50 protein-coding genes and 3 tRNA genes (1 of these 53 running past the window's edge) are annotated in these 57,671 nt (G+C 68.9%); 28 read left to right on the forward strand and 25 right to left on the reverse strand.

Translation table 11 applies throughout. From position 1 onward, the window contains the following. Positions 1-211 precede the first annotated feature (211 nt). The 8 genes from ACFVVM_RS21370 (at position 212) to ACFVVM_RS21405 (ending at position 13,213) form a co-directional block, all read left to right on the forward strand. On the forward strand, positions 212-667 hold the full coding sequence (locus ACFVVM_RS21370; protein ID WP_387620936.1) for an NUDIX hydrolase: 456 nt from the start codon (positions 212-214) through the stop codon (positions 665-667). Then, on the forward strand, positions 664-3,135 hold the full coding sequence (locus tag ACFVVM_RS21375) for a DUF6049 family protein (RefSeq protein WP_387620939.1): 2,472 nt from the start codon (positions 664-666) through the stop codon (positions 3,133-3,135). The genes ACFVVM_RS21370 and ACFVVM_RS21375 overlap by 4 nt, the downstream gene beginning before the upstream one ends. Positions 3,136-4,877: 1,742 nt before the next feature. Further along, complete coding sequence (locus ACFVVM_RS21380; RefSeq protein WP_387622295.1) at positions 4,878-8,669, forward strand: lipid II flippase MurJ; 3,792 nt, start codon at positions 4,878-4,880, stop codon at positions 8,667-8,669. Between the two features lie 334 nt (positions 8,670-9,003). Further along, entirely contained in the window at positions 9,004-9,561 is a 558-nt protein-coding gene (gene sigM / locus ACFVVM_RS21385) for an RNA polymerase sigma factor SigM (protein ID WP_387622298.1), read from the forward strand. A 96-nt stretch (positions 9,562-9,657) separates the two neighbouring features. Further along, positions 9,658-10,401: a hypothetical protein gene (locus ACFVVM_RS21390; protein WP_387620941.1), complete on the forward strand. Its 744-nt coding sequence runs from the start codon at positions 9,658-9,660 to the stop codon at positions 10,399-10,401. Between the two features lie 97 nt (positions 10,402-10,498). Further along, entirely contained in the window at positions 10,499-11,485 is a 987-nt protein-coding gene (gene trxB / locus ACFVVM_RS21395; protein ID WP_387620944.1) for a thioredoxin-disulfide reductase, read from the forward strand. Between the two features lie 41 nt (positions 11,486-11,526). After that, positions 11,527-11,859: a thioredoxin gene (gene trxA, locus ACFVVM_RS21400; RefSeq protein WP_387620946.1), complete on the forward strand. Its 333-nt coding sequence runs from the start codon at positions 11,527-11,529 to the stop codon at positions 11,857-11,859. Positions 11,860-11,992: 133 nt separating this feature from the next. Continuing rightward, positions 11,993-13,213: an N-acetylmuramoyl-L-alanine amidase gene (locus ACFVVM_RS21405; RefSeq protein WP_387620949.1), complete on the forward strand. Its 1,221-nt coding sequence runs from the start codon at positions 11,993-11,995 to the stop codon at positions 13,211-13,213. Positions 13,214-13,274: 61 nt separating this feature from the next. Here the strand turns inward: ACFVVM_RS21405 and ACFVVM_RS21410 are convergent, their stop codons facing one another. From ACFVVM_RS21410 to rpmH, 9 genes are all read right to left on the reverse strand, one after another. Then, a complete protein-coding gene (locus tag ACFVVM_RS21410) occupies positions 13,275-14,000 on the reverse strand; it encodes a GNAT family N-acetyltransferase (RefSeq protein WP_387620952.1) in 726 nt (241 codons plus the stop codon). A gap of 106 nt (positions 14,001-14,106) precedes the next feature. Then, positions 14,107-15,141, reverse strand: coding sequence for a ParB/RepB/Spo0J family partition protein (locus tag ACFVVM_RS21415; protein WP_387620954.1), 1,035 nt, complete (start codon positions 15,139-15,141; stop codon positions 14,107-14,109). Between the two features lie 53 nt (positions 15,142-15,194). After that, positions 15,195-16,190, reverse strand: a complete 996-nt coding sequence (locus ACFVVM_RS21420; RefSeq protein ID WP_387620957.1) for a ParA family protein — start codon at positions 16,188-16,190, stop codon at positions 15,195-15,197. 445 nt (positions 16,191-16,635) lie between these two features. Further along, entirely contained in the window at positions 16,636-17,391 is a 756-nt protein-coding gene (gene rsmG, locus ACFVVM_RS21425; RefSeq protein ID WP_387620960.1) for a 16S rRNA (guanine(527)-N(7))-methyltransferase RsmG, read from the reverse strand. Between the two features lie 109 nt (positions 17,392-17,500). After that, a complete protein-coding gene (locus ACFVVM_RS21430) occupies positions 17,501-18,034 on the reverse strand; it encodes a protein jag (RefSeq protein ID WP_387620962.1) in 534 nt (177 codons plus the stop codon). 25 nt (positions 18,035-18,059) lie between these two features. Then, positions 18,060-19,136: a membrane protein insertase YidC gene (yidC, locus tag ACFVVM_RS21435; protein ID WP_387620964.1), complete on the reverse strand. Its 1,077-nt coding sequence runs from the start codon at positions 19,134-19,136 to the stop codon at positions 18,060-18,062. A gap of 4 nt (positions 19,137-19,140) precedes the next feature. Beyond that, positions 19,141-19,440, reverse strand: coding sequence for a membrane protein insertion efficiency factor YidD (gene yidD / locus ACFVVM_RS21440; protein ID WP_387620967.1), 300 nt, complete (start codon positions 19,438-19,440; stop codon positions 19,141-19,143). Continuing rightward, positions 19,437-19,856 (reverse strand): ribonuclease P protein component, encoded by a 420-nt coding sequence (rnpA, locus tag ACFVVM_RS21445; RefSeq protein ID WP_387620970.1) that lies wholly within the window; start codon positions 19,854-19,856, stop codon positions 19,437-19,439. Before rnpA ends, yidD begins: the two co-directional genes overlap by 4 nt. A 22-nt stretch (positions 19,857-19,878) precedes the next feature. Then, positions 19,879-20,022: a 50S ribosomal protein L34 gene (rpmH, locus tag ACFVVM_RS21450; protein WP_071932098.1), complete on the reverse strand. Its 144-nt coding sequence runs from the start codon at positions 20,020-20,022 to the stop codon at positions 19,879-19,881. A gap of 656 nt (positions 20,023-20,678) precedes the next feature. On the opposite strand from rpmH, the gene dnaA reads away from it, so the two are divergent. The 3 genes from dnaA (at position 20,679) to recF (ending at position 26,109) form a co-directional block, all read left to right on the forward strand. Further along, positions 20,679-22,895 carry a chromosomal replication initiator protein DnaA gene (dnaA, locus tag ACFVVM_RS21455; RefSeq protein ID WP_387620973.1) on the forward strand — a complete coding sequence of 739 codons (2,217 nt, stop codon included), beginning with the start codon at positions 20,679-20,681 and terminating at the stop codon, positions 22,893-22,895. A gap of 785 nt (positions 22,896-23,680) precedes the next feature. Then, the gene (dnaN, locus tag ACFVVM_RS21460) at positions 23,681-24,856 is read left to right on the forward strand and encodes a DNA polymerase III subunit beta (RefSeq protein ID WP_387620975.1); all 1,176 of its coding nucleotides are present in this window, start codon (positions 23,681-23,683) and stop codon (positions 24,854-24,856) included. Positions 24,857-24,879: 23 nt separating this feature from the next. Beyond that, positions 24,880-26,109 (forward strand): DNA replication/repair protein RecF, encoded by a 1,230-nt coding sequence (gene recF, locus ACFVVM_RS21465; RefSeq protein ID WP_387620977.1) that lies wholly within the window; start codon positions 24,880-24,882, stop codon positions 26,107-26,109. Positions 26,110-26,139: 30 nt separating this feature from the next. Here recF and ACFVVM_RS21470 read toward each other — a convergent pair whose 3' ends face one another. Further along, positions 26,140-27,117 (reverse strand): hypothetical protein, encoded by a 978-nt coding sequence (locus ACFVVM_RS21470; protein WP_387620979.1) that lies wholly within the window; start codon positions 27,115-27,117, stop codon positions 26,140-26,142. Positions 27,118-27,314: 197 nt separating this feature from the next. Here ACFVVM_RS21470 and ACFVVM_RS21475 point away from each other — a divergent pair, with 197 nt between their 5' ends. The 9 genes from ACFVVM_RS21475 to ACFVVM_RS21515 all read left to right on the forward strand — a co-directional run bounded on the left by ACFVVM_RS21475 (position 27,315) and on the right by ACFVVM_RS21515 (position 35,942). Beyond that, a complete protein-coding gene (locus ACFVVM_RS21475; RefSeq protein ID WP_387620981.1) occupies positions 27,315-27,851 on the forward strand; it encodes a DUF721 family protein in 537 nt (178 codons plus the stop codon). Between the two features lie 378 nt (positions 27,852-28,229). Then, the gene (gyrB, locus tag ACFVVM_RS21480; RefSeq protein WP_387620984.1) at positions 28,230-30,263 is read left to right on the forward strand and encodes a DNA topoisomerase (ATP-hydrolyzing) subunit B; all 2,034 of its coding nucleotides are present in this window, start codon (positions 28,230-28,232) and stop codon (positions 30,261-30,263) included. A 57-nt stretch (positions 30,264-30,320) separates the two neighbouring features. After that, positions 30,321-32,831 carry a DNA gyrase subunit A gene (gene gyrA, locus ACFVVM_RS21485; RefSeq protein ID WP_387620986.1) on the forward strand — a complete coding sequence of 837 codons (2,511 nt, stop codon included), beginning with the start codon at positions 30,321-30,323 and terminating at the stop codon, positions 32,829-32,831. Between the two features lie 39 nt (positions 32,832-32,870). Beyond that, the gene (locus ACFVVM_RS21490) at positions 32,871-33,929 is read left to right on the forward strand and encodes a DUF3566 domain-containing protein (RefSeq protein WP_387620989.1); all 1,059 of its coding nucleotides are present in this window, start codon (positions 32,871-32,873) and stop codon (positions 33,927-33,929) included. A gap of 137 nt (positions 33,930-34,066) precedes the next feature. After that, positions 34,067-34,140, forward strand: a tRNA-Ile gene (locus ACFVVM_RS21495). A 30-nt stretch (positions 34,141-34,170) separates the two neighbouring features. Further along, positions 34,171-34,278: a DLW-39 family protein gene (locus ACFVVM_RS21500; RefSeq protein WP_240505149.1), complete on the forward strand. Its 108-nt coding sequence runs from the start codon at positions 34,171-34,173 to the stop codon at positions 34,276-34,278. A gap of 23 nt (positions 34,279-34,301) precedes the next feature. Next, positions 34,302-34,374: transfer RNA gene (locus tag ACFVVM_RS21505), tRNA-Ala, on the forward strand. Between the two features lie 178 nt (positions 34,375-34,552). Beyond that, positions 34,553-34,999, forward strand: coding sequence for a nitroreductase family deazaflavin-dependent oxidoreductase (locus ACFVVM_RS21510; RefSeq protein ID WP_387620992.1), 447 nt, complete (start codon positions 34,553-34,555; stop codon positions 34,997-34,999). 31 nt (positions 35,000-35,030) lie between these two features. Beyond that, positions 35,031-35,942 (forward strand): acyl-CoA dehydrogenase family protein, encoded by a 912-nt coding sequence (locus ACFVVM_RS21515; protein ID WP_387620995.1) that lies wholly within the window; start codon positions 35,031-35,033, stop codon positions 35,940-35,942. Here ACFVVM_RS21515 and ACFVVM_RS21520 read toward each other — a convergent pair whose 3' ends face one another. Beyond that, positions 35,943-37,523 carry a serine hydrolase gene (locus ACFVVM_RS21520; protein WP_387620998.1) on the reverse strand — a complete coding sequence of 527 codons (1,581 nt, stop codon included), beginning with the start codon at positions 37,521-37,523 and terminating at the stop codon, positions 35,943-35,945. A gap of 613 nt (positions 37,524-38,136) precedes the next feature. Here ACFVVM_RS21520 and ACFVVM_RS21525 point away from each other — a divergent pair. Both ACFVVM_RS21525 and ACFVVM_RS21530 read left to right on the forward strand, forming a co-directional pair. Then, entirely contained in the window at positions 38,137-39,126 is a 990-nt protein-coding gene (locus tag ACFVVM_RS21525) for an ATP-binding cassette domain-containing protein (protein WP_387621001.1), read from the forward strand. Positions 39,127-39,182: 56 nt separating this feature from the next. Beyond that, positions 39,183-39,977: an ABC transporter permease gene (locus ACFVVM_RS21530; protein WP_387622301.1), complete on the forward strand. Its 795-nt coding sequence runs from the start codon at positions 39,183-39,185 to the stop codon at positions 39,975-39,977. Positions 39,978-39,984: 7 nt separating this feature from the next. Here ACFVVM_RS21530 and ACFVVM_RS21535 read toward each other — a convergent pair whose 3' ends face one another. Then, a complete protein-coding gene (locus ACFVVM_RS21535) occupies positions 39,985-40,161 on the reverse strand; it encodes a hypothetical protein (protein ID WP_387621003.1) in 177 nt (58 codons plus the stop codon). Positions 40,162-40,214: 53 nt separating this feature from the next. Between ACFVVM_RS21535 and ACFVVM_RS21540 the strand changes: the two genes are divergently transcribed. Then, positions 40,215-40,742 (forward strand): peptidylprolyl isomerase, encoded by a 528-nt coding sequence (locus ACFVVM_RS21540; RefSeq protein WP_387621005.1) that lies wholly within the window; start codon positions 40,215-40,217, stop codon positions 40,740-40,742. A gap of 78 nt (positions 40,743-40,820) precedes the next feature. Here the strand turns inward: ACFVVM_RS21540 and ACFVVM_RS21545 are convergent, their stop codons facing one another. Together ACFVVM_RS21545 and crgA are read right to left on the reverse strand one after the other, a co-directional pair. Continuing rightward, positions 40,821-41,270, reverse strand: a complete 450-nt coding sequence (locus tag ACFVVM_RS21545; RefSeq protein WP_387622304.1) for a PH domain-containing protein — start codon at positions 41,268-41,270, stop codon at positions 40,821-40,823. A gap of 103 nt (positions 41,271-41,373) precedes the next feature. Beyond that, positions 41,374-41,637, reverse strand: coding sequence for a cell division protein CrgA (gene crgA / locus ACFVVM_RS21550; RefSeq protein ID WP_387621008.1), 264 nt, complete (start codon positions 41,635-41,637; stop codon positions 41,374-41,376). 92 nt (positions 41,638-41,729) lie between these two features. Here crgA and ACFVVM_RS21555 point away from each other — a divergent pair, with 92 nt between their 5' ends. From ACFVVM_RS21555 to ACFVVM_RS21565, 3 genes are all read left to right on the forward strand, one after another. Beyond that, entirely contained in the window at positions 41,730-42,392 is a 663-nt protein-coding gene (locus ACFVVM_RS21555; protein WP_387621010.1) for an aminodeoxychorismate/anthranilate synthase component II, read from the forward strand. Further along, complete coding sequence (locus tag ACFVVM_RS21560; protein WP_387621012.1) at positions 42,389-43,087, forward strand: RibD family protein; 699 nt, start codon at positions 42,389-42,391, stop codon at positions 43,085-43,087. The genes ACFVVM_RS21555 and ACFVVM_RS21560 overlap by 4 nt, the downstream gene beginning before the upstream one ends. 138 nt (positions 43,088-43,225) lie before the next feature. Further along, positions 43,226-43,693 (forward strand): deaminase, encoded by a 468-nt coding sequence (locus ACFVVM_RS21565; protein WP_387621015.1) that lies wholly within the window; start codon positions 43,226-43,228, stop codon positions 43,691-43,693. A gap of 6 nt (positions 43,694-43,699) precedes the next feature. Here ACFVVM_RS21565 and ACFVVM_RS21570 read toward each other — a convergent pair whose 3' ends face one another. From ACFVVM_RS21570 to ACFVVM_RS21605, 8 genes are all read right to left on the reverse strand, one after another. Next, positions 43,700-44,119 carry a CBS domain-containing protein gene (locus ACFVVM_RS21570; RefSeq protein ID WP_387621017.1) on the reverse strand — a complete coding sequence of 140 codons (420 nt, stop codon included), beginning with the start codon at positions 44,117-44,119 and terminating at the stop codon, positions 43,700-43,702. A gap of 106 nt (positions 44,120-44,225) precedes the next feature. Next, positions 44,226-46,130 (reverse strand): Stk1 family PASTA domain-containing Ser/Thr kinase, encoded by a 1,905-nt coding sequence (pknB, locus tag ACFVVM_RS21575; protein ID WP_387621019.1) that lies wholly within the window; start codon positions 46,128-46,130, stop codon positions 44,226-44,228. Then, positions 46,127-47,677 carry a protein kinase gene (locus ACFVVM_RS21580; protein ID WP_387621021.1) on the reverse strand — a complete coding sequence of 517 codons (1,551 nt, stop codon included), beginning with the start codon at positions 47,675-47,677 and terminating at the stop codon, positions 46,127-46,129. The genes pknB and ACFVVM_RS21580 overlap by 4 nt, the downstream gene beginning before the upstream one ends. 37 nt (positions 47,678-47,714) lie before the next feature. Further along, positions 47,715-49,181, reverse strand: coding sequence for a peptidoglycan D,D-transpeptidase FtsI family protein (locus tag ACFVVM_RS21585; protein ID WP_387621024.1), 1,467 nt, complete (start codon positions 49,179-49,181; stop codon positions 47,715-47,717). Further along, a complete protein-coding gene (locus tag ACFVVM_RS21590) occupies positions 49,178-50,650 on the reverse strand; it encodes an FtsW/RodA/SpoVE family cell cycle protein (RefSeq protein WP_387621027.1) in 1,473 nt (490 codons plus the stop codon). The genes ACFVVM_RS21585 and ACFVVM_RS21590 overlap by 4 nt, the downstream gene beginning before the upstream one ends. Continuing rightward, positions 50,650-52,101 carry a PP2C family protein-serine/threonine phosphatase gene (locus tag ACFVVM_RS21595; protein ID WP_387621030.1) on the reverse strand — a complete coding sequence of 484 codons (1,452 nt, stop codon included), beginning with the start codon at positions 52,099-52,101 and terminating at the stop codon, positions 50,650-50,652. Before ACFVVM_RS21595 ends, ACFVVM_RS21590 begins: the two co-directional genes overlap by 1 nt. Further along, entirely contained in the window at positions 52,098-52,574 is a 477-nt protein-coding gene (locus tag ACFVVM_RS21600; RefSeq protein ID WP_387621032.1) for an FHA domain-containing protein, read from the reverse strand. Before ACFVVM_RS21600 ends, ACFVVM_RS21595 begins: the two co-directional genes overlap by 4 nt. A 168-nt stretch (positions 52,575-52,742) precedes the next feature. Beyond that, positions 52,743-54,188: an FhaA domain-containing protein gene (locus tag ACFVVM_RS21605; protein WP_387621034.1), complete on the reverse strand. Its 1,446-nt coding sequence runs from the start codon at positions 54,186-54,188 to the stop codon at positions 52,743-52,745. 217 nt (positions 54,189-54,405) lie between these two features. Between ACFVVM_RS21605 and ACFVVM_RS21610 the strand changes: the two genes are divergently transcribed. Next, a tRNA-Leu gene (locus ACFVVM_RS21610) sits at positions 54,406-54,488 on the forward strand. Between the two features lie 52 nt (positions 54,489-54,540). Here the strand turns inward: ACFVVM_RS21610 and ACFVVM_RS21615 are convergent. From ACFVVM_RS21615 to ACFVVM_RS21625, 3 genes are all read right to left on the reverse strand, one after another. Continuing rightward, positions 54,541-55,077 carry a TetR/AcrR family transcriptional regulator gene (locus ACFVVM_RS21615; RefSeq protein WP_387621037.1) on the reverse strand — a complete coding sequence of 179 codons (537 nt, stop codon included), beginning with the start codon at positions 55,075-55,077 and terminating at the stop codon, positions 54,541-54,543. Beyond that, a complete protein-coding gene (locus tag ACFVVM_RS21620) occupies positions 55,074-56,015 on the reverse strand; it encodes an alpha/beta fold hydrolase (protein ID WP_387621040.1) in 942 nt (313 codons plus the stop codon). The genes ACFVVM_RS21615 and ACFVVM_RS21620 overlap by 4 nt, the downstream gene beginning before the upstream one ends. A 136-nt stretch (positions 56,016-56,151) precedes the next feature. After that, complete coding sequence (locus ACFVVM_RS21625; RefSeq protein WP_387621042.1) at positions 56,152-56,790, reverse strand: class I SAM-dependent methyltransferase; 639 nt, start codon at positions 56,788-56,790, stop codon at positions 56,152-56,154. A gap of 77 nt (positions 56,791-56,867) precedes the next feature. Between ACFVVM_RS21625 and ACFVVM_RS21630 the strand changes: the two genes are divergently transcribed. Then, a protein-coding gene (locus ACFVVM_RS21630; protein ID WP_387621045.1) for a hypothetical protein crosses the window boundary here: on the forward strand, positions 56,868-57,671 show its 5' portion. The gene runs 645 nt beyond the window's last position; 804 of the gene's 1,449 nt are visible here — the first part of the coding sequence; its start codon is at positions 56,868-56,870; its stop codon lies off the right edge, out of view.

Genomic DNA, 57,671 nt, shown 5'->3' on the forward strand with positions numbered 1-57,671 from the left:
GGCCGCCCGGTGTCAGGCGCCGCGGCGTACGCGACGAAGGAGCAAGCCGCGGCGCCTGACCGGCGGCCCCTCCGGGGCCGCGACCTCGAGCGCGCCAGCGCTCCAACAACACAGCTAAGCTGGCCAGGTGTCTCCTCCGGCCGATCGCGCGAACAGTCGACGCCGCCAGCCGCGGCGGCGCGGTTCGGCGAACAATGCCGGTAAACCGCGGATGCGGACCGTGCGGGAGACCTCGGCGGGTGGTTTGGTCGTCGACGGGCTCGACGGGCCGCGTGAGCTGCGCTGCGCCGCGCTGATCGGGCGGACCGATCGCCGGGGGCGGTTGCTGTGGTCGTTGCCCAAGGGGCACATCGAGGCGGGTGAGACCTCCGAGCAGACCGCGATCCGCGAGGTCGCCGAGGAGACCGGGATCAACGGCGAGGTGGTCGCCGAACTGGGCGACATCGACTACTGGTTCGTGACCGAGGGCAGGCGGGTACACAAGACGGTGCACCACTTCCTGCTGCGCTCACTGGGCGGTGAACTGTCCGACGCCGACGTGGAGGTCACCCAGGTTGCGTGGGTTCCGTTGAGCGAGTTGGATTCCCGATTGGCCTACGCCGACGAACGGCGGCTGGCCGAAGTGGCGAATCGATTGATCGACCGGATGGAGACCGGCAAGCGATGACGGGTGGACTGTTCCGGCTGATCACGGCGGTCCTGACCATCTTGGGTTCGGTGTCGCTCCTGCCCGCGGTCGCGCACGCGCAACCGAACGGGTCGGGCATCACGACACCGAAGTTCCTCAAGCTGACCATGGACGCGGTGGCGCCCGGCACTGTCACCACCGGCAGCGATCCGACGCTGACGGTCTCGGGCACGGTCACCAACATCGGTGATCGCGTCGTCGACGATGTGAGCGTGCGGATCCAGCGCGCCGCCGCGGTGACCTCACCGAGCGGTCTGCGCAGTTCGTTGCGGCTCGATCAGGTGAACTACGAGGTCACCGGGCCGTTCCAGGATGTCGCGGAGCGGTTGAGTCCCGGTCAGCGCAAACAGTTCTCGGTGAGCATCGCGCTGCGCGACGGCACCGGTGCCGCCTCGCTCGGGCTGACCGATCCCGGGGTGTATCCGCTGCTGCTCAACGTCAACGGCGAACCCGCCTACGGCACCCAGGCCAGGCTCGACGACGCCCGCTTCCTGCTGCCGGTGCTCGGCCTGCCGCCTGCCTCCGGCGACGCGTCCTCGCTGCCGGTCGCCGCACCGCCGGAGGCCGCGCCGGTGGCGACGACGCTGGTCTGGCCGCTGGCCGATCGGCCGCGGATGGTCGCGGGCAAGCCGGGGTCGGTGAACGGGCAGCCGGAGCTGCTCGACGACGAGCTCGCCGTCTCGCTCGGCAAGGGCGGGCGGCTCGAACAGCTGGTGGCCGCGCTGGAGTCGGTGGTGCCCGCGCCGGGCCGGGAGCGGGGCGTGGCGGGGTCGGTGTGTATCGCCGTCGATCCGGACCTGGTGTCGACCGTGCAGACCATGACCCGCGGGTACCGGGTGCTGGCCAGCCCGTCGGATCCGAGCGGGGCCACCCGCGAGGGGACGGGTGCGGCGAACGCGCAGGCGTGGCTGGACCGGTTGCGCGCGCTGGCGTCGTCGATGTGCACGGTGGCGTTGCCGTTCGCGCAGGTCGACCTGTCGGCGCTGGCCGCGGTCAACGATCCCGGCCTGTCCGCGCGGGCGCTGCTCGCGCCCGCCGACGTGGTGGACGCGATCCTGGGCACCCAGTCGCTGCGCGGGGTGAGCCTGCCCGATTCCGGCAGCATCGACGAACCCGCGGGCCATCTGCTGCGTCAGCACGGGTACGAGACGGCCGTGCTGGCCGGTTCGGCGGTCTCCGCCGACGGCGCGCCCGCCGATCTCGACACCGCGCTGACCTCGGCGCCCGCCATGCTCGAGCCCGGTGTCGTGGTGGGCGGCGAACAGGCCGCGCCCGATGTCGTGCGGGTGCCCGCGGTGAGCGTGGAGTCGCCGTCCTCGACCCCACCGGTCGATCCGGCCCTGCATGTGACCACGTTCGACATCTGGTCGGCGACCGCGCTGGCCGCGGTCGGGTCGAATCCGCCGACGCCGTCGTTCACGCCGTCGAAGGTGCGATTCGACGTCACCAACGACTCGCGACCCGCCCGGCTGCAGGACGCGCTCGGCGCGATGGCCTGGACCGCGCTCAACCCGGCGCCGGACCGGCCGCGCTCGCAGCTGCTGATGCCGCCGCAGCAGTGGGGTGCCAACCGGGAAGAGGGCATCGCGCTGCTCAAGCAGATCGAGCTGCTGACCCGCAACAATCTCGCCGCGCCGCGCGCCTTCGCCGATCTGGTCGCCCAGGCGCCAGATCCGCGGCCGTACACGCTCGAATACCTGCCGCGCGCCGCCCAGGACGCGGCGCCGGAGCAGTACGTGGCACCGATCCAGGCCCAGGGCGCGCGCGTGAGCGAGCTGCTGCGCGCGCTGGTGGAAGTGCCGGAGTCCGAGCTCACGCCGCTGGCGTTCCTCACTCCGGCTCGCGAGGACCTGTTGCGGGCGCTGAGCCTGTCCGATCGCCGCGCCGACGACAACACCCTCGCCGATCTGCACGCCCAGCGCCGCATCGATCAGGCGACCCGCGAGCTCGACACGATGTTCGCCTCGGTGTCGGTGCTGCCGCCCGGCGGGGTGTATACGCTGGCCTCCGAACAGAGCCCGTTGCTGCTGGTGGCCCGCAATGAACTGCCGGTCGCGATCCGGGTGATGTTCCGGATCGAGGCGCCCGCCGAGACGAAGATCACCGATATCGGCGAACAGCTGCTTCCGCCGTCGGGGACCAGGTCGTTCCAGATCCCGACCGAGGTGAGTGACAGCCGTACGCTGGTGATTCCGATCGCTCTTACCACTCCGGAGGGCATAGCGCTAGGGGAGGCGACCTCGGTATCGGTGCGGTCGAATGCCTACGGTCAGGCCCTGGCCATAATTACCGCATGTGCCGCGATACTGCTGTTGCTGTTGGCCGGGCGCCGGCTGTGGCGGCGCTTCCGCGGTCAGCCCGATCCCGCCGACGAAGGGTTCGACCCGGAAACACAACGGCGGGCGAGTCGATTGCGGCGCGCCCGTCAGCGACTGCAGCGGCAGTGAACGCCCACGCCTGACCGGCGAGCGAGGCACCATGGCAGACAGGGACGAGAGAGTGGCACGGGTGGGCGAAACGCTCATCGGACCGGCGGGATTCGCGGGTTGCGCCGGGTACAGGAGGCATGATGGGCGACGATGATTCCGCTCATCGGCGAGACCACGACGATCGTCGCGACGGACCGGACCAGCGCCGGGCCCCCGCCGCGCCGTGGGAACGTGGGATGAGCGCCGGGCGCGGTGGCGACAACGACGAGGCCTCGGGCGCACTGCCGCGAGTCGACCGTCCGCTGTCGCCTCGAACCGGGCTGCCGCCTCAGGTAACCCCTGGTCAGCCACCCGTCGACCCCGAGCAGACCATCGCCTCCTATCGGCCGCTGCCGAGCGATCCCGCCCCCCGCACACCTCGGCACCCCGCCGACCGGGTGCCCCCACCGGAGCGTCGTCCGGGAGACTCCTTCGACCAGGGCGTGCCGCGGCACCCCGACGATCGTCCCCTCGAACCCGGCGCCTACCCGTCCGGTGGGCCCGCCGACCAGGGCGCGTCGAGGTACCCCGACAACGAGCCGACCCTGCGTGCCCGCCCCGGTGACCCGGGCGCACCCCGCTACCCGGACGACCGGCTCCGCCCGCCCGCAGGCCCGCGGTATCCCGACGACCAACCTGTCCGCCCCGACGATCCCACGGTCGACCGATACGGCATTCCGCTGCGTTCCGAGGACCGCTCGGTACCGCCCGGCGCCGCGCCGAGGCCCGCCGACCCCAGCGACCGGCCGGGCGCCCCACGGCATCCCGGCGACCGGCGCGTGCCACCGGGCCCACCGCCCCGTCAGCCCGGTCCGCACCCCGACGGCGCGCCGCGCGGTTACCCGGGCCAGCCGCCGGGCGGCCCCGGTCAGGTCCCGAATCCACGTCAGCCCGGTCCGGCAGGCCGATCCGGCGAGATCCCGCGCGTCCAGCGACCGGGTACCGCCCCTCGATCCGGCGAGTTCCCGCAGCAGCGGCCAGGGCCGGACGGCCGGGCGGGTGAACCACCGCAGCAGCAGCGTCACCCGAACCAGGGGCCCGCGGGTCGACCTGGCGCACACCAACAACGGCCCGGCCCGAACCCGGTCGGCCGCCCCGCCGAGCCGCCCCTGAGCGAAGGCCCCGCCGGACGAGTTGGTGAGCCACCGCGACAACGCGGTTCGGCGGGCGGACCCGCACCGCAGCAACGCCCTGGCCCGAACCCGGACGGGCGCCCTGGCGACCCGCAACGTCGTGGACCGGCCGACAGCGAGCCCGCACAGCGCTCTCGATCCGGCGAGTTCCCCGTGCAGCAGCGTCCTGGGCGACCCGAGGAATCTCCGCAGCTGCGGCGCGGGCCTGCGCCCGATCCGCGATCGGGGGAGTTCCCCCGCCAGCGGCCAGGACCGGCCGGGCGCTCGGGTGAGTTTCCGGTGCAGCAGCGGCCGGGTGCGCAGTCGGGGGCCATTCCCCGGCAGGCGCGACCCGAGGCCGATGACGAGCGGACGCAACGGTTCGGCGATCAGCCCGGGCAGCGGCCACCCGGCGGAGGCGAGCGGCGGCCTGGTGGCGAAGCGCCCGGTTCGCGCCGTGCTGTGCCACCTGAGCAGGGAAGACGTGGCGCGCCGCCGCAGACCGGCTACCCGGGGATGCCGGGGACACCGGTCGGGAAGCCGGCGGATTCCGCGCGGCCCGGCGAGCGGGCGGCCTTCGCCGATCCCGGTCGCGGGTCCGGTCAGCCGATTCCCGGGTCCTCGGAGCGAACCCAGGTCATCGCGCGCCCGAAGCCGGTAAAGGTCGAGAAGGCCGAAAAGGCCGAGACCCCGCAGAGCGCCAACGCGAAACTGCTCAAGGATTCCGGGTCGATCGCGTTCGCGACGCTGATCAGCCGGATCACCGGGTTCGCCAAGCAGCTGTTGCTGCTGACGGTGCTCGGTCCGGCGATCGCCAGTGCGTTCATCTCGGCGAACCTGATTCCCAACATGATCGCCGAGCTGGTGCTCGGCGCCGTGCTCACCGCCATCGTGGTGCCGACGCTGATCCGCGCCGAGCAGGAGGACGCCGACGGCGGCGCCGCGTTCATCCGCAGATTGGTGACCGCGGCCTTCGCGGTCCTGTTCGCCGCGACGGTGCTCACCGCGGCGGCGACCCCGATCCTGGCCACCCAGGTGTTCGTCGCCTCCGACGGCAAGGTGAACACCCAGCTCACGATGGCGCTGACGTTTCTGCTGGTGCCCGCGATCTTCTTCTACGGCGCCTCGGCGCTGTTCACCGCCATCCTGAACACCAGGCAGGCGTTCAAGCCCGGCGCGTGGGCGCCGGTGCTGAACAACGTGGTCATGCTGGTGGTGCTGGCCGTCTACGCGGTCACCCCGGGCGAGATCAGCCTCGATCCGGTGAAGATGGGCGATACGAAACTGCTGGTCCTCGGCATCGGCGTCACCGCCGGTGTCGCCGCGCAGGCGCTGTGCCTGCTGCCCGCGATCCGCCGCCACGGCATCAATCTGCGCCCGCTGTGGGGCATCGACGCCCGGCTCAGGCAGTTCGGCAAGATGGCCGCGGCGATCATCCTCTACGTGCTGATCAGCCAGATCGGCATGACCGTCGCCAACCACATCGCCTCCGCCGCCGACGAGGCCGGACCGGCGATCTACACCAACGCGTGGCTGCTGCTGCAGCTGCCCTACGGCGTCCTCGGCGTCACCCTGCTGACCGCGATCATGCCGCGCCTGAGCCGCAACGCCGCCAACGACGACACGCCCGCGGTGGTCGACGACCTGTCCGTGGCCACCCGTCTGACCATGATCGCGCTGATCCCGGTGGTCACCTTCCTGACCGTCGCGGGCCCGTCGATCGGCGAGGCGCTCTACGGCTACGCCCGCTTCTCCGGCGATGCCGAACGCCTCGGCAGCGCGGTGAGCTGGTCGGCGTTCACGCTGATCCCGTACTCGCTGGTGCTGATCCATCTGCGCGTGTTCTACGCCAGGGAACAGGCCTGGACGCCCACCTGGATCATCATGGGCATCACCGCGGTGAAGGTGGCGTTCTCGGCGCTCGCGCCGGTGCTCGCCCGCGACAGCAGCGATGTGGTCATCATCCTCGGTGTCGCCACCGGTCTCGGTTTCACCGCGGGCGCGGTGGTCGGCGGCATCCTGCTGCACCGCAGCCTCGGCGATCTGCGCATGGCCAATGTCGGGCGCACGGTGACCAGGGTGCTGCTGGCCTCGGTGGCCGGTGGCGCGGTGATGCTCATCGTCGACACCGTCACCGGGCTCGACCGGATTTCCGGGGGCGCCGGTTCACTGCTGCGCGTCGCCATCGGCGCGGTGGTGCTGTTCTCGGTGGCGTTCGGCCTGATGCGGCTGGCCGGGGTTCCCGAGGTCGTGGCGATCACCGTCGCGATCTCGCGCAAGCTGGGTATCACCCCGCCCGCGCCGGACCTCGGACTCGACGACACACCGGCCGAGGGCGACGACATCTACGCGACCACGGTCCTGCGCAGGCCCGACACCTACGGCTATCCGGCCTACGGGCAGTCGTTGGACACCCAGACCATGGTGTTGCCCGTGATCCGCCCAGGCGCTGTTGACATCACCGGCCAAGCACAGTTCCCGTACGCTGTTCGGCAGACCGACACGGGTGGCGATTTCGTCAACACGCGGAAGTATCCGCACGGTCCGCACGATCAGCGAGACCAGTCCGAAGGAGGACCGAGGGTGAGCGATGACGCGGTGGGCGGCGTCCCGGCCGCTGATTCTGCGGCGCGCGCAGCAGGAGGGATGTCCACCGATGTCGAGCCCACTGTGGCAGGCACGGCGGCATCCGGGCACGCCGACGCGCCCGACGATAGCGACACTCCGCAGGGCAACGGCCCGACGGACCACGACAACCAGCCGGCCGACGAGCAGCACCACGTCGAGCCGCCCCAGGACCACGCGCACGACACCGGCATGCTGCCGATCCCGCCGCTGCCACCGGCCGATCCGCGCCGTGCCCAGCGCGGCCCCAAGCTGATCCCCGGCGCGTCGGTGGCGGGTGGGCGATACCGCCTGCTCGCCGGTCACGGCGGCGCGCGCGGGCTGAAGTTCTGGCAGGCCCTCGACATCAAACTCGACCGTGAGGTCGCGCTGACCTTCGTCGACGCGGACCAGAAGTCCGGCGAGAACGCCGGTCACGACGGCCCGCAGGCCATCCTGTCGCGCACGCTGCGCCTCGGCCGGATCAACTCGCCCGGCCTGGCCAGGGTCCTGGACGTGGTCCGCGGCAGCTCGGGCGGCATCGTCGTCGCCGAGTGGACGCCGGGCCGGTCGCTGCGCGAGATGGCCGAGACGGTCCCCTCGCCGATCGGCGCGGCCAGGGCCATCAGGGCACTCGCCTCGGCGGCCGAACTGGCCCATCGCGGCGGCGGCTCGCTCTCGATCGACCATCCCGACCGCATCCGGATCAGCGCCTCCGGTGACGCGGTGCTCGCCTTCCCCGGCACGCTCGGCGACGCCGACGCCCAGTCCGACGTGCGCGGCCTCGGCGCCATGCTCTACGCCCTGATCACCGCGCGCTGGCCGATCCGCGTCGGCGGCGTCACCGGGACCGCGGCCACCATCGGCGGGCTCCGGCTCGCCGATTTCGGGCCCGACGGCACGCCGGTCGAACCGCGCCAGATCCGGCCGGAGGTGCCGTTCGAGATCTCGGCCGTCGCGGTCCGTTCGCTGGAATCGAACAAGGGTGTGCGTACCGCGGCCACCGTGCAGCATGTGCTCGAGCAGGCTTCGGTCGTCGACCAGAAGACCGATTTCATCCCGGTGCTGCGGCTCGGTCAGCGGGCGGTCGCCAGCGGTCCCGATTCGCTCGCCGATCCGGAACTGCTCGCGGCCGAGCGGGAACGCTCGCAGCGGATGATGTGGATCATGGTCGGCCTCGGCGTGCTGGCGGCGCTGGTCGTCGGCGTGCTGATCTGGTGGATGGTCAGCATCTTCGCGCCGGGCGCCTCGGACAAGCCGCTGGACCAGCAGATCAACATCGGTCTCACCTCCAGCGTCGCGCCGCCGGCCGCGGCGGGCGCCCCGGAACCGTCGGGGGAGCCCGAACCGCCGACGAGCGTGCCGGTGCCCGTCACCGGTGCCGCGGTGTTCTCCCCGGAGGGCACCCCGGACGGTGCGGCCGCCGCGGGGGCGGTGCTCGACCAGAACCCGACCACGCTGTGGCGCACCGATCAGTACTTCCAGCAGTTCCCCGCCCTCAAGAAGGGCGTGGGCCTGCTGGCCACGCTGCCGACCCCGGCCAAGCTGACCAATGTGTCGATCACCTCGCCCAGCCCGGGCAGCACCGTCGAGATCCGCACCTCGCCCAGCGAGACGCCGACGCTCGACCAGACCCAGCTGATCGGCACCGCCACGCTCGGTGACGGCGTCACCGACATCGCCGTGCAGACCGATCAGGCCGTTCGTTTCGTGCTCGTATGGATCACCGGACTGGCGAATTCGGGTGGTCAGTTCCAGACCGCGATCGCCGACGTCCGCTTCGACGCGGCGCCGTAAAAACTCGCCCGCGTCCCCTTCCCACCGCCATCAGCGCAGGTGGTCGACTATTTCCGCATCGAACACCCCCGTTCATCGAACTGCGGTCCGGTTGGTGCGCGATTGTTATCAACGTTATGATCACTCCCGCGCTCTCGGCTGGGAGCTACCCAGGATCTGTCGACGTCGATCCTGGACGCCGCGTTGTAGTCAGGTGATGGTTCGGCCTCGTTCGCCGACGTGAAGTCGCCGTAATGAGCGCTGTCCTAGGGGTCGAGTGTTGTCGCCGGAAGTCAACGAGCAAATCCGCGGGGGGAGAACGCGGCAGGTCGCGTCCCGTGACCGCTCGTTCGTTCTGGAGAACGGCAGTGACAAGCAACTGCTGGCCGCCCACGTGCGCGGGGAGCCGCACGCCTTCGCCGAGCTGCTGCGCAGGCACAAGGACCATCTGTGGCAGACCGCGCTGCGCACCTCCTACAGCCGCGAGGACGCCGCGGACTCGCTGCAGGACGCGCTGCTGTCGGCCCACCGCACGGCCGGCTCGTTCCGGGCCGAGGCCGAGGTGCGGTCCTGGCTGCACGCGATCGTCGTCAACGCCTGCCTGGACCGGATCCGCCGCAACAAGACCCGCCGCGCCATCTCGGTGACCCCCGACACCATGCCGGAGGCCGTGGAGCCGCGCGACGAGTTCGCCGAGTACGAACTGTCGACAGTGGTGGGCGAGGCGCTGTTCACGCTGCCGGAGGACCAGCGGCTGGCCCTGGTGATGGTCGAGATGGAGGGCCGCAGCGTGGCCGAGGCGGCGGCGGCGCTCGGCGTGGCGGAGGGCACGATCAAGAGCAGATGCTCCCGAGCGCGCGTACGTTTGCAAGAACGTTTGGAATTTTTCCGGGATCCAGGGAACCGGATCTAGCCCGGATGCGTCATTAACAGTGACGAGTAAGTCAGCGATGTAAATCCTGCGATCCGATATCGACAGAACAGGGGAGGTGCGAGGGTGGCTCGATCCGTGCCGCAGCCTCCGTTCCCGTCGGAACTGCTGGCCGATCTGCATGCCGACAATCTCGCGCCCGAACTGCGCGAGCAACTGTGGCCCCTGGTCCGCACCGACCCCGACGCGCTGCGCTACCTGAACCAGCTCGACGAGGTGGACGCCCACCTCCACACACTGAGCACCGAGGACCGGGTCATGCACCGCATGCCCGACGATGTCGCCGACCGCATGTTCCGCTTCGTCGCCGACCTCGACGCGGGCGAGGGCCCCACCGAACGCCTGAGCCCACCGGCCGAACCACCACCGGAACAGCCGAGCGCCCCGGTGGTCCCGTTGGACCGGTACCGATCCCGGCGCAGACTCGGCCTGCTGGCCGCGGCGGCGGCCACGGTTGCCGTGCTCGCGGGCGCCGGTGCCGTCGTCACCACGCTCGACACCACCGACGGCACCCCCACCGCGGCCCCGTACACCGAACCGGCCGACCCCGGTGACGAACTCACCACCGCGGCCGCGCTCAGCGCTCTCGGCAAGCGCACGGTCAGCGGTCCGCTGGGCGACGAGGCGGCGCTCACCCGCTGTGTGCGAGCCAACGGGATCGATCGCGCCGTGCTCGGTGCGTCGAGCATCACCTTCCGTGGCGCCGACGCGGTGCTCGTGCTGGTCGCCGGACCCGAGCGCCCGACCATCACCGCGCTGGTCGTCGGTACCGGCTGCACCACCGGCGCGCCGGAACAGCTGGCTCTGCGCGACATCGGCTGATCCGGCCGGTTCCGGGACAGTGCCGCCACGCCGGGAACAACACCGTTTACCCTGTTGTTGACCGACACATCCCCAGCTTGTCTTTCGGAAGGGCCCCATGAGCACGCCAGTTCGCGACCTGATCATCGTCGGCTCGGGCCCCGCCGGGTACACCGCGGCCGTCTACGCCGCCCGCGCGGAGCTCGCCCCCCTCGTCTTCGAGGGCACCCAGTTCGGCGGTGCGCTGATGACGACCACCGACGTGGAGAACTTCCCCGGCTTCCGCGAGGGCATCATGGGCCCCGACCTGATGGAGCAGATGCGCGAGCAGGCCAAGCGTTTCGGCGCCGACCTGCGCACCGAGGACGTCGACGCGATCGACCTGTCCGGCACCATCAAGAAGGTCACCGTCGGTGACGAGACCTTCGAGGCCTACGCGGTCATCCTCGCCATGGGCTCGGCGGCCCGCTACCTCAACGTCCCCGGCGAGCAGCAGTTGCTCGGCCGCGGCGTGAGCGCCTGCGCCACCTGCGACGGCTTCTTCTTCAAGGGCCAGGACATCGTGGTGGTCGGCGGCGGCGACTCGGCCATGGAGGAAGCGACCTTCCTCACCAAGTTCGCGTCCAAGGTCACCATCGTGCACCGCCGCGAGGAGTTCCGCGCCTCGCGGATCATGCTCGAGCGCGCCAAGGCCAACCCCAAGATCGAGTTCGTGCTCAACGCCGAAGTGGCGAAGGTCAACGGCGAGACCAGCGTCACCAGCCTGACCCTGCGCGACACCCGCACCGGCGAGGAGTCCGAGCTCGCCGCGACCGGCCTGTTCGTCGCGGTCGGCCACGACCCGCGCAGCGAACTGGTCAAGGGCCAGGTCGCCCTCGACGGCGAAGGCTATGTGCAGGTGCGTGATCCGGGCACCGCCACCGACGTGGCGGGCGTGTTCGCCGCGGGCGACCTCGTCGACCACACCTACCGCCAGGCGATCACCGCCGCGGGCACCGGCTGCCGCGCGGCGATCGACGCCGAGCGCTGGCTCGCCGAGCAGGGCGACATCACCGCCAATACGCTCGACCATGCCGACGGCCCGGCCGCGGTGCGCGCCAACTGATTTCGAGCACGACGAGTTCCACCCCCCTCCAAGGAGACACCATGGCCGAGAGCGCCAACACCATCACCGTCACCGACCAGTCCTTCGCCGACGACGTCCTGCTCAGCGAGAAGCCGGTGCTGGTCGATTTCTGGGCCGACTGGTGCGGTCCGTGCAAGATGGTCGCTCCGGTCCTGGAGGAGATCGCCGGCTCGCACGCCGACAAGCTGACCATCGCCAAGCTCGACACCGAGGCGAACCCGGGCACGGCGCGCGATTACCAGATCCTGTCGCTGCCCACCATGATCCTGTTCCAGGGCGGCAAGCCGGTGAAGCAGATCGTCGGTGCCAAGGGCAAGGCGGCGCTGCTGCGCGAACTCGACGGCCTCATCTGAGGTATCGCATCCCACAAAAGCGCCTCCTACCGGCCGACGCGCCGTAGGATGCCTGGACCCGGGATTCCCGTAATACGCCCCGGGTCTGAGACAATCGAGGCGACGCTCCGGCCGAAGGAAAGGGCTCTCACGCATGCACCGACTTCGTCACGGCGATTCAGGACCAGCCGTCGCAGAGGTTCGGAGCACCCTCGCAAGCCTCGGTTTCCTGCATCCCCAGCACGGCCAGTCCCTCGACGGCGCCGACGCGCGGGAGTACTGGAAGGAAACCGACGCGGTGTTCGACCGTCCGCTCGACTCGGCGGTCCGCGCGTTCCAGCAGCAGCGCGGCCTCCTGGTCGACGGCGTGGTCGGTCCGGCGACCTACCGCGCCTTGAAGGAAGCCTCCTACCGGCTGGGTGCCCGCACACTGATCTATCAGCTCTCGGCGCCCCTCTACGGCGACGACGTGGCCACCCTGCAGCGCAGGCTGCAGGACCTCGGCTTCTACGTGTACCGGGTGGACGGCTATTTCGGGCCGCACACCCACGAGGGGCTCAGCGCCTTCCAGCGCGAGATCGGCCTGTCCGCCGACGGCATCTGCGGGCCCGACACCCTGCGCTCGCTGGAACTGCTCGGCGCGCGCGTCACCGGTGGCAACCCGCACCGCATCGCCGAGGAAGAGGTGGTGCACCGGGCCGGACCGCAGCTCACCGGCAAGCGCATCGTGATCGATCCCGGATTCGGCGGTGCCGACAAGGGTTTCGCGGTGCCCACCGAGTTCGGTGACGTCTACGAGTCGGAAATCCTGTGGGATCTGGCCTCGCGGCTGGAAGGCCGGATGGCGGCCACCGGCATGGAGACGTTCCTGTCCCGGCCGTGGGGCGCCAACCCCACCGACTCCGAACGCGCCGAGACCTCCAACGCCTTCGACGCCGATCTGATGATCTCGCTGCGCTGCGCCACCAGCGACAACCCGTCGGCCAAGGGGGTGGCCGGGTTCTACTTCGGCAACTCGCACGGCTCGGTGTCGATGATCGGCCAGGTGCTGGCCGGGTTCATCCAGCGCGAGGTGGTGGCCCGCACCTCGGTGCAGGACTGCCGGACCCATCAGCGCACCTGGGATCTGCTGCGGCTCACCAAGATGCCGACCGTCCAGGTGGACATCGGCTACCTCACCAACGACTACGACGCCTCGGTGCTCACCAACCCGCGCATGCGCGACGTGATCGCCGAAGCCATCCTCATCTCCGTGAAGCGGCTCTACCTGCTCGGCCAGGACGACCAGCCCACCGGCACCTACACCTTCGCCGAACTCCTGGCCGAAGAACTGGCCGCCGCCGACGCGGGCAACGTGCCCGCACCGCGCGTCTAGGCTCCGAAGACCGAACGGCCCCCGTGGTTTCCCACGGGGGCCGTTGTCGTTGTCCGGTGAATCAGTGCACGCCGACGCGCGTCGGGGGAGCCATCTCCGCGGCGGCGAGCAGTTGGTCGAGAGCGCGCTCGACGTCTTCCTTCCAGCCGTGATCGGAGTCGAGCTCCAGGCGCAGGCGGGGGAAGCGATGGTGCGGGGCCACCACCTCGAAACCGACGTCTTCGAGGAAATCGGCGTCGATCATGCAGGTTTCGGGCGTGCAGTGCGCCGCGGCGGCCCGGTCGCGCAGCGGTGCGGCGATCCGTTCCATCAGGCGCATGGACGAGCCGAGACCGCGATCGGCCACCGAGGTGGTCGGGGGACCGTTGCGAATACCGAACGCCTCCAGTGCCCGCACGCCACGGCGCACCAGATCGGCCACCACGGCCTGGACGAGGCGATGGGCTACATCGGCCTCGTCGTAGGGGAATTCGGCCTGCAGCGTGGTCAGCAGGACCGCGTCCGGGCTCACGGGGGAGGTGGGGAACAGCGAGGACCGCGGCACCGCGCTCGGCGGCGAGTACAGCGCGCAGCCGGCGATGTTGTTCTCGACCTGGGCCACCTGACCGCATGAACCCCATTCGAGCATCACGGTCGAGAGCCACGCCTCTTTCTCGAAGACCGGATCGCTGAACGCGTGCGAGTCGGCGGCGACGGCCGGATCGAGCTCCCAGAACACACACCGCCGGGTGTGCGCCGGGAGCTGATCGAGCCCGTCGAGAGTCAATGCTGTGACGCTGGTCGACACCGCTCTGCTCAGCCTCCAGCTATCCGATTCGTCCACGCTCACGCCACATCACTATCCACAGTAATGCCGCCTCTTTCAATTGTGTAGAAAGGCCGGAAGGGCCCCGTCACAGTGACGTTTCGGGGCTGGGCTGCTCCATCAGCGCCACAATGCGCTCGAGATCTTCGACGGAGCCGAACTCGACAACGATCTTGCCCTTACGCTTGCCGAGGCTGACCGTGACCCTGGTGTCGTAGGAACCCGACAGCCGCTCGGCCACTTCCTGCAGACCCGGCATGTGGATCGGCTTGCGCTTCGGCGCCGGGGGAGCGACCTCCGAGGGATTGCGATTCGCCAGCGTCACCGCTTCCTCGGTGGCCCGAACCGACAATCCCTCGGCGACGATCCGCGCCGCCAGAACTTCCTGTGCGTCCGCACCGGCATCCAGACCGAGCAGCGCCCTGGCATGTCCGGCCGAAAGAACCCCGGCCGCCACCCGACGCTGCACGGGGATCGGCAGCTTCAGCAATCGGATCATATTCGTCACCACCGGTCGGGAGCGGCCGATTCGGGTGGCCAATTCCTCGTGGGTGACATCGAATTCTTCGAGCAGCTGCTGATAGGCGGCCGCCTCTTCGAGCGGGTTCAGCTGCACCCGGTGGATGTTCTCCAGCAGGGCATCACGCAGCATCGAGCCGTCGGCGGTGTCGCGGATGATCGCCGGGATGGTGGCCAGGCCGGCCTCCTGGCAGGCGCGCCAACGACGCTCGCCCATGACCAACTGGAACTTGTCGACGCCCGGTTCGACCCGGCGCACCACGATCGGCTGCATGAGACCGAACTCGCGAATCGAGTGCACCAGCTCGGCCAGCGCCTCTTCTTCGAAGTGCTGGCGGGGCTGCTTGGGATTCGGTTCGATCTGGTCGGCCGGAATCTCGCGGTACACCGCGTCACCGGGGGAGACCAGGTCCTCAGCCGCGGCCTCGGGCTCCGATTCGGGTTCCGGGACGCGATGCAGGAACGCCTCGGCCGGCTGCGGACCGATCGGGTTGATCCCGATCACGCTCGCCGCGGCACTGCTCAAACCCGGCGCCGTCGCCGGACCCGTCGGGATCAACGCGGCCAAACCGCGACCGAGACCGCCCTTTTTCGCCTGACTCATCGGCTACCGATCCCTTCAGTCTTCCAACACAACTACGACGGTCCAACACACAACTACGATGCGTCTTGCTTGAGCTGCGCGCGACCGGCCAGCTCGCGCCCCGCGTCCATGTAGCTCATCGCACCGCGGGAACCCGGATCGTAATCGAGCACGGTCATGCCGTAACCCGGTGCCTCCGAGACCTTCACGCTGCGCGGGATCATCGACTTGAGCACCACGTCGCCGAAGTGGTTGCGCACTTCCTCGGCCACCTGGTCGGCCAGTTTGGTGCGGCCGTCGTACATGGTCAGCAGGACGGTGGACACGTGCAGTTCGGGATTGAGATGCGCCTGCACCAGCCCGATATTGCGGAGCAACTGACCGACACCTTCGAGCGCGTAGTACTCGCACTGGATCGGGATCAGCACCTCCTTGGCGGCCACGAGCGCGTTGACCGTCAGCAGGCCGAGCGAGGGCGGGCAGTCGATCAACACGTAGTCGATGTCGTAGCCCGCGAGTGCGGCTTCGTGGATGGCGGTCTTCAACCGGCCTTCGCGCGCGACCATCGAGACGAGTTCGATCTCGGCACCGGCGAGGTCGATCGTGGCCGGAATGCACAGCAGCCGTTCGCTGTGCGGGCTCGTCTGGATCGCGTCCTTGACCGTCACCTCGCCGATCAGCAACTCGTAGCTGGACGGGACGCCCGAGTGGTGTGCCACGCCCAGCGCGGTACTCGCGTTGCCCTGCGGATCGAGATCGACGACGAGGACCGTCATCCCCTGGTGCGCTAGCGCCGCAGCGAGATTGACCGTCGTCGTCGTTTTACCGACGCCGCCCTTCTGGTTGGCGATGGTGATGATCCGTTGCTCGCGGGGTTTCGGCACAGTGACCTTTCCTGGATGCAGAATCTGGCTGGCGCGTTGCGCTTCCGCCGCGATCGGGGTCTCGGCCGGGGAGATGTTCCCGAAAGGAGTGTTCCCGAACGTCTCCGCGTCGAAGCTGCTGGAATCCAGCATCCCCGGGACCCGCGACGCTGTTTCCCGTGAAACATTCGCCGGACCGCTCGACATAGACAGCTCCTAACCCGAGAAACTTCAGATCACGTACTCCCGACCGAGCGTCGGCGCCGTGTCATCGCATATAAGTGCGGCGTGGCATCGTCCACATCACCGTGGCCCAGACGCTCACGCCCGACTGTGAACAGCTTGCCAGTACCGCGACGGTTAGGAAAGCTGAATCGCGGCACGGCGAGAAGGACACGCCCAACTGTGTCGAATTCCGCGTCCGAGAAGTTGTTTCACGGGAAACATCGGGGGAGCGGCGCTCGAAATCGAGACTCTCGCACGGGCGGCGTTCCACGTGAAACACCGCGACTCCAGCGCGGGCGGTCGCTCACGTCACGGTTGCGACGGCCCGGCGCAGTGACCCGAAATCGGGTCGGATCCGCCCTAGGCAACCACCCACGGACCCTTTCGTCACGTTACGAAAGGGGAAAAGCGCTCTCGCGAACGAAGATCACGCGGTTCCGGATTCCCGACGCTTCCGAGCCTTCTTCTCCGCGCCGGCAGCCTTGCGCTCGCTGCGGCGGGTGGGGCGCTCGGCGCGGGGGAGGAGTTCGGCGCTGATGACGAGCGTCGGGATTTCCACGATGCCCGCACCGCAGCCGACGACGCGAAGATCGGTGGCGCCGTCGCGGATCAGTTCGGCGCCATCGCGCTCGAGTTCCTCGGCGGCGCTGGTTCCCTTGAGCGCCAGCATCCGTCCGTGATCGCGCAGCAGCGGCAGCGACCAGTGGGCGAGTTTGGCGAGCGGTGCGACGGCACGCGAGGTGACGACATCGGCGCCGCCGGCTTCCTTGATCACACCGGACTGCTCGGCCCGCCCGCGCACCACGGTGACCTCCAGCCCGGCCTCCTCGATGAACTCGCTCAGGAACACGGTCCGGCGCAGCAGAGGTTCCACGAGGGTGATGCGGAGGTCCGGCCGGGCGATGGCCAACGGGATGCCGGGGAGTCCGGCGCCGCTACCGATGTCGACGACCGAGGCGCCCTCATCGATCAGCTCACCGACGACAGCACAATTGAGGATGTGTCGCGCCCAGAGCCGGGGGACCTCCCGCGGGCCGATGAGACCGCGCTGCACGCCCGCGGTCGCCAGGGCCGCGCAGTAGCGGCGGGCGAGGTCGAGGCGCTCGCCGAACACCCGGGCAGCGGCGGCGGGGGGTTCCAGCTCGGCGGACAGCGCACCCAGTTCTCGTTCCACGTGAAACATCCTTCCGAGTGGTGATCAATCGCGTCGGGCATGAATAAGGCCCCCGGTCCGAGACCGGAGGCCCTAATCACATCATTCGTGGGCGGTGTCGCGCCGGGCGGATGTCAGCCTACTCGGGCACGACCACCACATGACGATTCGGCTCGACACCTTCGCTCTCGCTCACCACGCCATCGATATCGGCGACGGCGTCGTGCACGATCTTGCGCTCGAACGGAGTCATCGCCGACAGCGCCTCGGGCTTGCCCGACTCGAGCACCCGCTTGGCCGCGGCCACGCCGAGCTCGCTCAGATCGGTGCGGCGCTGCGCCCGCCAGCCCGCCACGTCGAGCATCAGCCGGCTGCGCACGCCGGTCGCCTGCTGCACGGCCAGCCGGGTCAGTTCCTGCAGTGCGTCGAGCACTTCACCGTTGCGGCCGACGAGCTTGGTCAGATCGCGGCCACCATCGATGCTCACGATGGCGCGGTCGCCCTCGACATCGAGGTCGATATCGCCGTCGAAGTCGAGCACGTCCAGTAGCTGCTCGAGGTAGTCGCCCGCGATCTCGCCCTCTTCGATCAACGCTTCTTCGGCGTCGTTCACGACGTCAACAGTCGTCGCCACAGTGGCGTCCCCTCCGTCGGTCTCGGTCTCAACAGTCATTGGATTCCCTCTATCCGATCGCCGCTCAGCGCTTACGCTTCTGGTTCGCCCGGCCACGGTTACCCGGCCGCTTCTGCCCGCCGGGCCGACGCTGACCGCCACCCTGCTTGGCCGACTGCTTGGGGGTGCCGTTGCTCGCGGCGGTGCCGTTCGTGGAGGCCGAATCCTCGGCCGGGGCGTCCTGTTTCTTGCGGACGTCGACCGGCTTGGCGCCGGGCTTGGGCGCGTTCTGTGCGCGCTGCTCCAGCTTCTTGGCCTTCTTCTCTTCTTCTTCCTTCTCCATCCGGCCGAACACCAGATGCTGCTGTCCGTAGGTCCAGACGTTGTTGGCCACCCAGTAGAGCAGGATGCCGATCATCAGGAACGGACCACCAACCATCACGCCGAGCGGGAACACCCAGAGCGAGAGCTTGTTCATGATGGCGGCCTGCGGGTTGGCCGCGGCCTCCGGCGTCTGGCGCTGGACCGAGGCACGCGCGTTGAAGTGCGTCGCCACACCGGCGATGATCATCAGCGGGATCGCGACGAGCGCGATGCTCATCCGGCTCGGCGTGCCGCCCCAGTCGGCGAAGGCCTGGAGCTCATTGGTGGGCGCGGTGATGAACGCCGCGATCGGCGCGCCGAAGATGCGGGCGCTCAGGAACGACTGGACGTCGGTCGCGCTGAAGATGTAGTTGCCGAGGTTCGCGTTCTCCTCGGCGGAGAGGCCGAGCTGGCCGAAGCCGTGGCCGGTGCGGTTGAACGAGCGCAGCACGTGGAACAGGCCGAGGAACACCGGCACCTGCACCAGGACCGGCAGACAGCCCATCAGCGGGTTGAAGCCGTGATCCTTCTGCAGCTTCTGCATCTCCCGCGCCATGGTCTCGCGGTCGTTCTTGTATTTCTTCTGCAGCTCCTTGATCTGGGGCTGCAACTCCTGCATCTGCTTGGTGGTGCGCACCTGCTTCACGAACGGCTTGTACAGCACAAGCCGCAGGGTGAAGACCAGGAACACCACGGAGAGGGTCCAGGTGAGACCGCTGTCGGCTCCGAACACAAAGCCGAAGGCTTTGTGCCAGAACCACAGAATCGCGGATACCGGCCAATAGATGATGTCGAGCACGGCTCTAGGTACTCCCGTCGTTCGTATCGCCGATCAACGCGGGCGATGACTTTTTGCAAGCATTCGACCCGCGCGCCGGCACGGGATCCCACCCCCCAGGGTGCCAGGGTGCGCACTTGGCCAGGCGCACGACCGTCAGTACCGAGCCGACCACCAGCCCGCGGGTTCGCAGGGCGGTCACCGCGTACTCACTGCAGGTGGGGGTGAACCGGCAGATCGGCATCCGGGTGGGGGAGACATAGTTCCGGTACAGCTCGATCAGGAAGATCAGCGCGTTCGCGGGTAGCCGGGCGAGAGTCCTCATCGCGGGTCTCCGACCGGGGTGCGACCGAGCGCGGGCTCCGGAGCCTGACGCAAGCCCAGCTTGCGCAGTCCGGTGCGTAGCTGGCGCAGCAACTCGGCGGAGTCGGCGGTGGCCGCGCCGGGCAGTGCCCGGATCACGACATCGGTGCCGACCGGCAACTCGTCGACCACCTGGGCGCACATATGACGCAGGCGGCGGGCGACGCGGTGGCGAACCACCGCGTTACCCACCGCCTTGCTGACAATCAGCCCGAACCGTGGACCGCCTACGCGGACCAGGGAATCGCCGTCGGCGACATCGTCGTACGTGTGCGCGAACGCGTGTACGACGAGATCTCGCCTCCCGATTCGCTGACCGCGGCGCACCGTGCGGGAGAATTCGGCACGGTGGTGCAACCGATACGGCTCAGGCAACACCCGAGCGTCCGACTACGCGCGATCAGGCAGTCAGTTCGGAACGGCCCTTACGGCGACGCGCCGAAACGATGGCGCGGCCCGCACGGGTCCGCATCCGGAGGCGGAAGCCGTGCACGCGCGCCCGACGACGGTTGTTCGGCTGGAACGTCCGCTTGCCCTTGGCCACGGTCAACACTCCTCGAGTTGGTGGGCACCATGCGGTACCCGAAGTCTGTTCGGTGAATCGGATGTCTGCGCAGCGACCGCGGTCTACACGCAGATGGCCTTGGCGATCGACGTGCAGCACACAGCCGCCACCGCGCCAAGGGGTGACTGTACGAGGGTACTGATACCGCTACGCAGGGTCAAACTCGGCCCCCAGGCACGTGCGCCAGGCACGAGCTCCAGGTTACCGGACCCGGCCTCGGCACCCCGGACCGGCCCGACCTGGGACGACACGCCCGGGATGTAGTGACGCAGCGGGCGGATTTTCGTGAGTTCGTCCACACCTCTAGCCTTGTGCGACGGGGCCAGCTAACCTCTGTAGCCGGGGGATTGCTGAAGAACCGCAGGTCCAGCCCCCATTCACTGCCACACGCTGGCAGAATTCCTCTATCCCCAGGTTTGTCCACATCTGTGGATAATTGTGTGGACAGACGGCCGGAGTGGCATATTCGTAGGGCCGACGGTGCCCGCGCCGCAGTCGCCGACTCTGGGACCGCACGGCGTTCGAACCGGCTTCGGTTGTACGCAGGATCACTGAATTCCACCTGATCAACGGTGGTTTCCGAGCGTGCTCGCCAGGTCGTGGGCCCCAACAAACCGGTCCGGGGAGGACGCTGCATGGACGACGAGCAGAACGTGCTGGCCACCGTATGGCCGGAGGTGGTCGCCGAGCTCACCACCGGCTCGGCCGACGGTGCGATCCCGGCGGTGAGCCGCGCGCAGCAGGCGTGGCTGAAGCTGGTCAAACCGCTCACCGTCGCGCAGGGTTTCGCGTTGCTGTCGGTGCCGTCCTCGCTGGCCCAGGAGGCGATCGAGCGCGATCTGCGCGAACCCATCCTCCGCTCGCTGGGCCGCAGGCTCGGTCCGCAGGTGGAAGGACTCGGTGTTCGCATCGCCGCGCCGAGCCCGGCCGCGGGGGAGCGGGCAGGCAGTTCGCCCCGGCACGCCAGGATGACGAGCAGGCCCGAGCGCCCGCGCGAACAGGTGCGCCCGCCCGCCGGCTATCCCGGCCCCGATTTCAGCGTCCCCGATTACGCCGCCCGCGGTGACTACGGCAGGCCGCGCTACGGCGCGGGCGATTATCCCGCGCAGAACGGTGACTACGGCAACGACTATCCCGCCGCGGCCGAGTACCCGGCCGGCGGTGACTACGGCAACAGCTACGGCGGCCGCGAGTACCCGGCCCAGGGCGGCGAGTACGGCGAACGCGCCGAGTACCCCGGGCACCGCGACTCCGGACACCGCGACTCCGGGCCGCGTGATTCCGGGCACCGCGAATATCCGGCCGACTCGGACTATGCCCAGGCTCCCGAGTACTCCCAGCAGCCGGAGTACCAGCAGCCCCCCGAATATGCCCAGCCACCGGAATACCAGGGCGAACACACCCAGTTCCCCGGCTCCGATTTCGAGCCGACCGCCGCGTACCCGGTCGCCGATTACGCAGGCGGTGAGTTCGGCGGCCGCGGGGAGTTCCGCGGTGGACGCCCCGAGCAACGCCCGGCCGAGCCCGCACCGCCCGCGCGCCGCGAACAGGGCGGTGCCCCGCGCCGCGAGCACATCCCGCCCGGGCAGGAATCGCTGTTCACCCCCGATCCGCCGCAGCGCGCGCCGAGCCGGGGCCGTGGCCCGCAGGCCGAGGAACCGCTGGCCGCGCGCGTCGAGGAACCGGCCGCCGAGGCGCCGGACAAGCCGTTCCCCGGCCAGCCCGGCGCCGACTCCACCGACGACGAGCCGGTGGTCGATGCCCGCAACAACTGGCCGACCTACTTCAGCAAGTCGCCCGAGGCGCCGCCGCAGAGTTCGTCCTCGGCCAGCCTGAACGCCAAGTACACCTTCGAGACGTTCGTGATCGGCGCGTCCAACCGGTTCGCGCACGCCGCCGCGGTCGCCATCGCGGAGGCACCGGCGCGGGCCTACAACCCGCTGTTCGTCTGGGGCGCCTCGGGTCTGGGCAAGACCCACCTGCTGCACGCGGCGGGGCACTACGCGCAGCGGCTGTTTCCCGGGATGCGGGTGAAGTACGTCTCCACCGAGGAGTTCACCAACGACTTCATCAACAGCCTGCGCGACGACCGCAAGGTCGCGTTCAAGCGCCGCTACCGCGAGACCGACATCCTGCTGGTCGACGACATCCAGTTCATCGAGGGCAAGGAAGGCATCCAGGAGGAGTTTTTCCACACCTTCAACACCCTGCACAACGCCAACAAGCAGATCGTGGTGTCCTCGGATCGCCCGCCCAAGCAGCTGGCGACGCTGGAGGAACGGCTGCGGACCCGCTTCGAGTGGGGCCTGATCACCGATGTGCAGCCGCCCGAGCTGGAGACCCGGATCGCGATTCTGCGCAAGAAGGCGCGGATGGACCGGCTCGACGTGCCACACGATGTGCTCGAGCTGATCGCCAGCCGGGTGGAGCGCAACATCCGCGAGCTCGAGGGCGCGCTGATCCGGGTGACGGCCTTCGCCTCGCTCAACGGTCAGCCGCTGGATCTCTCGCTGGCCGAGGTGGTGCTGCGCGATCTCATGCCCGACACCGCCGCGCTGGAGATCAACGCGGCCACGATCATGGCCGTCACCGCGGAGTACTTCAATACGACGCTCGAGGAGCTGACCGGGCCCGGCAAGGCGCGTCCGCTGGCCCAGGCGCGGCAGATCGCGATGTATCTGTGCCGTGAGCTCACCGATCTGTCGCTGCCCAAGATCGGGCAGGCGTTCGGCCGTGACCACACCACGGTGATGTACGCGGAGAAGAAGGTGCGCAAGGAGATGACCGAGCGCCGTCGCGTCTACGACCAGGTGCAAGAACTCACAGCCCGGATCAAGCAACGTTCGCGCTGATTTCATCCCCAACCCCGAACACCGCCCTGACCTGGGGCGGTGTTCTTTTTTGCCCTGTGGATTCCTCGAGGAATCCCTGTGGAATCCTCGAGGAATCCACCGGTTGTGCACCGGTTCGCGCACAGGGGCTGGGGACCGAGTGGGGAGTATTCGCTCACAGGGAGTTGTCCACATCGTCCACAGGTTGCTCCGCTCACAGGCAGATGGGCATGTTGACCTGCGCCGCTGCCGAATCCGCCCTGTGGATTCCTCGAGGAATTCGTGTGGACTCCTCGAGGAATCCACCGGGTTGCCACCAGGGTGGCACCGCGTGTGAACAACCGGGTGAATCCGGTGGAACAACTCGAGGACAACTCGAGGATGGATCTGGGACAACTTCGTCCGTCCACAGACGCCTCCGATTCATCCTCGAGTCACTCCACGGTCATCCCCATGCCGACTCGGTCTCTGACCTGCGGATTCGAGGGAAGTCCACAGATTCCACAGTGCCTACTACTACTTCAGTTCTCCTTCTAAGAGAGATCTCTTGAAAACAGGGTGTGTGGAAAGTCGGATCGGCAGGCTCGGCTCGGTCGGTCGTTCACTCACAGGCAGCAAGGAGGAGCGGGGACGGTTCGGCAAGGCGGGGATCGGCCGGGAGGGTCGATGCGGACTTCACGCGTTGTCCGGGTACCGTTTGGTTGTCGGCTGGTTGTGCGAGACTCAGTGCGCGGCCGACACAGCACCTCAACTCCGCTGAACACACCCGCACACGGATTCGAAACTCGGAGAGGACAAATCGGGCGATGGAGCTTGCGAGCATGAAGTTTCGGGTCGCTCGAGAGGATTTCGCCGAGTCGGTGGCCTGGGTGGCGCGCAGCCTCCCGTCCCGCCCGCCCGTGCCGGTTCTCGGTGGTGTCCTGCTGGTCGCCGACGAGAACGGGCTGACCGTCTCCGGGTTCGACTACGAGGTCTCCGCGCAGATGCGCGTCGCGGCCGAGGTCGCCGGTCCCGGCCAGGTGCTGGTCTCGGGCAGGCTGCTCGCCGACATCACCAAGGCGCTGTCGAACAAGCCGGTCGATGTCTCCGTCGACGGCACCCGCGTGCTCATCGCCTGTGGCAGCGCCAAGTTCTCCCTGCCCACCATGCCGGTCGAGGACTATCCCCAGCTGCCCGAGGTACCGCAGCAGACCGGTGAACTCAGCGTCGACGTGTTCGCCGAGGCGGTCGGCCAGGTCGCCGTGGCCGCGGGCCGTGACGACACGCTGCCCATGCTCACCGGCATCCGGGTCGAGATCGAGGGCAACGACGTGGTGCTCGCCGCCACCGACCGCTTCCGGCTCGCCGTGCGGCACCTGCAGTGGTCGCCGAACCGTTCCGATCTCGAGACCGCGGTGCTCATCCCCGCGCGCACCCTCTCCGAGGCCGCCAAGACCCTCGGGTCGGCCGAGGCGCCCGTGCAGCTGTCGCTGGGCAGCGGTGGCGGCGCCGACGGCTTGCTCGGCATCGTCAACGCGGGCCGCCGGACCACCACCCGGCTGCTCGACGCGGAATTCCCCAAGTTCCGCCAGCTGCTCCCCAAGGAGCACACCTCCATCGCCACCCTGCCCGTCGCCGCGCTGTCGGAGGCGATCAAGCGTGTCGCCCTGGTGGCCGAGCGCGGTGCCCAGGTGCGCCTGGAGTTCTCCACAGACGGTGTCCTGCTGTCGGCGGGTGGGGACGACGCGGGACGCGCCGAGGAATGGCTCGAGGCCGATTTCCGTGGCGAGCCGCTGACCATCGCGTTCAATCCCGGGTACCTGACCGAGGGGCTCTCGGCACTGCACACCGATCGGGTCACCTTCGGCTTCACCACGCCCAGCCGTCCTGCGGTGCTGCTGCCGGCCTCCGACGAGGAGCCCAAGGTGCTGGAGTCCGGTGCGTTCGCGGCGCTGGAGAGCCAGTACATCTACCTGTTGATGCCGGTCCGGCTGCCCGGCTGAGCCGGGCTCGCGCGTAACCGGGCATGTTCATCCGTGCGCTGTCGGTCCGTGATTTCCGCTCGTGGGAACACGCCGAGCTCGAGTTGTCCCCAGGGCGCACGGTGCTGCTGGGGGCGAATGGGAACGGCAAGACCAACCTGCTCGAGGCGGTCGGCTACCTCGCCACGCTCGGCTCCCATCGGGTCTCCGCCGACGCGCCACTGATCCGGATGGGCGCCACCCAGGCCAGGATCGGGGCGACCGTGGTCAACACGGGCCGGGAACTGCGCGTCGACGTGGAGCTCAAGGCCGGTGCCGCCAATCGGGCCCAGATCAATCGCTCGCCGGTCCGCCGGTCCCGCGAGATCCTCGGCATCCTGCAGACCGTGCTGTTCGCCCCGGAGGACCTTGCGCTGGTCCGTGGCGATCCGGGGGAGCGGCGCCGGTTCCTCGACGAGTTGTGCACAGCCCGCCTGCCCCGGCTGGCCGGCGTACGCGCCGACTACGACAAGGTGCTGCGGCAACGCTCGGCACTGCTGAAAACCGCTGGGCGCCAGTCCCGTTCCCGGTCCGATCTGGGCACGCTGGATGTGTGGGACGGGCACCTGGCCGAGCACGCGTCGGTCCTGCTGGCGCAGCGTCTGCGGCTGGTACACGACCTGTATCCCCATCTGGCACAGTCCTATCGGTCGATCGCCCCCGAATCACGCCCGGCCGCAATCGCTTACCGCTCGGGCTATCTGCCGCCGGAGCTGCTCGACCCGGCCAGGGCGCCCGAGGACGGCGACGCGGCCCTGCTGCACGAGATCGTGCTGCGGGAACTCGCGGCCGCGCGGTCCCGCGAACTCGACCGCGGGGTGTGCCTGGTCGGCCCGCACCGCGACGATCTGGAACTGCTGCTCGGCAGCGCACCGGCCAAGGGGTTCGCCAGCCACGGCGAGTCCTGGTCGTTCGCGCTGGCGCTGCGCCTGGCCTCGTTCGAGCTGTTGCGCAGCGCGGGCACCGAACCGGTGCTGCTGCTCGACGACGTGTTCGCCGAACTGGATCGGCGCAGGCGCACCGCGCTGGCCGAGGTGGCCGCGGGCGCCGAGCAGGTGTTGATCACCGCCGCGGTGGCCGAGGACGTGCCCGCCGAACTCGCCGCCGAGCCATTGCGGGTGCAGACCACGGGCGAGGCCGACCGGCGCACGTCGCGGATCGTCAACGATGCGGTCGAACACGGCGAGGGCCTGCTCGAAGCCGGTACCGCCGCAGAAGAGCGCGGTCCGGCATGAGCGCAGCCGGCGCGGGGGACATCCGCACGGTCAGCGGATGAGGCGTGTGCGTTTCGCCTGCTCGACGAGGTATTCGACAGCGGCGCGTGTCCCGCTGTTGATGTCGTCGGTGGCCCGGTCCAGGTCGGAGGCGGCCAGCTCGTCGGTCGGACCGGCACCGGTGATGTCGGCCGGCTGATTCTCGATCCACGCCCGCTTCGCGATGAGCGGTTCCAGGGTCCGGATCCCGCCGCGGTAGTCGAGCAGCGCGCGAACCCGCAGGGCCAGGGTCTCCAGGCGTTCGGCGAGGTGTTCCTCGTTCTTCTCGACGATCGGCGCGATATCGGTGTCGGCGGTGAGGTCGATCCGGGTCGGGAGCGCCATGGCGTCGCGGAGCCTGCTGATCTCGCCACCGCTGTAGGCGATCTGGGCGATGTGCAGATCGAGGTCGATCCGGCCGTGGTGGTCGTCGAGCAGTTCGCTGGTCCACGCGGGCGAATCGGCGATGTCGGCGGCGACGAGGACGGCCGCCAGGGCGAGCCTGCCCTCCTCGCGGGTGGCCGCCGCCTTGAGCGGGATCAGCTCGGCGACGGTCGCGTCGGTGCGGTGTCGCCGATCGTGATCTTCCTGCGCGGCGACGAGCCGGGCCCGGTACTCGCGCGTGGCGGTACGGGAGCCCCACAGCGCGGCGAGTGCCGCGGTGGCGAGCACGGCGGACCCGGCCGCCACCGGGACGAGCGGCAGGACTGCCGCCATGTTCATCGCGGCGGCACCGCTGCCCGCCGCCGCGCCGCCGAACGTCCACGACGCGACCGCGGCACGATCGTGGGTGACGGCGGCCTTCGGCTTGTCCGGCGCCTGGATCGACGGTGTCGGTTCCCGGCCGTTCCAGTGGTCGATGCCGATCATCGCGAGCCGCTTGGCGTTGGGCGATTTCAGCAGCCCCTGCCGGAAGAGCCAGTCGAACGTGTTCGGCAGCCGAACGGTCTCGAGAACGATCCTCGTCGTCGGCGGTCTGCCACTGCCCATAGTGGAAGTTTACGGGGCGAATGATCCGTGGCGGATGATCCGAAGATATGCACAGATGGCGATAGTTATCAACAGACCCTGTGGAAAACCGGCAACATGCTGGACATATGCCAGCTCGGTGTGCGGCGGAGCTGTCGGCGGCTGGGCGTAGACTCGATCCGCACTCGGCCAGCATCGACACCGGAAGGCGGAAACCTGTGCAGGAAGAGCCCGCACCGGAACTGCGTGGGATCGATCTGGCCCGCCGTGCCCTGGAAGAGGCGCGCGCCGCGGCCAAGGCCAACGGAAAGTCGGTCGGCCAGGGGCGGGCCTCGCCGGTCCGCAAGCTGCGCGCCGGTGGCAGGCGCCGCACCGGCTGGTCCGGTGCCGGTCCCGACGCGCGCGATCCCCAGCTGCTGTCCGCCCTCACCGGCTCGATCGCGAAGAGTCGTGGCTGGTCGGGCAAGGTGGCCGAGGGCATGGTGTTCGGCCGGTGGACCAGTGTCGTCGGCGAGGACATCGCCTCGCACGCCACGCCGGTGACGCTCGAGGGCGGTGTACTCAAGATCGCCGCCGAGTCCACCGCGTGGGCCACCCAGCTGCGCATGCTGCAGAGCCAGATCCTGGCCAAGATCAATGCCGCGGTCGGGCAGGGCGTGGTCACCTCGCTGCGGATCACCGGTCCCGCCGCACCCAGCTGGCGCAAGGGCGAGCGCCACATCAAGGGCCGCGGACCGCGCGACACCTACGGGTAGCCGAACGGTGACCAGCCCGAGATCCCTTGCGACGGCACGGCTCTGAGCCCCCGAAGTTGTGGACATGTGGATAGCGCCTGTGGATAACTTCGGCCATGGCCTGCCTCCGCGTGGCGGCGTTTCACGTGGAACCGCGAAACGCAACTCTCACGCCAGCTCTGCCGGACGGAAACCCGAGCGAGGCGGACGCGAGTCGGCGTGAGGCGATTTCTTGCATTCACGGCGACGTTAGGGGTGTCGTAGGTGCACTGTAAGTTGGGCTTACCAGTAGGATGGTGACGTAACCAGCGGCGAACCCTCGGCGCGTGCTGTGCAGTCCGTGTTCGTGCTGCCCGATCGCTGCGCCAGGGATCAGCAAGTAAGGAGAGCTACCGAGAAGTGGCTGCCAACGACTCCAACGCATCGGGCAACAATTCGGGCTACGGTGCCTCCTCCATCACGGTCCTCGAGGGCCTGGAAGCGGTGCGCAAGCGCCCCGGCATGTACATCGGTTCCACCGGTGAACGCGGTCTGCACCACCTCATCTGGGAGGTTGTGGACAACTCGGTCGACGAGGCGATGGCCGGCTACGCCACCAAGGTCGAGGTGACCCTGCTCGCCGACGGCGGCGTCGAGGTCATCGACGACGGTCGAGGCATCCCGGTCGGGATGCACGCCCAGGGCGTGCCGACGGTCGAGGTCGTCATGACCCAGCTGCACGCGGGCGGCAAGTTCGACTCCGATTCCTACGCGGTCTCGGGTGGTCTGCACGGCGTCGGTATCTCGGTGGTGAACGCGCTGTCCACCAAGGTCGAGGTGGAGATCGACGTCGACGGCTACCACTGGAGCCAGACCTACAAGGACGCCAAGCCCGGCAAGCTGGCGCAGGGCGAGCCGACCAAGGCCACCGGCACCACGGTGCGATTCTGGGCCGATCCGGACATCTTCGAGACCACCAACTACAACTTCGAGACGGTCTCGCGCCGTCTGCAGGAGATGGCCTTCCTCAACAAGGGCCTCACCATCAAGCTCACCGACGAGCGGGTCAGCGACACCGACATCACCGACGAGGTGGTCAGCGAGACCGCCGAGGCGCCCAAGGATGCCGAGGAAGTCGCCGCCGAGGCGGTTGTGCACAAGGTCAAGACCCGCACCTACCACTACCCGGGCGGCCTGGTGGACTTCGTCCGCCACATCAACCGCACCAAGTCGGCCATCCACAACTCGGTCGTCGGCTTCACCGGCAAGGGCACCGGCCACGAGCTCGAGGTCGCGATGCAGTGGAACTCGGGCTACTCCGAGTCGGTGCACACCTTCGCCAACACGATCAACACCCATGAGGGCGGCACCCACGAAGAGGGCTTCCGCGCGGCGCTGACCACGGTGGTCAACAAGTACGCCAAGGAGAAGAAGCTCCTCAAGGAGAAGGACGGCAACCTCACCGGTGACGACATCCGCGAGGGCCTGGCCGCCATCGTGAGCGTCAAGGTCGGCGAGCCGCAGTTCGAGGGCCAGACCAAGACCAAGCTCGGCAACACCGAGGTCAAGTCGTTCGTGCAGCGCGCCTGCAACGAGCACCTGCAGCACTGGTTCGAGGCCAACCCGGCCGACGCGAAGACCATCGTGCAGAAGGCGGTGTCCTCGGCGCAGGCCCGGATGGCCGCCCGCAAGGCGCGCGAGCTGGTGCGTCGCAAGTCGGCGACCGACCTGGGCGGACTGCCCGGCAAGCTGGCCGACTGCCGCTCCAAGGATCCGGGCAAGTGCGAGATCTACATCGTCGAGGGTGACTCCGCCGGCGGCTCGGCCAAGTCCGGCCGCGACTCGATGTACCAGGCGATCCTGCCGCTGCGCGGCAAGATCATCAACGTCGAGAAGGCCCGCATCGACCGCGTCCTCAAGAACAACGAGGTCCAGTCGATCATCACCGCGTTCGGCACCGGCATCCACGACGAGTTCGACATCGCCAAGCTGCGCTACAACAAGATCATCCTGATGGCCGACGCCGACGTCGACGGCCAGCACATCGCGACGCTGCTGCTCACGCTGCTGTTCCGCTTCATGCGCCCGCTGGTCGAGCACGGTCACGTGTTCCTCGCCCAGCCGCCGCTGTACAAGCTCAAGTGGATGCGGACCGAGCCGGAGTTCGCCTACTCCGACCGGGAGCGCGACGCGCTGCTCGAGGCCGGTCTGGCCGCGGGCAAGAAGATCAACAAGGACGACGGCGTCCAGCGCTACAAGGGTCTGGGCGAGATGAACGCCAAGGAACTGTGGGAGACCACCATGGACCCCGCGGTGCGGGTGCTTCGTCAGGTGACGCTCGACGACGCGGCCGCGGCCGACGAGCTGTTCTCCGTGCTGATGGGCGAGGACGTGGAGGCACGTCGCAGCTTCATCACCCGCAATGCCAAGGACGTCCGCTTCCTCGACGTGTAGCCGGAGCTGCGCCGCCGCGCGCGCCCGTCCCCACGCCAGGTCCTCGAAGGAGAATTGATGACTGAGACCACGCTGCCGCCCAACGGTGGTGCGGGCGACCGGATCGAACCGGTCGACATCCAGAACGAGATGCAGAGCAGCTACATCGATTACGCGATGAGCGTGATCGTCGGCCGCGCGCTGCCCGATGTGCGCGACGGCCTCAAGCCGGTGCACCGCCGCGTGCTCTACGCGATGTACGACAACGGCTACCGTCCCGACCGCGGCTACGTGAAGTCCGCGCGCCCGGTCGCCGAGACCATGGGCAACTACCACCCGCACGGCGACTCGTCGATCTACGACACGCTCGTGCGCATGGCCCAGCCCTGGTCGCTGCGCTATCCGCTGGTCGACGGCCAGGGCAACTTCGGTTCCCGCGGCAACGACGGCGCGGCCGCCATGCGCTACACCGAGTGCCGCCTGACGCCGCTGGCGATGGAGATGCTGCGCGACATCGACAGCGAGACCGTCGATTTCGTGCCCAACTACGACGGTCGCTCGCAGGAGCCGACCGTGCTGCCCGCCCGCGTGCCCGCCCTGTTGATGAACGGCAGCAACGGCATCGCGGTCGGCATGGCGACCAACATCCCGCCGCACAACCTCAACGAGCTGGCCGAGGCCATCTACTGGGCGCTGGAGAACTACGACGCCGACGAGGAGACCACCCTCGCCGCGTGCATGGAGCGGGTCAAGGGCCCGGACTTCCCGACCCACGGCCTGATCGTCGGCGGCCAGGGCATCCACGACGCCTACACCACCGGTCGCGGCTCGATCCGCATGCGCGGTGTGGTCGAGATCGAGGAGGGCAGCCGCGGGCAGACGCAGATCGTCATCACCGAACTGCCGTACCAGGTCAACACCGACAACTTCATCAACTCGATCGCCGAGCAGGTCAAGGACGGCAAGATCGCGGGTATCTCCGATATCCACGACGAGTCCTCCGACCGCGTCGGCATGCGCATCGTGGTGACGGTCAAGCGCGACGCGGTCGCCAAGGTCGTGCTGAACAACCTGTACAAGCACACCCAGCTGCAGACCAGCTTCGGCGCGAACATGCTCTCGATCGTCGACGGCGTGCCGCGCACCCTGCGCCTTGACCAGATGATCCGCTACTACACCGATCATCAGCTCGACGTGATCGTGCGGCGCACCCGCTACCTGCTGCGCAAGGCCGAGGAGCGGGCCCACATCCTGCGCGGCCTGGTCAAGGCGCTGGACCTGCTCGACGAGGTCATCGCGCTGATCCGGCGCTCGGCCAACACCGACACCGCGCGTACCGGCCTGATGCAGCTGCTCGACATCGACGAGATCCAGTCGACCGCGATCCTGGACATGCAGCTGCGTCGCCTCTCGGCGCTGGAGCGGCAGAAGATCGTCGACGATCTGGCCAAGATCGAGCTCGAGATCGCCGATTACAAGGACATCCTGGAGAAGCCGGAACGCCAGCGCGCGATCGTGCGCGACGAGCTGGCCGAGATCGTCGAGAAGTACGGCGACGACCGGCGGACCAGGATCATCGCCAACGACGGTGACGTCGCCGACGAGGATCTGATCGCCCGCGAGGACGTGGTCGTCACGATCACCGAGACCGGCTACGCCAAGCGCACCAAGACCGACCTGTACCGCTCGCAGAAGCGCGGCGGCAAGGGCGTGATGGGCGCCGGGCTCAAGCAGGACGACATCGTCAAGCACTTCTTCGTCTCCTCCACCCACGACTGGCTGCTGTTCTTCACCAACAAGGGCCGGGTCTACCGGGCCAAGGCCTACGAGCTGCCCGAGGCCAACCGGACCGCGCGTGGTCAGCACGTGGCGAACCTGCTGGCCTTCCAGCCGGACGAGAAGATCGCCCAGATCATCCAGCTCAAGACCTACGAGGACGCGCCGTACCTGGTGCTCGCGACACGCGCGGGCCTGGTGAAGAAATCCAAGCTCACCGATTTCGACTCCAACCGCTCCGGCGGCATCGTCGCGGTGAACCTGCGCGATGACGACGAGCTGGTCGGCGCGGTGCTGTGCTCCTCCGACGACGACCTGCTGCTGGTCTCGGCGCACGGGCAGTCGATCCGGTTCTCCGCGACCGACGAGGCGCTGCGCCCGATGGGCCGGGCCACCTCCGGTGTGCAGGGCATGCGCTTCAACACCGACGACGAACTGCTCTCGCTCAACGTGGTGCGCAGCGACACGTATCTGCTGGTCGCGACCGCGGGCGGCTACGCCAAGCGCACCGCGATCGAGGAGTACACCGCGCAGGGTCGTGGCGGAAAAGGCGTATTGACAATTCAGTACGACCCGAAGCGTGGCAGCCTGGTGGGTGCGCTCATCGTCGACGACGAGGACGAGTTGTACGCGATCACCTCGAGTGGTGGCGTCATCCGTACCGCGGCCAAGCAAGTTCGTAAAGCCGGGCGCCAGACCAAGGGCGTGCGATTGATGAACCTCGCGGATGGCGATACCTTGCTAGCGATCGCGCGCAACGCCGACGAGCCCGATCCCGATCAGCTCACCGGCGACGCGGCTTCGGAGCAATAACCCAACCAGCGGCGGCAACGAACGGATCTGAGGATTCCATTGACCACACCGAATCAGTCGAACGACGATCGGAACCAGACCAACGGCGTCACCGAACGGGTCGCCTCGTCTCCGATCCAGCCGCGGCCGATCCCTCGCCAGGGCGGTCCGGCCGAAGGTGCGGCGGCGCCGGAATCCGGTGCCGCCGGGGGCGAATCGTTCGACCAGGCGACGGTGCGGATGGGTACCGAACCCACCCCGCCCCCCGCGCCCGGGCCCGGTCAGGGACAGGGTCCTGGCCCCGGTCAGGGTCCGGCGGGCGGCAAGGGCAAGTCGCCGTATCAGGACGGGTGGGCGCAGCTGCCGCAGCGTGAGCCGCAGTCGAACCTGTACCGGCCCGGTGAGTCGCCGAGCCAGGGGCGCCCGTCGTCGGGTTCCGCCGGCGGGCTCAAGGGCAGCGGCGCGTCCAATGCCCGCACCACCGCCGACCTCGCGGCCAAGGCGGCCCGCAAGGAAGCGGCGATGGTGAAGTCCGTCGGTATCGACGGGCCGACCCGCAGCATCGCCCGGCCGGAACTGGTCAAGGACATGCCGGATCTGTCCGATGTGCGCCATCCGGGATCCGACATGCCGATGGCGCAGACCGGTGTCCCGCTCGCGCCGCAGCCACCGCAGCAGGGTGCGCCGAGCCAGCGGGCCGTCGCCCCGACCGGGGTCTCGCCCGCCGCACCGGTGGCCATCGCGGCCGCCGCGTCGGGCGAGCCGCTGCGCGCGACGGTGCAGATCCGCCGGATCGATCCGTGGTCGACGCTGAAGATCACCCTGGTGATCAGCATCGCGCTGTTCTTCGTGTGGATGGTGGCGGTCGGCCTGCTCTACATCGTGCTCGCGGGCATGGGTGTGTGGGACAACCTGGACAACTCGCTCGGCGAGATGCTGAACCAGGAGGGCAGTTCGTCGAGCCTGATCGACGCGGGCACGGTCTTCGGCTACGCCGGTGTCATCGGTCTGATCAACGTGGTGCTGTTCACCGCGCTGGCGACCGTGGGCGTGTTCATCTACAACCAGTGCTGCGATCTGGTCGGTGGCATCCAGGTGACCCTGGCCGATCCGGACTAGAAACCCGCTGTTCCACCGACGGCCGGTCAGTCCCCGAAAATGGGCCTGACCGGCCGTTTTGGTTATCAGGATGCGAGTAGGGTAACCTCGTTCCTCGTTGCGGTTCTCTGCTTCTGCAGGGGGTCGGAACAACTTACGGGCCTATAGCTCAGGCGGTTAGAGCGCTTCGCTGATAACGAAGAGGTCGGAGGTTCAAGTCCTCCTAGGCCCACTCCCGAACATCACAAGTAGGGTGGGAATCATGAAGATTGTCCTCACGGTCGGTGTTGTGATCGCGGTTCTCATCGGTATCAACAAATTCCGCAAGCGCGATGACGCCGACCTCTGGCGTGAGGTCACCACCCGCTGATTCGGTAGCCGGTTCGCCGGTAAGGGGCCTTAGCTCAGTTGGCAGAGCGCCGCCTTTGCAAGGCGGATGTCAGGAGTTCGAATCTCCTAGGCTCCACAAACACCTCTCCAACCCGCACCACCGCTGTCCAGCGGGGTCGCGGGTTTTGTCGTATCCGGCTGCCGTGCCGGGGTAGTACCCGGCCGGTCAGGAATCGAGAAGCACCGGTCACCGCTCGGCCCCTAGCGTTGAATTCGTCCACACGAACCGCCGTGACCTGGGAGGCAGCGAGAAGATGGCAGACAGCAAGAGTGGGTTCAGCGCGTTGTCGCTGTGGTTCCAGCGCAAGATGAACGAGCGCACGGTCACCAAGCTGCGGCGTAAGGGCACCGGCAAGATGATGGGGATGGACATGCTCATCCTGCACACCGTCGGTCGGCGCAGCGGTCAGCAGCGGCAGTCGCCGCTGTCCTGGTTCACCGACGGCGACGCGGCCCGGCTGATCGTGGCCTCGGGCGGCGGCAGCCGCAATCCGGACTGGTACGCCAATCTGCTGGCCCACCCCGACCAGGCCGCGATCGAACTGCCGGGCAGCCCGGCCGTGGCGGTGTCCGCGCACAAGCTCGCCGGTGCCGATCGGGACCGGGCGTGGGCGCGGATCGTCGCCGCGCAGCCTCGGTACGAGAAGTATCAGCGCAAAGCCACCCGCGAGTACCCGGTGATCCGGTTGACCGAGAAGTGAGCGCGCGCCCGGTCACCTAGGCTCCACAGGTGTGAACGCCTCGGTTTTCGATTTTCTGCTCACCACCGAACCCGATGACGCGCCCGCGGGAGATCTCGCGACCGGCTGGGCGCGCCACCGTGCCCGCAGCGCCGGGTTCGCGAACTCGGTGGACCGTGCCGCGATCGCCGGGTTCGACAGCGCGGAAACGGGTTCGGCGTTCCTGGGCGGCTATCAGGAGGCCCTGCACGCCCTGATCCCCGCGCTCGCGCCCGACGACCTGGCCGCGATGTGCGCGACCGAATCGGGGGGCGCGCGGCCGTCCTCGATGACGACCACCGTCGCCGGCGACGGCACCGTCACCGGGACCAAGTCCTTCGCCACCCTCGGCCCGGCCGCCACCTGTTTCGTGGTGATCGCCAAGGAGGGCGTGCGCGCGGACGGCAGGTCGAGCCTGCGCACGGTCCTCGTCCGCGCGAGCGCCCCCGGCATCACGGTGACGCCGCTGCCCGAGCTGCCGTTCGTCCCCGAGGTCCCGCACGCCACCGTCGAGTTCGCGGCCGCTCCCGGCGAGGTGCTGCCCGGCGACGGCTACGCGGACCATCTCAAGCCGTTCCGGACCGTCGAGGACCTGCACGTGGTCGCCGCTGTGCTCGGTCGGCTGGTGCGGGTGGGCAGGCAGGCGCGGTGGCCCGTAGAGCCCGTAGCGCAGCTGCTGGCGGTGCTTGCGGCCGTGCGTGGCGTGAGCGCCGAGGATCCGAGCTCGGCGGGCGCCCACATCGCGCTGGGCGGTGTCTTCGACATGCTCACGCGGGTGCGCGCGGAGCTGGCGCCGTGGTGGGACCGGGTCGACCCGGTGGTGCGCAGCCGGTGGGAGCGCGACGCGCCGGTGCTCGGGGTGGCGGGCAAGGCGCGGGCCGCCCGCTTGACCACCGCGTGGCGGGCCGTTGACGGCGCGGAGTGATCAGCCGCCCCTGGTGAACGTGCCGAGGCCGTCCTCGTCGAAGTAGTCGAGGGTGAGCGTGTCGCCGGTGAAGGTCGCCGAGGAGACGCTGCCCGGTGGGGCGTTCTCGCCGCGGAGTTCGAAGGCGAAGGTGTCGCCGTCCCAGTGGCGCAGCGGATAGCGCCGTTGGGCGGGGCCGATGGTGAGGACGAGGCCGGTGTCGTCGGTCGTGATCATCGCCGGGCCCCAGTAGTCGCTGTCGAAGGTGCCGGTATAGGCCGCCAGCTCTTTGGCCGGAGCGGGATCGGCGGGTGCCGTCTCGCCGGACAGGTCGCCTTCCGGCTCGTCCATCGAGGCGAAGGCATCGCGGTAGAGGGTGCGCCAGTCCTCGCGGATCTCGCCGAACTGCACCAGATCGGCGAACTCGGCGGTCAGCGTCTCCGGCACGCCGATCGGGGCCGCGTTGGTGAGGGCGACGATCGCCACGTCCGCCGACGGGAGCACCAGGAAACTGGTCGCCGCGCCGAGGGCGAAGGCGCCGGAATGGCTGTAGGTGGTGCGGCCCGCCGCCGAGGTCGACACGTTGAAGCCGTACCCGTAGTTGCCCGCTCGCGCGTCGGCGGCCGCGGCGGGGGTCGAGATCACCTGCGGGGTGATCGCGGGCAGCAGCGCTTCCGGTGGGGCGATCGTGGTCGACCCGTTCGTTCCGGTGCCGAGCAGCATCGTCAGCCAGCGGGTCATGTCGTTCACCGAGGAACTCACCCCGCCCGCGGGGGACTGGGCGTCGGGATCGCGCACGTAGCGGGCGACCCAGTCGCCGTCGATGTCGACGTGGCCGACGGCGCGGTTCGGGCGCGCCTCGTAGTCGGTGAAGCGCGAGCTGGTCGAGTCCATGCCCAGCGGTTCGTAGAGGGCATCGGCGGACAGCTGCGCCCAGTCGGTCCCGGCCGCTGCGGCGACCGCCTCCGCGCCCGCGGTGAACCCGAAGTTGGTGTACTGGTAGGTGATCCGGAACGGGTCGAGCGGTTCGAGGCGCAGCCGGTCGAGGACCGTGGCCCGGTCGTAGCCGAGGTCCTCGAGCCGATCGCCCGCGTGATCGGGCAGGCCGCTGCGGTGCGCGAGCAGGTCGGCGACGGTGAGCTGGGCGGTGACGGCCGGATCGCCCAGTGCGAAGGTGGGCAGGTGGGTCGTCACCGGCGTCGTCCAGTCGATCGTCTCGGCGCCGACCTGGTTGGCCACGACGGTGGCCGCCACCGATTTCGACACCGAGGCGAGCTGGAAGACGGTGTCCGGATCGATCGGCTCGCCCGAGCCGACATCGCGGACGCCGAAACCCTTGGCGTACACCGTCTTTCCGCCATGGACCACGGCGACGGCCATGCCGGGGATGCCGGTGCTGTCCATCAGCGATCCCGCCAGCTCGTCGAGCCGGCCGACGGCATCGTTCACCGCATCGGCGGGCAGGGCCACCCCGGCGACCTGGTTCGGTGGGAGTTCCGCGGTCGTTGTGGCGGCCGGCTCGTCGTCGGTGGTTGCGGCGCAGCCGACCGCGATCGTCATCGAAACGACGACCGCGGCGATCACGCCCCGGCCAGGCACCATGGGGCGACGATAGTCGCGGTTGCCGGGGGATCGCCGGTTCGTGGCCCGACTGTGACGGTGCTCGGGGCGGTGCGCGTCGGCGGGTCGGCCCGAGCTGCGACCTTGCCGGAAAATGGGGAGCGGGCCTCGGCGAAGGGGGGGAGTTAGCCGAGGCCCGCGTAGGGTCGGCCCGGGGGGGAGGGGCCGACGTGAACGATCCTACGCGATGTGTGCGGAATTCGTGTACGCGCAACGGAGGAGTTTCCGAGATTTTTCGGCGATGGGGGCGTCGAGCGTGGTCGGAGGCGTTCCCGGCACTCGCCGGGCACCGGGGGAGTGCGCCCTACGGTTGTCTTACGGCACTCGGAATCGCCTGGTGCGCAAGCTTTTCCGGGCAAATGTCGATGAACATGTTCTCGTCGTGACGGTCGCGGTTGCCCCGAAGATCAGGGGCTTGCGTTCGCGGTCACACTCCGAAATCAGTCCGATTCGTCGCGTGTCGCGACGCTCGGCATGTCGAACACATCTGTACATCCGGCCGTTCGACACCCGCGAAATGGGGATGCGACTTGTCGGTGGGTGCCGCAATACTGGGGCCAACAGCGTTCGTTCGAACTACGACATCAGGAGAATCATGCCCGACGCAATCGTCGCCGAGGGGCTGGTCAAACGGTACGGACGGGTGACCGCGCTCGACGGGCTCGATCTGTCGGTTCCCGAAGGCACCGTCACCGCGCTGCTCGGTCCCAACGGCGCGGGCAAGACCACCACCGTCCGCGTGCTCACCACCCTGCTCGTCCCCGACGAGGGACGGGCCACGGTCGCCGGTGTCGATGTGCTCGGCGATCCGCAGACGCTGCGTTCGCGAATCGGCGCGTCCGGTCAGTACTCCGCCGTCGACGAATACCTCACCGGGTTCGAGAACCTCGAAATGGTCGGCAGGCTCTACCATCTCGGCGTCAAGCGCAGCAAGGAACGCGCGCGCGAACTGCTCGAACGGTTCCGGCTCGCCGATGCCGCCGACCGCCCGGTGAAGGGCTACTCCGGCGGCATGCGCAGGCGCCTCGACCTCGCGGGCGCACTGGTGGCCAACCCGCCGGTGCTGTTCCTCGACGAACCGACCACCGGTCTGGACCCGCGCGCCCGGCTCGACCTGTGGGACGTGATCGAGGAACTCGTCGCCGGCGGCACCACCCTGCTGCTCACCACCCAGTACATGGAAGAGGCCGACCGGCTCGCCGACGCCATCGGCGTGATCGACCACGGCAAGGTGATCGCCCGCGGCACCGCCGACGAGCTCAAGACCCTGGTGGGCGGTGACCGGATCGAACTCACCGTCGCCGATGCCGAGGAACTGGCCGACGCGCAGCGGATCCTCAGCGGGCTGGCCGACGGCGAGATCCATGTGGAACCGGGGCTGCGCAAGCTCGTCATCCCGGTGGCCGACGGGTCGCAGGATCTGGTCACCGCGATCGGACGGCTCACCGAACACAAACTGAAGATCAACGACGTCGCGTTGCGCCGACCGTCCCTCGACGATGTCTTCCTCACCCTCACCGGGCACGAGGCCGAAGAACTCGTCAACGGGGAGGCCGAGCTCGCCAAGGAAGGACAGGCTCGATGAGCACCGTCGTCGACACCGTCGACATCCATCGCCCCGGGCTCGGTGAACGGCTGGGGATGGTCGTCACCGACAGCATCACGATCGCCAAACGCAATGTCATCAAGATCAGGCGGGTACCCGACGTCCTGATCTTCTCGACCTTGTCGCCGATCATGTTCGTGCTGCTGTTCGCCTACCTGTTCGGCTCGGTGATCAAGATCGACGGGGTCGAGGGTGGCTACCGCGAATTCCTGATCGTCGGCATCTTCGTGCAGACCGTGGTGTTCGGCGCCTCGTTCACCGGCGCCGGCCTGGCCGAGGACATGCAGAAGGGCATCATCGACCGGTTCCGGTCGCTGCCGATGGCACCCTCGGCGGTGCTGGTCGGGCGCACGGTCAGCGATGTGGTGATCAATGTGGTCAGCCTCGTGGTGATGTCGGTGACCGGGTTGATCGTCGGCTGGCGGATCCGCGGTTCGGTTCTGGACGCGGTGCTCGCCTACGCGCTGATGCTGCTGTTCGCCTACGCGATCTCGTGGATCATGGCGGTGGTCGGCCTGCTGGTTCGCAGTCCCGAGGTGTTCAACAACGCCAGTTTCATGGTGATCTTCCCGCTCACCTTCCTGGCCAACACGTTCGTGCCGATCCAGGACCTGCCGACTCCGCTGCGCGTCTTCGCCGAATGGAACCCGGTCTCGGCGGTCACGCAGGCCACCCGCAACCTGTTCGGCAACACCGATCCGTTGGCGCCGCCGCCTACGGCCTGGTCGCTGCAGAACCCGGCGGCGATGACCCTGATCTGGGTCGTGGTCATCCTGGTGGTGTTCGTGCCGCTGGCGCAGCGTCAGTACAAGAGGACGGTGAGCCGGTAGCGGCTCATCAGCGGGCGCCGGTCTCCGACCGTGAGACCGGCGCCGAGCCGTTGCGCGAGTAACCGAGGCGTGGCGGTTCGGCGGCCGGTTCGGGCAGCTGGGGGCGCTTGCTGCGGGCGAGATAGGCCAGGGCGCCCGCACCGGCGATGGCCAGCGACGCGATGAGCGGATTACGAAGCTTCATTTCACCACTGTGGCACAAACACCCGGCGAGTTGAACATGGCACCATAGCCCGCGTGACCTCACCCAACCAGACCGCTGTGGCGACGCTGCACACCAACCACGGCGACATCAAGATCGCGCTCTTCGGTAACCACGCGCCCAAGACGGTGCGCAACTTCGTCGGCCTCGCCGACGGCAGTGCGCCCTACACCACCGCCAACGCCGGCGGCACGGACGCAGGCCCGTTCTACAACGGCGCCGTCTTCCACCGGGTGATCCCGGGGTTCATGATCCAGGGCGGTGATCCCACCGGGACCGGGCGCGGCGGTCCCGGCTTCGAATTCGGCGACGAGTTCCACCCGGAACTGCGCTTCGACCGCGGCTACCTGCTCGCGATGGCCAATGCCGGACCGGGTACCAACGGCTCGCAGTTCTTCGTCACCGTCGGCGCGCAGCCGCATCTGAATCGCAAGCACACGATCTTCGGTGAAGTGGTCGACCCCGATTCGCGCAAGGTGGTCGACGCGATCGCCTCGGTGCAGACCGATCGCAACGACCGCCCGACCGAGCCGGTCGTGATCTCCTCGATCACCCTGTCCTGATCGGCCGCACAGCGAGAACTCCCCGCCGCGAGACTTCGCGACGGGGAGTTCATTGCTTCACGTGAAACGTCGTTCGGCTCAGCTCTCGGCGACCGAGGCGAATCCGTTGACGACCAGCGCGTCGTACACATCGTGTGGGTTGGTACCCAGATCCCAGCGGCCGAAGATCAGCAGGCGCTCGGTGTCGCCGTGCTGCACGTCGACCTCGAGCATCGCGCTCTTGCGGCCGAGACGGCGGTAGGAGACCATCCTGATCCGGTCGATCCGGTCGAGCGGGTATTCCTTCGGACCGGTGAGCGTGCCGATCACCAGGCGCGGCGCGGGTCCGGGAATCATCGTCAGCCGGGGCCGCTGCCGGACGCCGAGCACCGCCATCGCGAGCACGGCGAACGCGGCGAGGCCGACGAGCAGCCTGCTCGGCCCGTCCTGGGCGAGAATCGCGGCCACGACCAGCACGAATCCGCCGCCGGTCACCGCGACGAGCGCTGAAACGGGCGTTGTCCACGAGGTGGCGCCGTCGGATTCCACAGCGTTCACGCGGCTTCGTCCCCCGTTTGTCCTCGAGTTGTCCACAGCTTCATCCACAGGTGTGTATGAATAACACCGGTGTAATCCGGTGCGGAGCGCGAGGTCAGCGCCATCGCATGGTCATGATCAGGCCGACGACCATCAGACCGAAGCCGATCAGGAAGTTCCAGGCGTTCAGGTCGTTCATCCAGCCGATCTGCTCGGCGGCCAGGTAGTAGACGATCAGCCAGAGCAGACCGGCGAGCATGAAGCCAAGCATGATCGCGACGTACCAGACCGGCGACGGGCCCGCTTTCACCTTCATCGGGGTGCGGTTTGCTGGGCTCGGGGAATAGTCGGCCTTCTTGCGGACCTTGGACTTGGGCATGACGTCCTCGAATTCGGCGTACAGGTACTTCTAGGCTATCCCACCAGGTAATGGATGCGACGACCCACATGCTCGCCACGTACTCTCGACGCATGCGTGTATTGGTCGTCGACAACTACGACAGCTTCGTGTTCAACCTGGTGCAGTACCTCGGCCAGCTTGGTGCCGAGGCCGTGGTCTGGCGCAACGACGACCAGCGACTCGCCGATCTCGACACACTGCTCACCCGCGGCGACGCGGGCGGCACCTTCGACGGTGTGCTGGTCAGCCCCGGCCCCGGCAGCCCCGACCGGGCCGGTGCGAGCATTCCGCTGGTGCACGCGGCGGCGAAGCATCGCACCCCACTGCTCGGGGTGTGCCTCGGCCACCAGGCGATCGGCGAGGCCTTCGGCGGCACCGTGGCCAAGGCGCCGGAACTGCTGCACGGCAAGACCAGCTCGGTGTTCCACATCGGCTCCGGCGTGTTGGCCGGCCTGCCCGATCCCTTCACCGCGACCAGGTACCACTCGCTCACCGTGCTCCCCGAGACCATTCCCGAGGAGCTCGAAGTGGTCGGCCACACCGAGAGCGGCATCGTGATGGCCATGCGCCACCGCAGCCTGCCCATCCACGGCGTGCAGTTCCACCCGGAGTCGGTGCTCACCCAGGGCGGGCACCGGATGCTGGCCAACTGGCTCGAGGTGTGCGGCGAACGGCCGTCGGAGGCTCTGGTGTCGGCGCTCGAGGCGGAGGTCGCCGCGCTGGTGACCTCGTGACCACGCGTCCCCGGGTCCTGCTCTCGGTGGCGGCCAGCCTCGACGGCTACATCGACGACGCCAGTGCGCAGCGCCTGCTGCTGTCCAACAGCGCCGACTTCGACCGGGTCGATCAGGTGCGCGCCGCCTCCGACGCCATCCTGGTCGGCGCGCGGACCCTGCGCACCGACAATCCCCGGCTGCTGGTGAACAGCGCCGAGCGCAGGGCGGCGCGGATCGCCGCGGGCAAGCCGGAGTATCCGGTGAAGGTGACCGTCACCGATTCCGGTGACCTCGATCCCGAGCTGCGTTTCTGGCACACCGGTGGGGACAAACTCGTCTACACCTCCGAGGCGGGCGCGGCCCGGCTGCGTGGCCGCCTCGACAGTTCGGCCGAGGTGGTCGTGCTCGGCTCGCGCCTTGCCCTGCCCGCGCTGCTCGACGATCTCGGGGCGCGCGGCATCGAGCGCCTGATGGTCGAGGGCGGCACCGGGATGCACACGGGGTTCCTCGCGGCGGATCTGGTCGACGAGATCCGGCTCGCGATCGCCCCGATCCTGGTCGGCGACCCGGCCGCCCCGCGCTTCGTCGGACCCGCGCGGTTTCCCGGCGGTGCACAACGTCGGCTGCGGCTGGCGGGTGTGGAACAACTTGGGGATGTCGCTGTGCTGAACTACCTGGTCGACCCGTCGGCCGAGCCCGGCAACTACGTGTGACTGTTACTGAAATCAGGTGTTCTACCTGGGAAAATGTCACTATCCACAGTTTGTCCGGCGAATTGCTGCACACCTGAACATGACCGAATCCACATCCGGCGACAGTTGTGGATAACTCCCGACCACCAGGGGAATTCCGTGAGCGCAGGTAGTACCGACGACACCGACCATCGATTCATGCACAGGGCGATCGAGCTCGCCAGGCAGTGCCCGCCCAGGGCCACGGCCTATTCGGTCGGCGCGGTGATCGTCGCCGACGGTGTGGAGATCGCGACCGGCTACTCCCGCGAGACCGACGAGAAGGTGCACGCCGAGGAATCGGCGCTGAACAAGCTCGACCCCGACGACCCGCGGCTGACCAGGGCCACGATCTACAGCACCCTCGAACCGTGCTCGACCCGCGCCACCGCGAACCGGCCACCGTGTGCCGACCGCATCCTGGCGGCGGGCATCCCCACGGTGGTCATCGCCTGGCGCGAGCCGAGCCTGTTCGTCGCCGCGTGCGAGGGTGTGGACAAACTCCGCAGGCACGGCGTGCGCGTGGTGGAGCTGACCGACCTGGCCGAAGAAGCCATGTCGATGAACACCCACCTCGATCTGAGCTGAGCGGGGTCAGGGCCGCCCGTAGATGGCGGTGACGAACTCGCCGAGCTGATTGTCGTCGAGATGCCGGGCCAGATCGGCCTCGCTGATCATGCCGACCAGCCGCTTGTTCTCGATCACCGGCATCCGCTTGATCCGGTGACTCTCCATCTGGTCGAGCACGTCTTCCACATCGGCATCGGCGCTGACCCAGCGCGGGGTCGACTCGCACAGCTCGGCCGCGGTCGTCGTCTCCGGGGACAGGCCGAGCGCGATGCACTTCACCACGATGTCGCGATCGGTGATGATGCCGCACATGCGCTCGTCGTCATCGGCGACCACGAGCGAGCCGACACCGAGCTCGGCCATCGCCGCCGCCGCGGTTGCCACGGTGTCACCGCGGGTGATCCACTGCGCGCCCGGCTTCATGATGTCCCTGGCTGTGGTCATGGACTGCCTCCTCGTTCAGCGTTGCTGGATGGGATGGAGCAGCCCCATTCTGCGCCCGCCGCGGTGCGGCGGGCGCGTTCTCCACGCAATCGAGACCTGCGCGGACTCAGCGCGGAATCGGGGAGGCCCCCACCTGCAACACCACGTTGCCGTTCATCGTCACCGACGATCCGGCGGCCGGACTCTGCCCGACGACCTTGCCGGAGGCGTTGCCGTCCAGCGTGATCACCGTGGTCTGGCTCAGCTGACCGGTCCAGCCCTCGGCGCGCAACCGCTCCTGGGCCTGGGTCGGGGTGAGCCCGCCCAGATCGGGGACGGTGATCCGGTCACCGGCCGAGACCTGCACGGTGATGGTCGACCCCTTCTCCGCGGTGCTGCCGCCCGCCGGATTGGTCGAGAGCACCTGGCCCTTGGGCTGCGGCGACTTGACCTCCTCGACGACGACCTTGAACCCCGAGGAATCGGCCAGGTTCGGCTGGGCCACCGAGATGTCCTGCCCGACCACGGTCGGCACCCGGACCTGCTCGGGTCCCGAGCCGATGGTGATCACGATCGGCTGATCGATGTCCACCCGCACGCCGGCACTGGGTTCCTGCCCGGTCACCTTGTTGTTCTCGGCCGTGCTCGACGCCTTGCGCTCCACGTTCGAGTCCAGCTGCAGCCCGATGGAATTCAGCTTCTGCTCGGCTTCGGCCTGGGTGAGCCCGAGCAGCCGGGGCACCTGCACCTGCGCGGGCCCGGTCGAGACCTGCAGGGTGACGGTGCTGCCCTCGTCGATGCGCGAACCGCCCAGCGGCTGGGTCGCGATGACATTGCCGATCGCCACCTTGCCGTCCGGCTTCTGCTGCACGGCCACATTGAACCCGGCCGCCTGCAGTTCGCTCTGCGCCTGCTGGGCGGGCGTGCCGGACAGATCGGGCACGGCCACCTGGTCGGGCTTGCTGCCCGGACCGACCAGCACCCAGAACAGGCCGAAGGCGACCGCGAGCGCGGCGGCGACGCCGAGCGCGATCAGGCCGGTCCGGTTGCGGGATTCCGCCGGCGGTGCGGCGGCGGCCTGCTCGGCGGTGTCGTCACTGCGATCGCGGAACGAGCGCGGGGCGGGCTCGTCGTCGTAATCCATGATGGTGGTGCGGTCTTCGTCGTTCATCACCATCGGCGCGCTCGGCTTCTGCCCACCGAGCACCCGGATCAGATCGGCGCGCATCTCCGCGGCCGTCTGGTACCGGTTGGCCGGGTTCTTGGCCATCGCCTTGAGGATCACCGAGTCGAGTTCGCGCGGCACGCCGGGATTCACCGACGACGGCAGCGGCGGATCCTCCTTGACGTGCTGATACGCGACCGCGACCGGCGAGTCACCGGTGAACGGCGGCTGCCCGGTGAGGATCTCGAAGAGCACACAGCCCACCGAGTACACGTCCGAACGCGCGTCGACGCTCTCGCCGCGCGCCTGCTCGGGCGAGAGGTACTGGGCGGTGCCGATCACCGCGGCGGTCTGGGTCATCGGGTTGGAGCTGTCGGCGATCGCGCGCGCGATGCCGAAGTCCATCACCTTCACCGCACCGGCGCGGTTGATCATGATGTTGGCCGGCTTCATGTCGCGGTGCACGATCCCGGCCTTGTGGCTGAAATCGAGCGCGGCGCAGACGTCGGCCACGACCTCCATCGCCTTGCGCGGCGCGAGCGGGCCCTTGCCGCGCACGATGTCGCGCAGGGTGTCGCCCTCGACGTACTCCATCACGATGTAGGGCAGCGGCCCGCCGTCGACGGTCGCCTCGCCGGTGTCGTAGACGGCCACGATCGCCGGATGGTTCAGCGCGGCCGCGTTCTGCGCTTCCCGCTTGAAGCGCAGGTAGAACGTGGGATCGCGGGCCAGATCGGCGCGCAGCACCTTGATCGCGACGTCACGCGAGAGGCGCACGTCGCGGGCCTTGTGCACCTCCGACATCCCGCCGAACCCGATGATCTCGCCAAGCTCGTACCGCGAGGAGAGATTCTTCGGGGTGGTCATGGCTGTCCTTGTGACGGTGGGTTGCCGGGGATGGTCGGGCCTGCGGCGCTGTCGCCGTCGCGCTCGGGGAACGGTAAGTCGAAGCTGGGCAGCGTGGGGCGGCGCACGGTGGTCGTCCCCACCACGGGGTCGGTCTCCTCGGTGGTGGTGGTCGGTCGCGGCCTGGTCGTGCGGGTGGCCGTCGTCGGCTCGGGCTCGGTCGTCGTGGTCGGCGGCTCGGTCGTGGTCGTCGGCGGTTCGGTGGTGGTGGTCGGCGGTTCGGTGGTCGTCGTCGGCTGCGGCGGCGGAGTCGTCGTGGTCTCCTCGGGCACGATGACCGGCGGCGGCAGCGGCACGGTGGTGGTCACCGGCGGCGGGGTGGTGGTCTGCACCGTGGTGGTGGTCGTCGTGGTCGAGCCGCGGTTCGGCTCACCGCCGAACAGCACCCACAGCGCCACGCCACCGAGCACGACCGCGCCCGCACCGAGGGCGATGAGCCACCACTTCTGGTTGTTCTTGCTCGCGGCGGCGGGGATCGACGCGGGCGCGGCGGCCTGGGTGGCCGGGCCGCTGTAGCCGCCACCGGGCGGGGTGATCGGGCCGCCGGGCTGACTGCCGAAACGCATCGTGGCGCCGTCGTAGTCGGCGGCGGGGATGGCCACGGTCGGGCCGGGCGGGAGCACCCTGGTGGCCCCGGTCATCGACGGCGAGAGGCCACCGCCGGGCACCGGCGGCATGTGCCCGGCGCGCACCGCGGCCACGGCATCGGCGAACTCGCCGCCGCTGCTGTAGCGCTGGTTCGGGTCCTTGGCCATCGTGATCGCGATCAGCTCGTGCACGTTGGCGGGCAGATCGGCGGGCATCGGCGGCGGGGCGTCGCGCACGTGCTTCATCGCGACGGTGATCGCGCCGTCGCCGGTGAACGGACGGACTCCGGCCAGTGCCTCGTAGCCCACGATGCCGAGGGAGTACACGTCGCTGGCGGCGGTGGCGTCCTCGCCGACGGCCTGCTCGGGCGCGATGTACTGGGCGGTGCCCATCACCATGCCGGTCTTGGTGACCGGGGAGGCGTCGACGGCCTTGGCGATGCCGAAGTCGGTGATCTTCACCTGACCGGTCGGCGTGACCAGGATGTTGCCCGGCTTCACGTCGCGGTGCACCACGCCCGCCAGGTGTGCGACCTCGAGCGCGCGCCCGGTCTGCTCGAGCATGTCCAGGCCCTGGATGACCGAGAGCCTGCCCATCCGGTTGAGCACCGCGTTGAGCGGCTCGCCCTGGACGAGCTCCATCACCAGGTAGGCGGTCTCGCCGCCGGAGGGATCGGTGGTCTCGCCGTAGTCGTAGATGCCCGCGATCCCGGAGTGGTTGAGCTGCGCGGTGGTGCGCGCCTCGGTCCGGAATCGCTGCCGGAACGTCGGGTCGGCGGAGAACTCGGTCTTGAGTACCTTGACCGCCACCCGGCGGTCGAGCCGGGTGTCCATCGCTTCCCACACCTGACCCATGCCGCCGGTGGCGATGAGCCGTTGCAGGCGGTAGCGGTCAGCGATCATGGCGCCGTTGTTCAGCATCGGGGCCCCCGTGTTGTCACTCGCACACTCATTTCGTTCAGCCCCCTGCCAGGCCCGCGTCCAGTACCGACCTGGCGATCGGAGCGGCCACCGAGCCTCCGGTGGCCGCCAGTGCCCGGTCGCCGCCGTTCTCGACGATCACCGCGATGGCGATCTTCGGGTTCTGCGCGGGCGCGAAGGCCATGTACCACGCATGCGGCGGGGTGTTGCGGGGATTGCTGCCGTGCTCGGCGGTCCCGGTCTTGGACGCGATCTCGTACGGCGTCCGGCCACCGCCGGCGGTGTTGGCCTCCGAGGCGACCATCAGATTCGTCAGCGTCGACGCTACCTGGGGGCTCACCGCCTGTCCGATCGAGACCGGGTCGGTCTGGCTCAGTTCGGACAGATCGGGCGCCTGGGTCTGATCGACCAGGTACGGCTGCATCCTGGTTCCGCCGTTGGCGATGGTCGCCGCGACCACCGCGATGTCGAGCGGGGTCACCGCGACATCGCGCTGGCCGATGCTGGACTGGCCCAGCGCGGCGTTGTCCGGGATCGGCCCGACGGTCGACTCGGCGACCGGGATCGGCACGCCACGGTGCGGGCCGATGCCGAAGGCCGCGGCCTCGTCCTTGAGCTTGGTCGCGCCGACCTTCACGCCGAGTTCGACGAAGGCGGTGTTGCAGGACCGGCGGAACGCCTCGTAGAGGCTCGCGGTCGGCTGGTCACCGCAGGTGCTGCCGTTGTAGTTCTCCAGCGTGGTGCTGGTTCCGGGCAGGGTGATGTTGGGCGCCGCGGTGAACTGGTCGTCGGGTCCGGCCACGCCGTTGGACAGCGCGGCGGCGGTGACCACGGTCTTGAACGTGGAGCCCGGCGGATAGGTCTGCGAGACGGCGCGATTGAGCATCGGCTGGTCCGGATCGGTGCTCAGCCGCTCCCACGCCGCCCGGCCCGCCGCGCCGTCGTGGCCCGACAGCTCGTTGGGGTCGTAGCTGGGCGTGGACACCATGGTCAGGATCTTGCCGGTGCTCGGCTCGATCGCCACGACCGCGCCGGTGTAGCCCTTCGAGGTCATCTGCTCGTAGGCGACCTGCTGCATGATCGGATTCAGCGTGGTGAGCACATTGGCCCCGCGCGGATCACGCCCGGAGAACATGTCGATGAGCCTGCGCCCGAACAGGCTCGAGTCGTTGCCCGACAGCAGCGGGTCCTCGGCCAGTTCCAGCCCGGTCTTGCCGTACTGCATGGAGTAGAAGCCGGTGACCGGGGCATACGCGGGCGGCATGCTCGGGTACTGACGCAGGTACTTGTACCGGTCATCGGTGGCGACCGACCCGGCGAGCACGGTGCCGCCCGCCGAGATCTGGCCGCGCTGGCGCGAGTACTCGTCGAGCAGCACGCGCGAGTTGCGCGGATCGTTGCGCAGGTCGTCGGCCTTGATCACCTGCACGTAGGTGGCGTTCATCAGCAACGCGACCACCATCACCATGACGGCGACGGCGACGCGGCGTAGCGGAGTGTTCATGCGGTCGCCCTGCCTTCCGGCCGGCGAACCATCTCGGTGGCCGCTTCGGCGATCGGTGCCGGGGGCCGCTTGCGCACCGGCGCGGGCGCGCGAGCGGCGTCGGAGATCTTGATCAACAGCGCGAGCAGCGCGTAGTTCGCCAGCAGCGAGGAACCGCCGTAGGACATGAACGGCGTGGTCAGGCCGGTGAGCGGGATCAGCTTGGTGACGCCGCCGACCACCACGAAGATCTGGATCGCGATGGTGAACGAGAGCCCGGCCGCGAGCAGCTTGCCGAAACTGTCCCGCACCGCCAGCGCGGTCCGCAGCCCGCGCACGATGAAGATCAGGAACAGCATCAGCACCGCGGTGAGCCCGATCAGGCCGAGTTCCTCACCGATGGTGGTGACGATGAAGTCGGTCTTGGCGAAGGGCACCTGGCTGGGCCGTCCACTGCCGAGGCCGGTGCCTGCGAGTCCGCCGGTGGCGAGGCCGAACAGCGACTGCGAGATCTGGTAGCCGGTGTTGTGGTAGTCGTCGAACGGGTGCAGCCAGGTGTCCACGCGCACCCGCACGTGCCCGAACAGCTGATAGGCGAACACGAAGCCGAGCGCGAGCAGTCCGCTGCCGATGATCAGCCAGCCCACCCGCTCGGTGGCGATGTAGATCATCACCAGCACCGTGCCGAAGATGAGCAGCGAGGTGCCGAGGTCCTTCTCCAGGACCAGGACGCCGATGCAGACGATCCACACGATGAGGACCGGGCCCATGTCACGCGGGCGCGGGAACTCCATGCCGAGGAAGTGCTTGCCCGCCGCGGTGAACAGGTCGCGCTTGGCCACCAGCACCCCGGCGAAGAAGATGATCAGCAGGATCTTCGCGAATTCGCCCGGCTGCACACTGAATCCGGGCAGCCGGATCCAGATCTTGGCGCCGTTGACTTCGGAGAACCGGCTCGGCAACAGTGCCGGAATCGCCAGCGCGATCAGGCCGACCAGGCCTACTGTGTAGGTGTAGCGCGCCAGCGTGCGGTAGTCCCGCAAGACGATGAGCAGGCTGATGAACACCACGATGCCGAGGCCGGTCCACATGATCTGCTGGTTGGCGTCGGGGGACGGGATCGGGCTGGAGTCGTACACCGCCTTCTGCGCGTCCGCGAGATCGAGCCGGTGGATCAGCACGAGGCCCAGGCCGTTGAGCAGCGCGACGATCGGTAGCAGCAGCGGGTCGGCGAACGGCGCGAACCGGCGCACGGCCAGGTGCGCGATGCCGAACAGCGCGAGGAACGCCGCGCCGTACTTGGCGATGTCCCAGGTGATGGACTGTTCCTGGCTCGCCTCGACGATGAACAACGACACCGTCGTGATCCCCGCCGCCCCCGCGAGCAGCAGCAACTCCTGGTTGCGTCGCGTCGAGGGTGGTGGCGCTGGCGCGAATCCGCCAGGGGGGCTGGGGAATGCCCCAGCCGACGGCGGTGCCGGTGCGGACATCAGTCCGTCACCCGGCAGTTCTCCCCTGAGATCTGCGGGGTTGTGGTCGGGGTGGCCGTCGTGGTCGGCGGCGGCGGGGTGGTGGTCGGTGTCGCGGGCTGATCGGGGCCGGGAGTCGGCTGGCCACCGGGGATCACCGGGGTCTCCTCGGGCGGCAGCACGCCGGGCTGGGGCACCGATTCCTTCTTCGGGCAGGGCGGCAGGAGTTCCTTCTGCGCCAGCACCTTCATGCTGTCGCGCGCCTTGTCCAGCGAATCCGGCGGCAGGCCCTTCTGCACCTGGTCGCGTCCGGTCTGGCGCAGATCGCTGACCATCAGCTTCTTGCACCCGCTCGGCGCGGTCTTGCCCGCGTCGACGAGGGTCAGCTCGCCCTTGCTGTTGACGCAGCCGGTGAGCTCCACGTCGTGGATCGAGTAGCCCAGGATCGAGCCGGGCAGGCCCCGCATCACGACGACCTGATCATTGTCGGAGCCGACGTAGTAGTTGCTGCGGATCATCTTGTAGCCCACCACGAGGCCAACGGCGACGGCGGCGATCAACGCCACCGACAGCAGTACCCAGCGCAGCTTGTGCGACTTGGTCTCCGGCGGCGGCGCGGGCGCGGCGGCGCGACGCGGCTGCGCGCGCGGCGGGCGCATGGCGGCCGCGCGGCCCGCCGCGGTGTTCGGCGGCGGTGCGTCTTCCTCCTCCTCGGTGGAGGCGGCGCCCGCGACGATCGGATGACTCTGGCCGTAGTCCAGGTCGATCACATCGGCGACGACCACGGTGACGTTGTCGGGCCCGCCGCTGCGCAGCGCCAGCTCGATGAGCCGGTCGGCGCACTCGTCGGTGTTGCCCTCGCGCATGGTGTTGCCGATGGTCTCGTCGCTCACCACGTCCGAGAGCCCATCGGAGCACAGCAGGTAGCGATCACCGGCGCGGGCCTCGCGCATGATCAGCGTCGGCTCGATCTCGTTGCCGGTGAGGGCGCGCATGATCAGCGAACGCTGCGGATGGGTGTGCGCCTGCTCGGCGGTGATCCGGCCCTCGTCGACCAGCGACTGTACGAAGGTGTCGTCGCGGGTGATCTGGGCGAGTTCGCCGTCGCGCAGCAGATAGGCGCGCGAGTCGCCGATGTGCACCATGCCGAGCTTGCCGCCCGCGAACAGGATGGCGGTGAGCGTGGTGCCCATGCCGTCGAGTTCGGGTTCGGCCTCGACGTGGTCGGCGATGGCGGCGTTGCCGGAGCGGGTGGCGCGATCGAGCTTGCCCAGGATGTCCTGGCCGGGCTCGTCGTCGTCGAGATGCGCCAGCGCGGCGATCATCAACTGGGAGGCGACTTCACCGGCGGCATGGCCACCCATGCCGTCGGCAAGGGCCAGCAGGCGCGCGCCCGCGTAGACCGAATCCTCGTTGTTGCCCCGGACGAGTCCGCGGTCGCTTCGCGCGGTGTAGCGCAGAACAAGTGTCACGATCGCAGCTCGATCACTGTTTTGCCGACTCGCACCGGAGTGCCGAGCGGAACACGGACGGCGGTGGTGACTTTCGCGCGGTCTAGATAAGTGCCGTTGGTGGAGCCGAGGTCCTCCACGTACCAGTCGTCACCACGCTGAGAGAGTCGCGCGTGCCTGGTCGAGGCGTAGTCGTCGGTGAGAACCAGCGTCGAATCGTCGGCGCGGCCGATGAGGACCGGCTGTGTGCCGAGCGTGATTCGAGTACCGGCGAGTGAACCATGAGTCACCACAAGATGTTTGGCGCCCTTCTGGCCTCGGCCAAAGGATGGCAGCCCCAGCGAGCCGCGCGCACCGCGCGCGGGCCTGGGCTGGATCCGTATGCCGGATGCCGCGTAGATATCGCTGCGCAAGGTCCGCAGAACGGCCCAGACGAACAACCAGAGCAGCAGCAGGAACCCCGCGCGGGTCAATTGCAGGATCAATCCCTGCACGGCGTTCCACCTCCTGTTCGCCCGGGTACGTCGGTACGGCAGGTGCGGGGCGAACCACCCCCACCAGCGTGCTGGCTTGCGGGCCCCGAGGTCGGGGCCGTGCGTGTAATGGCAGCATCATAGGGCCGACAGCGTCGACTCGTGACGTGCACCGCGCAGCTTACGGGATCAGACGATCCGGATCAGGATCTCGGAATGTCCGGCCCGGATGACGTCGCCGTCGGCGAGCTGCCAATCCTGCACCGGCGAGCCGTTCACCAGCGTGCCGTTGGTGGAACCCAGGTCCGAGAGCATGGCCGTCTGGCCGTCCCAGCGCACCTCGATGTGGCGGCGCGACACCCCCGTGTCGGGCAGCCGGAAGTGGGCGTCCTGCCCGCGGCCGATGATGTTGGAACCCTCGCGCAGCTGGTAGGTGCGGCCGCTGCCGTCGTCGAGCTGCAGGGTGGCCGAGTAGCTGGCCTGCGCGGCGCCGTAGCCCGCACCGGCCTGGCCGTAGCCCGCCTGCTGATCGGCGTAACCCTGCTGCGCGCCGTAGCCACCCTGCTGGTCGTACCCGCCCTGCTGGTCGTAGCCGGGCTCGGCGTAACCGGGCTGGGCACCGTAACCGGGCTGCTGACCGTAGCCGGGTTCGGCGTAGGCCTGCTGGCCGTAGCCACCCTGCTGGTCGTACCCGGGCTCGGCGTAACCCTGCTGGCCGTAGCCGCCCTGCTGACCGTAGGCCTGCTGCGGGTCGGCGTAGCCCTGCTGGCCATAGCCGCCCTGCTGGTCGTACCCACCCTGCTGGTCGTAGCCGGGCTCGGCATAGCCCTGCTGGCCGTACCCGGGCTGCTGGCTGTAGGCCTGCTGACCGTAGCCGCCCTGCTGGTCGTAGCCGGGCTCACCGTAGGCGGGCTGGGCGCCGTAGCCGCCCTGCTGCCCGTACCCGGGCTGCGCGGGCGCGGCGGGGTCGTACCCGTTCTGGTACTCGCCACCCTGCTGGCCGTAGGCGGGGTCGTAGCCCGGCTGCGCCTCGGGCGCGCCGTAGCCACCACCCGCGCGGCCATACTCGTCCGGGTAGGACCCGCCCGGCGCGGCACCGCGGCCGGCGGGCGGCGGCGCGTACCCGCGGTTGCGTGGATCGGACTCCGCGGGCTCTCGGCTCGGCTCGTAGCCTGAGTTGTGCGTCATGGGGCCAGCTCCTGGTTGCGGGTGTGCGGGTCGTTGTGGCGGTTCGGGGCGAGGTGGGGCGGTCCCGCGACCGGCGTCGGGGTCGACGCGGCCGCTCGCTCTGAACATTCCGGTGTGCAGCGTAGGTGATGCCTCGAACGCCACGTGCACTTCGCCGTAGGTCTGCCAGCCCTGCTCGCGGATGTAATCCTGCAGGTGTTTGGCGAACGCCTTGGTGGTGAGGTCGTGGTCGGCGTCGAGCTTGCCGTGATCGGACTCGTTGATCGTGATCACATAGCTGTTGGGTGCGAGCCGGTGCCCGCCCTCGAGATCCTGGACCCGATCTGCGGCTTCACGCTGCAGCGCGGCCTCCACCTCCTGGGGAACGACGCTGCCGCCGAACACCCTCGCGAACACATCACCGACGGCGCCCTGCAGACGTCGTTCGAATCTCGACACGATGCCCATCACGGCCCTCCCTTCGGTGAGTGTCCTCGCCGGTCGGCACGCTGATTACGGCGTGTCCGGACCCGACCACGTTCCTTGCATGATATCTACGATCCTCCAACCCTGTAACTCCCGGCGAACCGCCCCGGTTCCCACGCCGATTTCGCTCGCATCGTCGCAGGTCACAGCCTTGATTTTATTTTCGGTGGCGGGGCATGTTAGATTTTTGCAGTCGCTCGGGCGAGTGGCGGAATGGCAGACGCGCTGGCTTCAGGTGCCAGTGTCCGTAAGGACGTGGGGGTTCAAGTCCCCCTTCGCCCACAGAGACAAGAGGCTCGATCCATCAGGATCGGGCCTCTTGTCGTTTCCGGGGTTATCGGCGGACCAGGCGCAGCAGGGCGGTGCGCAGGTCGGGGCGTGGGGTGGGTGGGTCCATTTCCAGGAGTGCGGTCTCGGCGATGGCGGCGACGAGCAGGATCGCGACGGGTTCGGCGTCGGTCCAGCCCATCGCCAGCAGGTCGGCGAGCAGGAGGTCGGCGGCGGTGGCGTTGCGGGTCGCGACCTCGGTGTGCAGGCCGGCGTCGGTGCGGGCTTGGACGAGCAGTGCCTTCGTCGCCGGTTCGGCCAGGCAGCCGTCGAGGTAGGTGGTGATGACCGTAGTGAGGCGCTGCTCGCCCGGGGGCAGGTCGGCGATCGCGGCGGCCACCTGGTCGGCGAGGTCGTCGTGGAAGGCGCGGTGCAGGGCGAGGAGATAGGACTCGCGGCTCGGCCAGTGCTGATAGAAGCTGCCCTTGGCCATCCGCGCCTCGGCGGTGATGGCATTGACCGACAGCTTGCCCAGGTTCTCGGTGGCCAGCAGGCGCCTGCCCGCGCCGAGCAGGGCTCGACGACCGGGTTCGGCGGATCTCATGACGGTGTTTCCGCACGGGCGGCGAGGAATTCGCGCACCGCGTCGAGAAAGCGCGCCGGCGTCTCGGCGAACGGTTCGTGCCGGGCCGCGAGCACCGCGATCTCGGCGTGTGGCAGGGCGCGGGCGATACCGCGCCGGTTGAGCAGCCACGGATTGATGGGATCGTTGCGTCCCCAGACCACCAGTACCGGCAGATCGGGCAGCAGTGGACCGGCTGCGGGGAGATCGACGCGGGGGTCGTCGAGGGTGCGCCACAGTTGGCGGTACACCGCGAGCCGGTCCGGGTCGCGCGGAATCGCCTCGGCCCGTTCGAGAATGGGCCGCACCCCGGCATGGCGCGTGGAACCCAGGTACATCCGGGCGCACGGTACGACAGCCCGACGCGCCACTCCCGGACGTGCCATCACCTGGAACAACCCTCTGCTCAACAGGTTCCGTGGTGCGAACCCGGCCGACTGCACCAGCACCAGCCCCCGGATCCGATCCCCGGCCCGCTGCGCCAACCGCACCGCCGCGTAGCCGCCGACACTGTTACCGAGCACGGTGCAGGTGCGGAAACCTTTGGCCGTCAGTGCTTCTACTACCTGCTCCGCGATCTCACCGAGCGCCTCGACGGTGATCGCGTCGAGATCGGTGACCGTCGATGCGCCATACCCCGGCCAGTCGACCGCGGCGATCGCCCAGGCCTGCCCCAGTGCGGCGAGGATCGGATCGAAATCGCGGTGGTCGCCGGGATTGGCGTGCAGCAGAAGCAGTCCCGGGGCCGAGTCAGGGGCGCAACCGCTCAGGTGGACGACCACATCGCCGTACGCCGTCGGGACCGTCACCGCGTCGAGACTGCCCGAGCCGGGACCTCGATCGTCCGAATCGAGCCCTGCGCTTTCCGGATCGAGTCGGTGGTCGTCCGCGTCGGCGTCCGTTGCGCGAGGAGACTCCATGAACTGACGGTAGCCATGACCGACCGGTCGGTCAAGATGTGGAACGCGGTGAACTCGGCGCCTGCGAGGCCTTGCCGCGGGGCTTTGTCGCCGAGCGCCGCCGAGCACGCTCGGCTGGTCGGCGCGCGGCGGATGGTCAGGACTTGCGAGCGATCAGGAGATGGTGGGGAATCGGCGGATTCGCCAGGGTGCGCTCCTCGACCGTCAACCCAGCCGCGGTCAGCGCCTCGATGACATCGTCGACCGGGCGCAACGTGAATCCATAAGGCGTGAACGGCATCTTGGCCATCGCCTCGGGATCACCGACGCCGACCACCGCCGTCCCGCCCGGACGGAGCACCCGCGCGAGTTCGGCACAGGCGGCGGGCAGATCGTCGAGGAAGTAGATGGTGTTGACGGTGATGGCCGCGTCGAGACTGGCCGCGGGCAGCGGGAGCGCGGTCAGGGAGCCCTCGGCCAGGACGAGGCGGAGATCGGCCACCTCCGACGTGAAACCGACGCGGGCACGGGTGAGCATGTCGCGCGAGGGCTCGATACCGTGCACCACACCATCGCGGCCGACGCAGGTCAGCAGCAGCCCGAGTCCCACGCCGCCACCGAAGCCGATGTCGGCGACCGTGGCGCCGGGCGCCGGTGCCGCCGCGTCGACGGCCGCGGCGATGGCGCGCTTGTTCCCGCGATTCAGGAAGAACGCCACGCCCTTGCCGAGCAGTCCGTGCGGATTGCCGAGCTGGCCGGCGATGGTGGTGAGCAGGCGATCTTTGACCCCGGTCATCCGCTCATCGTAGGCGTGACCGAATCGGATGAGCCGAATCCTTTCCCTCGGCCACGACAGTGGGGTTCGATACGCCCGTGCCGTTTGTCACCCGCCGTCGTGTCACCGTGTCCGCCCGCGCCGCCGCGCTCGTTCTCGCGCTCACCTGCGCGTCCGTCGGACCGGTCCTCGCCGATCCGGTGTCGGGCCAGGTCACCGGGCCGCTCGCGGCGCCCCATCCGTTCCTCGGCCCGCTCGGGACCGCGACGATGCACGGCGACGCCGGTTCCTCCGATGTCACCCCGCTGGCCGGTCCCGTTCCCGGTGCCCCGGTCACGGTGTATCCGCTCGGCGCGGCCTGCCCGACGCTGCTCGAGGGTTCCGACGGCCTGGTCGTCGCCCTGTGCACCGCCATCGCCGGTCAGGCGCCGACCGTCTTCCTGCTCGATCCCGCCGCGCCGGGTCCGCTGGCGGGCGCGCTCACCTCGCTGGCGCTGACCAAGGGCAGTCTGCTCGGCGGCGTCTACGCCTATCTCGATCATGCCGACCGGCTGGTGCTCGTCGACGGCAACCGGCGGCTGCTGCGGGTCGCGCACGAGCGGACCGCCGAGGGCGGTTGGCGGCTGATCGCGACCGAGCAGGCCGATCTGTCGGGCGCGATCCCCGAGGGCGACAACGTGACCGGGCTGGTCCCCGACTGGTCGGGCAATGTCTGGTTCGCCACCGGTCACGGCCTGGTCGGGCTGGTGAGCGAGGCCGGACGGATCGAGACGGTGGCGCTGGGGTCCGGCGAGCAGATCGCCAACAGCATCTCCGCGGCGTCGAACGGCGGTGTGGCGGTGGCCAGTACGCACGCGCTCTACGAGCTGGCCGAGAAGGACGGTGTCCCCGTGGTGCGGTGG

The sequence above is a fragment of the Nocardia sp. NPDC058176 genome (assembly GCF_042883805.1).
Classification (GTDB): domain Bacteria; phylum Actinomycetota; class Actinomycetes; order Mycobacteriales; family Mycobacteriaceae; genus Nocardia.

Coding starts and splice junctions, on each gene's coding strand:
- ACFVVM_RS21370 (WP_387620936.1), top strand. CDS start 212: ATGCGGACCGTGCGGGAGACCTCGGCGGGTGGTTTGGTCGTCGACGGG.
- ACFVVM_RS21375 (WP_387620939.1), top strand. CDS start 664: ATGACGGGTGGACTGTTCCGGCTGATCACGGCGGTCCTGACCATCTTG.
- trxB (WP_387620944.1), top strand. CDS start 10,499: ATGAGCACGCCAGTTCGCGACCTGATCATCGTCGGCTCGGGCCCCGCC.
- trxA (WP_387620946.1), top strand. CDS start 11,527: ATGGCCGAGAGCGCCAACACCATCACCGTCACCGACCAGTCCTTCGCC.
- ACFVVM_RS21405 (WP_387620949.1), top strand. CDS start 11,993: ATGCACCGACTTCGTCACGGCGATTCAGGACCAGCCGTCGCAGAGGTT.
- ACFVVM_RS21415 (WP_387620954.1), bottom strand. CDS start 15,141: ATGAGTCAGGCGAAAAAGGGCGGTCTCGGTCGCGGTTTGGCCGCGTTG.
- ACFVVM_RS21420 (WP_387620957.1), bottom strand. CDS start 16,190: ATGTCGAGCGGTCCGGCGAATGTTTCACGGGAAACAGCGTCGCGGGTC.
- rsmG (WP_387620960.1), bottom strand. CDS start 17,391: ATGTTTCACGTGGAACGAGAACTGGGTGCGCTGTCCGCCGAGCTGGAA.
- ACFVVM_RS21430 (WP_387620962.1), bottom strand. CDS start 18,034: ATGACTGTTGAGACCGAGACCGACGGAGGGGACGCCACTGTGGCGACG.
- yidD (WP_387620967.1), bottom strand. CDS start 19,440: ATGAGGACTCTCGCCCGGCTACCCGCGAACGCGCTGATCTTCCTGATC.
- dnaA (WP_387620973.1), top strand. CDS start 20,679: ATGGACGACGAGCAGAACGTGCTGGCCACCGTATGGCCGGAGGTGGTC.
- dnaN (WP_387620975.1), top strand. CDS start 23,681: ATGGAGCTTGCGAGCATGAAGTTTCGGGTCGCTCGAGAGGATTTCGCC.
- recF (WP_387620977.1), top strand. CDS start 24,880: ATGTTCATCCGTGCGCTGTCGGTCCGTGATTTCCGCTCGTGGGAACAC.
- ACFVVM_RS21470 (WP_387620979.1), bottom strand. CDS start 27,117: ATGGGCAGTGGCAGACCGCCGACGACGAGGATCGTTCTCGAGACCGTT.
- gyrA (WP_387620986.1), top strand. CDS start 30,321: ATGACTGAGACCACGCTGCCGCCCAACGGTGGTGCGGGCGACCGGATC.
- ACFVVM_RS21500 (WP_240505149.1), top strand. CDS start 34,171: ATGAAGATTGTCCTCACGGTCGGTGTTGTGATCGCGGTTCTCATCGGT.
- ACFVVM_RS21510 (WP_387620992.1), top strand. CDS start 34,553: ATGGCAGACAGCAAGAGTGGGTTCAGCGCGTTGTCGCTGTGGTTCCAG.
- ACFVVM_RS21520 (WP_387620998.1), bottom strand. CDS start 37,523: ATGGTGCCTGGCCGGGGCGTGATCGCCGCGGTCGTCGTTTCGATGACG.
- ACFVVM_RS21525 (WP_387621001.1), top strand. CDS start 38,137: ATGCCCGACGCAATCGTCGCCGAGGGGCTGGTCAAACGGTACGGACGG.
- ACFVVM_RS21530 (WP_387622301.1), top strand. CDS start 39,183: ATGGTCGTCACCGACAGCATCACGATCGCCAAACGCAATGTCATCAAG.
- ACFVVM_RS21535 (WP_387621003.1), bottom strand. CDS start 40,161: ATGAAGCTTCGTAATCCGCTCATCGCGTCGCTGGCCATCGCCGGTGCG.
- crgA (WP_387621008.1), bottom strand. CDS start 41,637: ATGCCCAAGTCCAAGGTCCGCAAGAAGGCCGACTATTCCCCGAGCCCA.
- ACFVVM_RS21555 (WP_387621010.1), top strand. CDS start 41,730: ATGCGTGTATTGGTCGTCGACAACTACGACAGCTTCGTGTTCAACCTG.
- ACFVVM_RS21570 (WP_387621017.1), bottom strand. CDS start 44,119: ATGACCACAGCCAGGGACATCATGAAGCCGGGCGCGCAGTGGATCACC.
- pknB (WP_387621019.1), bottom strand. CDS start 46,130: ATGACCACCCCGAAGAATCTCTCCTCGCGGTACGAGCTTGGCGAGATC.
- ACFVVM_RS21580 (WP_387621021.1), bottom strand. CDS start 47,677: ATGCTGAACAACGGCGCCATGATCGCTGACCGCTACCGCCTGCAACGG.
- ACFVVM_RS21585 (WP_387621024.1), bottom strand. CDS start 49,181: ATGAACACTCCGCTACGCCGCGTCGCCGTCGCCGTCATGGTGATGGTG.
- ACFVVM_RS21590 (WP_387621027.1), bottom strand. CDS start 50,650: ATGTCCGCACCGGCACCGCCGTCGGCTGGGGCATTCCCCAGCCCCCCT.
- ACFVVM_RS21605 (WP_387621034.1), bottom strand. CDS start 54,188: ATGGGCATCGTGTCGAGATTCGAACGACGTCTGCAGGGCGCCGTCGGT.
- ACFVVM_RS21615 (WP_387621037.1), bottom strand. CDS start 55,077: ATGAGATCCGCCGAACCCGGTCGTCGAGCCCTGCTCGGCGCGGGCAGG.
- ACFVVM_RS21620 (WP_387621040.1), bottom strand. CDS start 56,015: ATGGAGTCTCCTCGCGCAACGGACGCCGACGCGGACGACCACCGACTC.
- ACFVVM_RS21625 (WP_387621042.1), bottom strand. CDS start 56,790: ATGACCGGGGTCAAAGATCGCCTGCTCACCACCATCGCCGGCCAGCTC.